This is a genomic window from Streptomyces purpurogeneiscleroticus, from assembly GCF_020024005.1.
GTDB classification, from domain to species: Bacteria; Actinomycetota; Actinomycetes; order Streptomycetales; family Streptomycetaceae; genus Streptomyces; species Streptomyces purpurogeneiscleroticus.
Genome location: NZ_NHSG01000379.1, coordinates 1 through 52,429 on the forward strand (window position 1 = coordinate 1; position 52,429 = coordinate 52,429).

The 52,429-nt window shown below is 70.8% G+C and carries 53 protein-coding genes and 1 pseudogene; 26 read left to right on the top strand and 28 right to left on the bottom strand.

What is annotated here, in order from left to right:
* Positions 1-173: 173 nt before the first annotated feature.
* The 7 genes from ccsB to hemL all read right to left on the bottom strand — a co-directional run bounded on the left by ccsB (position 174) and on the right by hemL (position 7,854).
* A complete protein-coding gene (gene ccsB / locus CCS38_RS27300) occupies positions 174-1,262 on the bottom strand; it encodes a c-type cytochrome biogenesis protein CcsB (protein ID WP_223735986.1) in 1,089 nt (362 codons plus the stop codon).
* Positions 1,259-3,010 carry a cytochrome c biogenesis protein ResB gene (gene resB, locus CCS38_RS27305; protein ID WP_223735987.1) on the bottom strand — a complete coding sequence of 584 codons (1,752 nt, stop codon included), beginning with the start codon at positions 3,008-3,010 and terminating at the stop codon, positions 1,259-1,261. Before resB ends, ccsB begins: the two co-directional genes overlap by 4 nt.
* Positions 3,011-3,014: 4 nt before the next feature.
* Positions 3,015-3,785 (bottom strand): cytochrome c biogenesis CcdA family protein, encoded by a 771-nt coding sequence (locus CCS38_RS27310; protein WP_223735988.1) that lies wholly within the window; start codon positions 3,783-3,785, stop codon positions 3,015-3,017.
* A gap of 4 nt (positions 3,786-3,789) precedes the next feature.
* On the bottom strand, positions 3,790-4,407 hold the full coding sequence (locus tag CCS38_RS27315) for a TlpA family protein disulfide reductase (RefSeq protein ID WP_223735989.1): 618 nt from the start codon (positions 4,405-4,407) through the stop codon (positions 3,790-3,792).
* Positions 4,408-4,464: 57 nt separating this feature from the next.
* Positions 4,465-5,676, bottom strand: coding sequence for a polysaccharide deacetylase family protein (locus CCS38_RS27320; RefSeq protein WP_223735990.1), 1,212 nt, complete (start codon positions 5,674-5,676; stop codon positions 4,465-4,467).
* Positions 5,677-5,827: 151 nt separating this feature from the next.
* Entirely contained in the window at positions 5,828-6,550 is a 723-nt protein-coding gene (locus CCS38_RS27325; protein WP_223735991.1) for a histidine phosphatase family protein, read from the bottom strand.
* The gene (hemL, locus tag CCS38_RS27330) at positions 6,547-7,854 is read right to left on the bottom strand and encodes a glutamate-1-semialdehyde 2,1-aminomutase (RefSeq protein WP_223735992.1); all 1,308 of its coding nucleotides are present in this window, start codon (positions 7,852-7,854) and stop codon (positions 6,547-6,549) included. Before hemL ends, CCS38_RS27325 begins: the two co-directional genes overlap by 4 nt.
* Positions 7,855-7,979: 125 nt before the next feature.
* Here hemL and CCS38_RS27335 point away from each other — a divergent pair, with 125 nt between their 5' ends.
* The 6 genes from CCS38_RS27335 (at position 7,980) to CCS38_RS27360 (ending at position 13,408) form a co-directional block, all read left to right on the top strand.
* The gene (locus CCS38_RS27335; RefSeq protein ID WP_223735993.1) at positions 7,980-8,591 is read left to right on the top strand and encodes a hypothetical protein; all 612 of its coding nucleotides are present in this window, start codon (positions 7,980-7,982) and stop codon (positions 8,589-8,591) included.
* Positions 8,592-8,693: 102 nt separating this feature from the next.
* The gene (locus CCS38_RS27340; protein WP_223735994.1) at positions 8,694-9,314 is read left to right on the top strand and encodes a chemotaxis protein CheB; all 621 of its coding nucleotides are present in this window, start codon (positions 8,694-8,696) and stop codon (positions 9,312-9,314) included.
* Positions 9,314-11,194, top strand: coding sequence for a CheR family methyltransferase (locus tag CCS38_RS27345; RefSeq protein ID WP_223735995.1), 1,881 nt, complete (start codon positions 9,314-9,316; stop codon positions 11,192-11,194). Before CCS38_RS27340 ends, CCS38_RS27345 begins: the two co-directional genes overlap by 1 nt.
* Before the next feature lie 9 nt (positions 11,195-11,203).
* Complete coding sequence (locus tag CCS38_RS27350) at positions 11,204-12,049, top strand: GAF domain-containing protein (protein WP_223735996.1); 846 nt, start codon at positions 11,204-11,206, stop codon at positions 12,047-12,049.
* A 56-nt stretch (positions 12,050-12,105) separates the two neighbouring features.
* Entirely contained in the window at positions 12,106-12,828 is a 723-nt protein-coding gene (locus tag CCS38_RS27355; protein WP_223735997.1) for an ANTAR domain-containing protein, read from the top strand.
* Between the two features lie 124 nt (positions 12,829-12,952).
* Complete coding sequence (locus CCS38_RS27360; RefSeq protein WP_223735998.1) at positions 12,953-13,408, top strand: tellurite resistance TerB family protein; 456 nt, start codon at positions 12,953-12,955, stop codon at positions 13,406-13,408.
* A gap of 27 nt (positions 13,409-13,435) precedes the next feature.
* Here CCS38_RS27360 and CCS38_RS27365 read toward each other — a convergent pair whose 3' ends face one another.
* Positions 13,436-13,678, bottom strand: coding sequence for a twin-arginine translocase TatA/TatE family subunit (locus CCS38_RS27365; protein WP_223735999.1), 243 nt, complete (start codon positions 13,676-13,678; stop codon positions 13,436-13,438).
* Positions 13,679-13,878: 200 nt separating this feature from the next.
* On the opposite strand from CCS38_RS27365, the gene CCS38_RS27370 reads away from it, so the two are divergent.
* Together CCS38_RS27370 and CCS38_RS27375 are read left to right on the top strand one after the other, a co-directional pair.
* Positions 13,879-14,259: a BlaI/MecI/CopY family transcriptional regulator gene (locus tag CCS38_RS27370; RefSeq protein WP_223736000.1), complete on the top strand. Its 381-nt coding sequence runs from the start codon at positions 13,879-13,881 to the stop codon at positions 14,257-14,259.
* A gap of 3 nt (positions 14,260-14,262) precedes the next feature.
* Complete coding sequence (locus CCS38_RS27375) at positions 14,263-15,210, top strand: M56 family metallopeptidase (RefSeq protein WP_223736001.1); 948 nt, start codon at positions 14,263-14,265, stop codon at positions 15,208-15,210.
* Between the two features lie 9 nt (positions 15,211-15,219).
* On the opposite strand, the gene CCS38_RS27380 is transcribed toward CCS38_RS27375, so the two are convergent.
* A complete protein-coding gene (locus CCS38_RS27380) occupies positions 15,220-15,813 on the bottom strand; it encodes a TetR/AcrR family transcriptional regulator (protein ID WP_223736002.1) in 594 nt (197 codons plus the stop codon).
* 97 nt (positions 15,814-15,910) lie between these two features.
* Between CCS38_RS27380 and CCS38_RS27385 the strand changes: the two genes are divergently transcribed.
* The 6 genes from CCS38_RS27385 to CCS38_RS27410 all read left to right on the top strand — a co-directional run bounded on the left by CCS38_RS27385 (position 15,911) and on the right by CCS38_RS27410 (position 22,065).
* Positions 15,911-17,443, top strand: coding sequence for an FAD-dependent oxidoreductase (locus CCS38_RS27385; RefSeq protein ID WP_223736003.1), 1,533 nt, complete (start codon positions 15,911-15,913; stop codon positions 17,441-17,443).
* Positions 17,444-17,489: 46 nt separating this feature from the next.
* Positions 17,490-17,825 (top strand): YnfA family protein, encoded by a 336-nt coding sequence (locus CCS38_RS27390; RefSeq protein ID WP_223736004.1) that lies wholly within the window; start codon positions 17,490-17,492, stop codon positions 17,823-17,825.
* A gap of 90 nt (positions 17,826-17,915) precedes the next feature.
* A complete protein-coding gene (locus tag CCS38_RS27395) occupies positions 17,916-18,665 on the top strand; it encodes an SDR family NAD(P)-dependent oxidoreductase (protein ID WP_223736005.1) in 750 nt (249 codons plus the stop codon).
* Positions 18,666-18,716: 51 nt separating this feature from the next.
* A complete protein-coding gene (locus tag CCS38_RS27400; RefSeq protein ID WP_223736032.1) occupies positions 18,717-19,118 on the top strand; it encodes a VOC family protein in 402 nt (133 codons plus the stop codon).
* 114 nt (positions 19,119-19,232) lie between these two features.
* On the top strand, positions 19,233-19,664 hold the full coding sequence (locus CCS38_RS27405; protein WP_223736006.1) for a peptidoglycan-binding domain-containing protein: 432 nt from the start codon (positions 19,233-19,235) through the stop codon (positions 19,662-19,664).
* Between the two features lie 295 nt (positions 19,665-19,959).
* The gene (locus CCS38_RS27410) at positions 19,960-22,065 is read left to right on the top strand and encodes an ATP-binding protein (RefSeq protein WP_223736007.1); all 2,106 of its coding nucleotides are present in this window, start codon (positions 19,960-19,962) and stop codon (positions 22,063-22,065) included.
* 55 nt (positions 22,066-22,120) lie between these two features.
* On the opposite strand, the pseudogene CCS38_RS27415 reads toward CCS38_RS27410, so the two are convergent.
* The 5 genes and pseudogenes from CCS38_RS27415 to CCS38_RS27435 form a co-directional block, all read right to left on the bottom strand.
* Positions 22,121-22,312 (bottom strand): annotated as a pseudogene (locus tag CCS38_RS27415) (RtcB family protein); the annotation flags it as partial.
* Between the two features lie 180 nt (positions 22,313-22,492).
* The gene (locus CCS38_RS27420; RefSeq protein ID WP_223736008.1) at positions 22,493-22,669 is read right to left on the bottom strand and encodes an EF-hand domain-containing protein; all 177 of its coding nucleotides are present in this window, start codon (positions 22,667-22,669) and stop codon (positions 22,493-22,495) included.
* Between the two features lie 204 nt (positions 22,670-22,873).
* On the bottom strand, positions 22,874-24,994 hold the full coding sequence (locus CCS38_RS27425) for an ATP-binding protein (RefSeq protein WP_223736009.1): 2,121 nt from the start codon (positions 24,992-24,994) through the stop codon (positions 22,874-22,876).
* A 236-nt stretch (positions 24,995-25,230) separates the two neighbouring features.
* On the bottom strand, positions 25,231-25,620 hold the full coding sequence (locus tag CCS38_RS27430) for a hypothetical protein (RefSeq protein ID WP_223736010.1): 390 nt from the start codon (positions 25,618-25,620) through the stop codon (positions 25,231-25,233).
* A gap of 317 nt (positions 25,621-25,937) precedes the next feature.
* A complete protein-coding gene (locus CCS38_RS27435) occupies positions 25,938-27,131 on the bottom strand; it encodes an RtcB family protein (RefSeq protein ID WP_223736011.1) in 1,194 nt (397 codons plus the stop codon).
* A 247-nt stretch (positions 27,132-27,378) separates the two neighbouring features.
* Here CCS38_RS27435 and CCS38_RS27440 point away from each other — a divergent pair, with 247 nt between their 5' ends.
* The 3 genes from CCS38_RS27440 to CCS38_RS27450 all read left to right on the top strand — a co-directional run bounded on the left by CCS38_RS27440 (position 27,379) and on the right by CCS38_RS27450 (position 30,705).
* Entirely contained in the window at positions 27,379-28,485 is a 1,107-nt protein-coding gene (locus CCS38_RS27440; protein WP_223736012.1) for a hypothetical protein, read from the top strand.
* Positions 28,486-28,636: 151 nt separating this feature from the next.
* On the top strand, positions 28,637-29,347 hold the full coding sequence (locus CCS38_RS27445) for a DUF3558 family protein (RefSeq protein ID WP_223736013.1): 711 nt from the start codon (positions 28,637-28,639) through the stop codon (positions 29,345-29,347).
* A 137-nt stretch (positions 29,348-29,484) separates the two neighbouring features.
* The gene (locus tag CCS38_RS27450; RefSeq protein WP_223736033.1) at positions 29,485-30,705 is read left to right on the top strand and encodes a DUF2637 domain-containing protein; all 1,221 of its coding nucleotides are present in this window, start codon (positions 29,485-29,487) and stop codon (positions 30,703-30,705) included.
* A gap of 96 nt (positions 30,706-30,801) precedes the next feature.
* On the opposite strand, the gene lysS is transcribed toward CCS38_RS27450, so the two are convergent.
* Entirely contained in the window at positions 30,802-32,568 is a 1,767-nt protein-coding gene (gene lysS / locus CCS38_RS27455; protein ID WP_372457154.1) for a lysine--tRNA ligase, read from the bottom strand.
* 340 nt (positions 32,569-32,908) lie between these two features.
* Here lysS and argS point away from each other — a divergent pair, with 340 nt between their 5' ends.
* Together argS and CCS38_RS27465 are read left to right on the top strand one after the other, a co-directional pair.
* On the top strand, positions 32,909-34,663 hold the full coding sequence (gene argS / locus CCS38_RS27460; protein WP_223736015.1) for an arginine--tRNA ligase: 1,755 nt from the start codon (positions 32,909-32,911) through the stop codon (positions 34,661-34,663).
* A gap of 108 nt (positions 34,664-34,771) precedes the next feature.
* The gene (locus CCS38_RS27465; protein WP_223736016.1) at positions 34,772-35,476 is read left to right on the top strand and encodes a DUF6882 domain-containing protein; all 705 of its coding nucleotides are present in this window, start codon (positions 34,772-34,774) and stop codon (positions 35,474-35,476) included.
* A gap of 16 nt (positions 35,477-35,492) precedes the next feature.
* On the opposite strand, the gene CCS38_RS27470 is transcribed toward CCS38_RS27465, so the two are convergent.
* From CCS38_RS27470 to CCS38_RS27480, 3 genes are read right to left on the bottom strand one after another with little or no spacing between them, the layout of a single operon-like run.
* Complete coding sequence (locus CCS38_RS27470) at positions 35,493-35,894, bottom strand: DNA-binding protein (RefSeq protein ID WP_223736017.1); 402 nt, start codon at positions 35,892-35,894, stop codon at positions 35,493-35,495.
* Positions 35,891-36,139: a type II toxin-antitoxin system CcdA family antitoxin gene (locus tag CCS38_RS27475; RefSeq protein WP_223736018.1), complete on the bottom strand. Its 249-nt coding sequence runs from the start codon at positions 36,137-36,139 to the stop codon at positions 35,891-35,893. Before CCS38_RS27475 ends, CCS38_RS27470 begins: the two co-directional genes overlap by 4 nt.
* Positions 36,099-36,566 (bottom strand): ATP-binding protein, encoded by a 468-nt coding sequence (locus CCS38_RS27480; RefSeq protein ID WP_223736019.1) that lies wholly within the window; start codon positions 36,564-36,566, stop codon positions 36,099-36,101. The genes CCS38_RS27475 and CCS38_RS27480 overlap by 41 nt, the downstream gene beginning before the upstream one ends.
* Positions 36,567-36,677: 111 nt before the next feature.
* On the opposite strand from CCS38_RS27480, the gene CCS38_RS27485 reads away from it, so the two are divergent.
* From CCS38_RS27485 to CCS38_RS27495, 3 genes are read left to right on the top strand one after another with little or no spacing between them, the layout of a single operon-like run.
* Positions 36,678-37,511, top strand: a complete 834-nt coding sequence (locus CCS38_RS27485; protein ID WP_223736020.1) for a helix-turn-helix domain-containing protein — start codon at positions 36,678-36,680, stop codon at positions 37,509-37,511.
* Positions 37,508-37,714, top strand: coding sequence for a DUF397 domain-containing protein (locus tag CCS38_RS27490; RefSeq protein WP_223736021.1), 207 nt, complete (start codon positions 37,508-37,510; stop codon positions 37,712-37,714). Before CCS38_RS27485 ends, CCS38_RS27490 begins: the two co-directional genes overlap by 4 nt.
* Before the next feature lie 15 nt (positions 37,715-37,729).
* Positions 37,730-37,921 carry a DUF1059 domain-containing protein gene (locus CCS38_RS27495; RefSeq protein ID WP_223736022.1) on the top strand — a complete coding sequence of 64 codons (192 nt, stop codon included), beginning with the start codon at positions 37,730-37,732 and terminating at the stop codon, positions 37,919-37,921.
* Positions 37,922-38,002: 81 nt separating this feature from the next.
* Here the strand turns inward: CCS38_RS27495 and hemB are convergent, their stop codons facing one another.
* From hemB to CCS38_RS27520, 5 genes are read right to left on the bottom strand one after another with little or no spacing between them, the layout of a single operon-like run.
* Positions 38,003-38,995 carry a porphobilinogen synthase gene (gene hemB, locus CCS38_RS27500; protein WP_223736023.1) on the bottom strand — a complete coding sequence of 331 codons (993 nt, stop codon included), beginning with the start codon at positions 38,993-38,995 and terminating at the stop codon, positions 38,003-38,005.
* Positions 38,992-40,641: a bifunctional uroporphyrinogen-III C-methyltransferase/uroporphyrinogen-III synthase gene (locus tag CCS38_RS27505; RefSeq protein ID WP_031050622.1), complete on the bottom strand. Its 1,650-nt coding sequence runs from the start codon at positions 40,639-40,641 to the stop codon at positions 38,992-38,994. The genes hemB and CCS38_RS27505 overlap by 4 nt, the downstream gene beginning before the upstream one ends.
* Positions 40,638-41,606 carry a hydroxymethylbilane synthase gene (hemC, locus tag CCS38_RS27510; RefSeq protein WP_223736024.1) on the bottom strand — a complete coding sequence of 323 codons (969 nt, stop codon included), beginning with the start codon at positions 41,604-41,606 and terminating at the stop codon, positions 40,638-40,640. Before hemC ends, CCS38_RS27505 begins: the two co-directional genes overlap by 4 nt.
* Positions 41,603-43,051 (bottom strand): glutamyl-tRNA reductase, encoded by a 1,449-nt coding sequence (locus tag CCS38_RS27515; RefSeq protein ID WP_223736025.1) that lies wholly within the window; start codon positions 43,049-43,051, stop codon positions 41,603-41,605. The genes hemC and CCS38_RS27515 overlap by 4 nt, the downstream gene beginning before the upstream one ends.
* Complete coding sequence (locus CCS38_RS27520; protein ID WP_223736026.1) at positions 43,048-43,827, bottom strand: redox-sensing transcriptional repressor Rex; 780 nt, start codon at positions 43,825-43,827, stop codon at positions 43,048-43,050. The genes CCS38_RS27515 and CCS38_RS27520 overlap by 4 nt, the downstream gene beginning before the upstream one ends.
* A gap of 385 nt (positions 43,828-44,212) precedes the next feature.
* Between CCS38_RS27520 and CCS38_RS27525 the strand changes: the two genes are divergently transcribed.
* The 4 genes from CCS38_RS27525 (at position 44,213) to CCS38_RS27540 (ending at position 48,512) form a co-directional block, all read left to right on the top strand.
* Positions 44,213-44,491, top strand: a complete 279-nt coding sequence (locus CCS38_RS27525; RefSeq protein ID WP_223736027.1) for a glutaredoxin family protein — start codon at positions 44,213-44,215, stop codon at positions 44,489-44,491.
* A gap of 261 nt (positions 44,492-44,752) precedes the next feature.
* Positions 44,753-45,661 (top strand): HAD family hydrolase, encoded by a 909-nt coding sequence (locus CCS38_RS27530; protein ID WP_372457155.1) that lies wholly within the window; start codon positions 44,753-44,755, stop codon positions 45,659-45,661.
* 535 nt (positions 45,662-46,196) lie between these two features.
* Positions 46,197-46,991 (top strand): ECF subfamily RNA polymerase sigma factor, BldN family, encoded by a 795-nt coding sequence (locus CCS38_RS27535; RefSeq protein ID WP_030262341.1) that lies wholly within the window; start codon positions 46,197-46,199, stop codon positions 46,989-46,991.
* Positions 46,992-47,306: 315 nt separating this feature from the next.
* Positions 47,307-48,512 carry a DUF5667 domain-containing protein gene (locus tag CCS38_RS27540; protein ID WP_223736029.1) on the top strand — a complete coding sequence of 402 codons (1,206 nt, stop codon included), beginning with the start codon at positions 47,307-47,309 and terminating at the stop codon, positions 48,510-48,512.
* A 111-nt stretch (positions 48,513-48,623) separates the two neighbouring features.
* Here CCS38_RS27540 and CCS38_RS27545 read toward each other — a convergent pair whose 3' ends face one another.
* From CCS38_RS27545 to CCS38_RS27565, 5 genes are all read right to left on the bottom strand, one after another.
* Entirely contained in the window at positions 48,624-49,628 is a 1,005-nt protein-coding gene (locus tag CCS38_RS27545) for a lysophospholipid acyltransferase family protein (protein WP_223736030.1), read from the bottom strand.
* A 14-nt stretch (positions 49,629-49,642) separates the two neighbouring features.
* Positions 49,643-50,692 (bottom strand): NAD-dependent epimerase/dehydratase family protein, encoded by a 1,050-nt coding sequence (locus tag CCS38_RS27550; protein ID WP_223736031.1) that lies wholly within the window; start codon positions 50,690-50,692, stop codon positions 49,643-49,645.
* 303 nt (positions 50,693-50,995) lie between these two features.
* Positions 50,996-51,094, bottom strand: a complete 99-nt coding sequence (locus CCS38_RS27555) for a 30S ribosomal protein bS22 (protein ID WP_003948845.1) — start codon at positions 51,092-51,094, stop codon at positions 50,996-50,998.
* A 163-nt stretch (positions 51,095-51,257) separates the two neighbouring features.
* Positions 51,258-51,467 (bottom strand): helix-turn-helix domain-containing protein, encoded by a 210-nt coding sequence (locus tag CCS38_RS27560; protein WP_014144137.1) that lies wholly within the window; start codon positions 51,465-51,467, stop codon positions 51,258-51,260.
* A gap of 128 nt (positions 51,468-51,595) precedes the next feature.
* Complete coding sequence (locus CCS38_RS27565; protein ID WP_223736034.1) at positions 51,596-52,411, bottom strand: phosphatase; 816 nt, start codon at positions 52,409-52,411, stop codon at positions 51,596-51,598.
* Between the last annotated feature and the right edge of the window lie 18 nt (positions 52,412-52,429).

Sequence of the window (52,429 nt, forward strand, 5' to 3'; positions counted from 1 at the left end):
CGTACACCGGCACCACCGTCACCGTCGCGGAACGGCTCCTCCCCGCCGGACGCCCGTACCCCGCCCCGGCCCGGACGCCCGGCCTTCGTCCCGCGGCCCGGTAGGTGGCGCAAGCGGAACGGCCGTGACCGTCCGCTGGACAGTCACGGCCGTACGGCGCCCGAAGCCTGCGGTCAGACCCCCGCGTAGGAGTGCAGACCCGTGACGAAGATGTTCACGCCGTAGTAGTTGAAGAGGTAGCAGGCGAAGGCGATCAGGGCCAGGTAGGCGGCCTTGCGGCCCTTCCAGCCGGCGGTCGCGCGGGCGTGCAGGTAGCAGGCGTAGGCGACCCAGGTGATGAAGGACCAGACCTCCTTGGGGTCCCAGCCCCAGTAGCGGCCCCAGGCGGCCTCGGCCCAGATCGCGCCCGCGATGATCGTGAAGGTCCACAGCGGGAAGACGGTCGCGTTGATGCGGTACGCGAACTTGTCCAGCGAGGCGGCGGCGGGCAGCCGCTCCAGTACCGACTTGGCGAAGGCGCCCGGCTGCTTGCCGCTCGGGTCGGCGAGCTTGGCCTCGTAGCGGTCGCGGAAGAGGTACAGCAGGGTGGAGACCGCGCCCATGTAGAGCACCGCGCCGGAGATGATCGCGCAGCTGACGTGGATCCACAGCCAATACGAGTGCAGCGCCGGGACCAGCTGGTCGCTGGCGGTGTAGAGGACCGAGACGGCGAGGCCGAGGTCCAGCAGGACGGTGGTGACCAGCGGCAGCCCGAGCCAGCGCACGTTCTTCTTGGCGACCAGCAGGATCAGGTACACGGCCACCGCGACCGCGGCGAAGGTGGTGGAGAACTCGTACATGTTGCCCCAGGGGGCACGCTCCACCGACAGAGCGCGGGAGACCACGCCGCCCACGTGGATCAGCCAGGCCAGGGTGGTCAGCGAGATGGCGATCCGGCCGTACAGGTCGCCCTTCTCGGTGCCGCCGTGCGCGCCGATGCCGTCGGGCACGTCCCGGCTGCCGGCCGCCGAGCGGGTCACGACCTTCGGGCGGTCCAGTACGGCGGTGCCGCCGGCCTTGGCCTTGGACTGCACCGTCACGGCGGGCGCCGCCGCCTTGTCCGCGGTGAGCGCGGCGGCCGTACGGCCCACCTTGCTCCGACTGCCGAACACCCACTCCGCCATGTGCGCAAGGAACGCCAGGGTGTAGATCGCCATCGCCGAATAGATCAGCGTGTTGCTGGTACTGGCCAGGTTCTCGTTGGCCGCGGCCGCGAGGTTCACGCGCGCGCTCCTTCGGAGGGATCAGCGTTACCGGCGGAGTCGGTCGGCTCCGCGGAGTCTTCGGGGTCGGAAGCTTCGGTTTCGGGTTCCGGCTCGGGCGCCTGCGGGGCGTCCGGCTGGAGGGTGTACGCGAGGTCCGCCAGCTCCTCGGGGAGCTTCGCGGACTCGCTGCGGCCGAGCCCGGCGATCTCCACGACGGTGACACCGTCGGGGCCCGGCTCGGCGCGGACCCACACCCGCCGGCGCTGGATGAACAGCGAGCCGGCGAGACCGAGCAGGGCGGCGACCGCGCCGCCCAGCGCGAGCCCGTTGCCGGGCTGGTGGGAGATCTTGAAGCTGGCCCACTGCTTGACGCCGTTGAACTTGATGCTGCCGTCACCGTTCGGCAGCTTCATGGCCTGGCCCGGCGACATCATCTGGGCGACCGCCCGGCCGTCGACCTTGTACTGCTTCAGGTTCTTGGTCTCGAGCTGGTAGACGTTCTGCGGCAGGCCGGAGTCCACGCCCAGGTCACCGTGGTACGCGGTGAGGGTCAGCCGGGGATTGTCCAGCGCCGGGAAGACGGAGAACATCGAGCCGGAGCCCTTGCCGCCGAAGGTCGGGACGAAGAAGCCCTGGAAGCCCAGCTGGTTCTTCTTGCCGTCCTTGGTCTTGGCGCCGGGCACCTTCACCACGCCGCTGGAGGTGAAGTTCTTGGGGTCCTGCGGGAGGAACGGGACCGCGCCCTCGTAGACGACCTTGCCGGTGCCGTCCTTGACGGTGACGTCGGGCGCGTAGCCGTGCGAGAGCAGGTAGACCCGGTCACCGCCGATGTCCAGCGGCTCGTTGACCTTGATCGAGGTCTTGTGCTCCTTGCCGTCGGCACCGCTGAAGTAGGTGACGTCGGCGCGGAAGATCCGCGGGGTGCCGTTCTGCGGCCCGCCGCGCTCGTACGTGGCGACGAACTTGTCGAGCTGGAAGCCGAACGGCGCCAGGTCGTCGGTGTCGAAGAACGGCCCGGACTTGAAGTCGTCGAACTGCGTCAGGCTGTTGGAGAAGCCGTCGCCCTCGGCGATCAGCTTGCCGCCCTCGGACTTCCACAGGTTGCCGACGGCGAAGGCGACCAGCATCACGATCAGCGCGATGTGGAAGATCAGGTTGCCGGCCTCGCGGAGGTACCCCTTCTCGGAGGCGACCGAGGTGCCCACGATATGGGTACGGAAGCGGCGCTTCTTGAGGGTCCGCTGGGCGGCCTCCAGGACCTGCTCGGGCTCGGCGGTGGTGCGCCAGGTGGCGTACGCGGGCAGCCGGGTCAGCCGGCGCGGGGCGCCCGGCGGGCGGCCGCGCAGCTGGCCGACGAACTGCCAGGTCCGCGGGACGATGCAGCCGATCAGCGAGATGAACAGCAGCAGGTAGATCGCGGAGAACCACACCGAGCTGTAGACGTGGAACATCCCGAGCTTGTCGTAGACCGGCCCGAGGATGTCGTGCTGTTCCTTGAACTGGTCGACCTTGACCGGGTCGATGCTGGTCTGCGGGATGAGCGAGCCGGGGACGGCGCCGAGCGAGAGCAGGAAGAGCAGGATCAGCGCCACCCGCATCGAGGTCAGCTGGCGCCAGAACCAGCGGGCCCAGCCGATCGGCCCGAGGGAGGGGAAGGAGACCTCTTCCTTCGGCGCGGTGGACAGCTGGGAGCCCGCGGCGCCGAGGTCGGCGTCCTGCGGGGTCTCGTTCTGCGTGTCGCTGTGGGTGTCGGTCTTGGCGGCCATCAATTCAGATCCCAACGGTGAAGCCGGTCGTCCAGCTCTGCAGCTCGGACATCATGCTGTCCCAGATTCCTGTGACGAGCAGGACGCCGATCACCACGAGCAGCCCGCCACCGGTCCGCATCACCCAGACATAGTGGCGCTTGACCCAGCCGAACGCGCCGAGCGCCTTGCGGAAGGCCAGCGCGACCAGGATGAAGGGCAGGCCGAGGCCGATGCAGTACGCGATGGTCAGCAGCGCGCCGCGGCCCGCGCTCGCCTCGTTGAACGACAGGGCGTTCACGGCGGTCAGGGTGGGGCCCAGGCACGGCGTCCAGCCGACGCCGAAGAGCACGCCCAGCACGGGCGCGCCCACCAGCCCCATCGCGGGCCGCTTGTGCAGCATCCGGAACTCGCGCTGCCCGAAGCGGCCCAGCACGCCCATGAAGGTGAGGCCGAGCAGGATGGTCAGGGCGCCGAGCACCCGGGAGATGACGTCCTTGTAGTCCTGGAGCGTCTGCCCGAAGTACCCGAAGAGGGCGCCGCCGGAGACGAAGACGACCGTGAAGCCGAGGACGAAGAGGGCGGCGCCGCCGAGCATCCGGCCGCGCTTGGCCTCGCCCAGGTCGGTGCCGGTGACGCCGGTCACGTACGACATGTAGCCCGGTACGAGCGGCAGTACGCACGGGGAGAAGAAGGACACCAGGCCGCCGAGGAGGGCGATCGGCAGGGCGACCAGCAGGGCGCCGGTGAGCACGGTCTGGTTCGGCGCTGTACTTGCGGCGGCGAGCGCGATCACGGGATCACTTCTCCGCGATCAGCGGGTCGATCATCTTGCGCAGCTCTTTCTCGCTGAGCGGGGTGAGCGCGCGCGCCGCGATCCGGCCCTTGCGGTCGATCGCGATGGTGGTGGGGATCGCCTGCGGGTTCAGGCTGCCCTTGGGGAAGCGCAGCATCTGCTTGCCCATCGGGTCGTACAGGCTCGGGTACGGGACCTTGTGCTGCTCCTCGAAGCTGACCGCCTGGGTCTTCTTGGAGTCCCGGGTGTTGATCCCGAGGAACTGCACGCCCTCGTCCTTGGTCTCGTTCGCGACCTTGGCGAAGTTCGGGGCCTCGGCGATGCAGGGCGCGCACCAGGAGCCCCAGATGTTGAGGACGACGACCTTGCCCTTGTAGTCGGCGATGTCGAGGTGCTCGCCCTTGGTGGATTCGCCCGAGATGTCGGGCACCGGCTGCCGGTCGGCCGGCTTCACGGTGTCCACGCCGTCCTTGCCCTGCACGAACTTCGTCTGCTCCGAGCCCCCTGACGTACCGCCTGACCCGCAGGCGCTCAGCAGCACGGCGGCGACCGCGGCGCCGGCGGCCGGCAGGAGCATACGGCGACGGGTGACGCGGCGGCGGGGGACGCGGCAGGCACTCATGTGAAAAGTTTCGCATGGGCCCATTACGGATCTTCCGCACCCCCCTCGTCGCGCGGTTCAGTCCGCCGCGAGGTACCGGCGCCAGCCACCCTTCGGCTGCTCGCCGACGTCCAGCCGCTGGAGCCTGGCCAGCACCTTCGGGTCCTGGACGGCCAGCCAGTCGGTGAACTGCCGGAAGGACACCAGCCGCACGTCCCGGTGCTTCCCGTCCGCGATGTGCTTGATCGCTTCCTCGACGGCGTCCATGTAGATCCCGCCGTTCCACTCCTCGAAGTGGTTGCCGATGAAGAAGGGTGCGCGGTTGGTCTCGTAGGCGCGCCGGAAGCCGTTGATGTACGCGCCTGCGGCCTGCCGGCGCCAGCCCGGATAGTTCGTGCTCGGCGCCCGGGTGGAATTGCGGGACTGGTTTGCCAAGAGGTTGTAATCCATGGACAGCACTTCATAGGAGTGGCCCGGGAACGGGATCTGCTGGAGCGGGAAGTCCCAGATGCCGTGCTTCTTCGTGGGCCAGGTCTGGCGGCCGCCGGGCGAGCTGGCGTCGTAGCGCCAGCCCAGCTCGCGGGCGGTGGGCAGCAGATTGTCCTGGCCGAGCAGGCAGGGGGTGCGGCCGCCGACGAGTTCCTTCTTGTAGTCGAAGGGCAGCGGCTCGACGTCGGTGAAGCCGGTGTGGGTCCGCCACTTCGTGACGAAGCCGGTGGCCTGGTCGATCTCGGAGCGCCACTGCGCGGGGGTCCAGTGGGCGACCGAGCCGGAGCCGGCGCAGAAGTGGCCGTTGAAGTGGGTGCCTATCTCGTGCCCCTCGAGCCAGGCCGCGCGGATGTTCCGCAACGTCTCCTTGATGTGGTCGTCGGTGAGGTAGCCGATGTCGGAGGCGCCGACCGGGTTGTTCGGCGGGCGGTAGAGCGACTTCTTGGACTCCGGCAGGCAGTACAGCCCGGAGAGGAAGAACGTCATCGACGCGCCGTGGTCCCGGGCGAGGCGGCGGAAGCGGGGGAAGAGGCCGTTGCCGACCTCGCCCGCGCCGTCCCAGGAGAAGACGACGAACTGCGGCGGGGCCTGGCCCGGCGCCAGCGGCTCGGGCTTCGGGGGCTGGTGGGGCTGCGGGCCGGTCTCGGCGGTGGAGCCGTCGCCGAGCGGCTTCGGGCGGGCCTGGACGGTGGGTTTCCCGGCGGCGTCGCCGGGGCGTGCGGTGCCGCAGCCCGCGAGTCCGATCGCGGCGGCCGCCCCCGCTCCGATGCCCAGCAGGTTCCGCCGACTGATCGCGCTCATACCGTTCCCGTTCACCCTTGCCGTACCAAAGCCCGCATATACGGACATGAGGTAAGAGGGCAGGGCAGGTGCCGGGGTTCCGGCGTGAGTGCATATATCTACGGCGGTACGTACGGGCAACTCTCTGCCCGTACGTACCGCCGCAGGGGAATCAGGCGCCGGCCGCCTTCGGCTGGCCCTTCACGGAGCCCTTGCCGAACCGGGGCTGGGCCCCGGCCCGCAGATGCTCGGGGACCAGGTCGAGCGCGGGCTCGCTGTAGCCGACCGACACGATCCGGTCGCCGTGGAAGGTGAAGGACGTCAGAGAGGCGAGGGTGCACTGCCGCTTGCGCGGGTCGTGCCACAGCCGCCGCCGCTCGGCGAAGCTGCGCACGATCCAGATCGGCAGCTGGTGGCTGACCGCGACAGCCTCGTGCCCGCGGGCCGCGTCCCGGGCCGCGCCGATCGCCGCCATCATCCGGACGACCTGCTCGATGTACGGCTCGCCCCAGGACGGCCGGAACGGGTTGGTGAAGTACCTCCAGTTCCCCGGCCGCTTGAGCGCGCCGTCGCCGACACCGAAGGTCTTGCCCTCGAAGATGTTCCCGGCCTCGATGAGCCGCCCGTCGGTCGCGACGTCCAGCCCGTGCACCTTGCCGATCGGCGTGGCCGTCTCCTGCGCCCGCTCCAGCGGGGAGGCGACGACATGCGTGATGTCGCGGTCGGCGAGGTGCTCGGCGACCCGGTCGGCCATCTGCCGGCCGAGCTCGGAGAGGTGGTACCCGGGGCGCCGCCCGTAAAGGATGCCGTCGGGGTTGTGCACCTCACCGTGGCGCATCAGGTGGACGACGGTGATGTCGTCACCGTTGCCGCCGTTGCCGGTGCTGCCGCTCATGCGGTGGCCTCGGCCGCGGCCCGGGCTGCGGCCGGCAGCGCGGCCGCGATCCGCTCGACGGCCTGCGTGTCGTGCGCGGTGGAGACGAACCAGGACTCGAAGGCGGACGGCGGGAGGTAGACGCCCTGGGAGAGCATCGAGTGGAAGAAGGGCGTGAAGCGGAAGGACTCCTGCGCCTTGGCCTTCTCGTAGTCGGTGACGTCCTGGTCGGAGAAGAAGACCGAGAACATGTTGCCCGCGACCTGCACGCGGTGCGCCACGCCCTCCTTGGTCAGCGCCTCGGAGACCAGCCCGCGCAGCTCCGCGGAGACCGCGTCGACCTGCTCGTACGCGGCGTCGTCCAGCAGCCTCAGCTGCGTGACACCGGCGGCGGTGGCGATCGGGTTACCGGAGAGGGTGCCCGCCTGGTAGACCGGGCCGGCCGGGGCGAGGTGGGCCATGACGTCGGCACGGCCGCCGAACGCCGCGGCCGGGAAGCCGCCGCCCATGACCTTGCCGAAGGTCATCAGGTCGGGACGCACGCCGTCGATGCCGTACCAGCCGGCCTTGCTCACCCGGAAGCCGGTCATGACCTCGTCGGAGATGTACAGCGCGCCGTTGGCGGAGCAGAGGTCCTTCAGGCCCTGGTTGAAGCCGGGCAGCGGCGGGACCACGCCCATGTTGCCGGGCGACGCCTCGGTGATCACACAGGCGATCTGGCCCTCGTGCGCGGCGAACGCGGCGCGCACGGCCTCGATGTCGTTGTACGGGAGCACGATCGTGTCACCGGCCTGCGCGCCGGTGACGCCCGGCGTGTCGGGCAGCCCGAAGGTCGCCACGCCCGAACCGGCCGCGGCCAGCAGCGCGTCGACGTGACCGTGGTAGCAGCCGGCGAACTTGATCACCTTGGGGCGGCCGGTGAAGCCGCGGGCCAGCCGGATCGCCGACATGGTCGCCTCGGTACCGGAGGAGACCAGCCGGACCTGCTCGACCGGCTCGATCCGGTCCACGATCTCCTCGGCGAGCTCGACCTCGCCGGCGCCCGGCGTGCCGAAGGACAGACCGCGCGCGACGGCGTCCTGCACGGCCGCGAGGACCTGCGGGTGGGAGTGGCCGAGGATCATCGGTCCCCACGAGCACACGAGGTCGACGTACTCACGACCGTCGGCATCGGTGAGGTACGGACCGGTACCGGACACCATGAACCGGGGCGTACCGCCCACGGCGCGGAACGCGCGCACGGGAGAGTTCACGCCGCCGGGCGTCACGACGGCCGCGCGGTCGAAGAGCGTCTGCGAAACTGGGGCATCGTACGAGTGAGTCACGCAAGCAATGGTCTCAGAGGCGCACGGGGGCGCGCGGCCGGGCGTTTCACACGCCGGTGACGGGGGAGGTCTCTGAGACGATGATCGGGTTGCGCGGCTGAGGCTGCGAGTGGTCGGGTGGAGATATGCATCGCGGTGGCGAACTGGGCGAAGGGACGGATGACCGGGGCCCGGAGCGCGCCCGGCGCGGACGCCACCGCCGAGCGGAGTACAGCGGCGAGCAGGACCGTGCGGAGCAGAGCGGCACCGGGCAGGTCGGCCCGGAGAACAACAGCGGGACCAGCAGCAGAGGCGGGCGCATGGGGGTGACGTACAAATACTTCGGCGCTCCCGACGGCGCCACCGCGGCCCGGGTACCGATCTCGATGCGCCCCGAAGAGCTGGGCGGTGACGAGCTCGGCATGGGCGGGATGTTCACCAAGATCAAGCCGGAGACCATGGCGGCGATGGTGCTGACCGGCATAGAAGGCATACCGCTGTCCAAGGTCCCCCCGCTGGAACTGGTCGTCCTGCACCCCGATTACGCCGTGGTCAAGCTCCCGATGACGGTCGTCGACCCGCTGCGCGGCGTCGGCGAGGAGTCGGTGGGCGCCGCCGCCTTCATCTGGTCCACCGTCCCCGACCGCGGCGGCCCGCGCGACGCCTTCGCCGTCTACCGCCTCCTGCACGAGTGGCAGGACTTCAGCCACCGTCTGCACGAGGCCGGACATCAGGCGTACTGCCTGGTGTGGCCCTGACGAGCGGCGGAGGCCCGGCCCCGCCGGACGGCGTAGCCGAACCAGTACTTCCCGCCCTTCCGGCTTCCCCTCCACCGGGCGGAGCGGACTAGGCTCGCAGGTGTGACGGCACACGCGTCCGCACCGGACCACGACGAGCCCGCACCGGACGACTTCGCCATCGTGGCGGTCGCCTCCTCGGCCGGCGGCATCCGCGGGCTGAGTGTGCTCCTGGAGACGCTGGGGACCGGGCTTCCCGTCCCGCTGCTCATCGTGCAGCACCTCGACCCCCGCCACAGCACCGTCATCGCCGACGTCCTCGCCCGGCGCAGCCCGCTCACGATCAAGCTGGCGGAAGACGGCGAACAGGCCCTGCCCGGTTTCGTCTACATCGCCCCGCCCAACCATCACCTCCTCGTCGGCCCCGACGGCGTCCTGACGCTCACCAGCAGCAAGCTCGTGCACTTCGTACGCCCCTCGGCCGACCTCCTCTTCGAATCGGTGGCGGGCGCCTACGGCTCGCGCGCCATCGCCTGCGTCCTGACCGGCTCCGGCTACGACGGCGCGATGGGCGTCGACGCGGTGAAGTCGCGCGGTGGCACCGTCATCGCAGAGGATCCCCGCACGGCAGAATTCCGGGGCATGCCGGAGGCGGCCGTGCAGACGGGGGCCGTGGACTTCGTGCTACCCCTGGAAGAAATCGCCGCGGTGATCCGTGGCCTGGTCGAGACCAAGAGGCAATGATGGGTGACGCGCGGGAAGCCGAGGCGGACGAGGAGCTGGAGGCGCTGCTCGGCTTCCTCAGAGACACCCGGGGATTCGATTTCACCGGCTACAAGAGATCCTCCCTGGGCCGCCGCATCCGCAAGCGGATGACAGACGTGAACGTCGAGTCCTACGCCGACTACCGGGACCTGCTGGAGGCCAGCGCGGACGAATTCGGCGCGCTCTTCAACACCATCCTGATCAACGTCACCTCCTACTTCCGCGACACCGACTCCTGGGCCTTCCTCCAGCGCGAGGTGCTGCCCGAACTGCTCGCGCAGGGGGAGCCCGAGGAAGAGATCCGGGTGTGGAGCGCGGGCTGCTCCAGCGGCGAGGAGGCGTACTCCCTCGCGATCATGTTCGCCGAGGCGCTCGGCATCGACGAGTGCACGCACCGCGTCAAGATCTATGCCACGGACGTCGACGAGGAGGCGCTGCGCGACGCGCGCACCGGTCTCTATACGGCGAAGGCGCTGGACGGGCTGCCGGCGGAGCTGCGGGAGAAGTACTTCGACCAGAACGGCGCGCAGTTCAGCTTCCGCGCCGACCTGCGCCGCCGGGTGATCTTCGGCCGGCACGACATCACCCGCGACGCCCCGATCTCCCGCCTGGACCTGCTGGTCTGCCGTAACACGCTGATGTACTTCAACGTCGAGGCGCAGACCCAGATCGTCGACCGCTTCCACTTCGCGCTGCGTCCGGGCGGCTTCCTCTTCCTGGGGAAGGCGGAGATGCTGCTGAACGACGCCGACCGGTTCGACGTCATGAGCATGCGCCAGCGGGTCTTCCGGCGCCGTCCGGGCGAGTCGGGCCCGCCGTACCACGCCACCCCCGTGAAGATCCGCGCGAGCGGCCACCAGGAAGTCCACTCCCTCGCCCGCAACCGCCAGCTGCGCGACCTGATCCTGGACGCCGCGCCCTCCCCCGCGGTCGCCGTCGACATCGACGGGGCCGTCGTGTTGATCAACAACCCCGCGCGCGCCCAGTTCTCCCTCACTTCGGGCGACATCGGCCGCCCGTTCCAGGACCTGGAGATCTCCTACCGCCCGGTCGAGCTGCGCTCCCTGATCGAGCAGGCCCTGCACGAGCGGCGGACCCTGCGGGTCAACGGCGCCGAGCGGCGGGTCGGCGAGGAGCTGCAGTACTTCGACATCCTCATCCAGCCGCTGATGTCCGCGAACGGGATGCCGGCCGCCACGAGCATCACGTTCACCGACGTCACCGTGGTCACGCAGCTGCGGTCGGAGATCAAGCGGGTCCGGGAGGACCTGGAGACCGCGTACGAAGAGCTGCAGTCGACCAACGAGGAGCTGGAGACGACGAACGAAGAACTCCAGTCCAGCATCGAGGAGCTGGAAACCACGAACGAGGAACTCCAGTCCACGAACGAGGAGCTGGAGACGACGAACGAAGAACTCCAGTCGGGCAACGAGGAACTGGAGACCATGAATGAGGAGATGCGCATCCGCACCGAGGAGCTGGACGAGGCCCGCGCGTTCCTCGAAGCGGTCCTGACCAGCGTCGCGGCCGGTGTGGTGGTCCTGGACCGGGAGACCCGGGTCAAGAGCTGGAACCGCGGCGCAGCCGAGCTGTGGGGGCTGCGCTCCGACGAGGTCGTCGAAGAACCGTTCTTCTCCCTGGACTTCGGGCTGCCCGCCGACCTGCTGCGGGACATGGTGCAGCAGTGCCTGGACGACGGTCTGCACACGGGACCCGTCGGCATTCCGGCCGTGAACCGCATCGGCCGGGCCATCAACTGCTCGGTCGTGTGCTCGCCGTTCAACGGGTACAACGGCGGCGTCGTCCTGTTGATGGAAGAAGTACCCGACGCCCGGGCCGATGGCGGAAAGCCCGCGTAGGCTGCCCATATGGAAACCCGGGGTCCGTCCGGAAAGGTGGCGGCCGCACGGCATCGTGCGGCCGAGGCGCACCGACGCGCGGACCGCGCCGAAGCGCTGGCCGCCCAGCAGGAACGCTTCGCGGAGCAGACGGGTCATCCGCTCCATCTCCGCCTCGCGGCCACCCACCGCAAGGCGGCCGCCAGCCATCGTTCCTCGGCCCAGCTCCAGGAGGCGTACGCCCGCCGGCTGGAGAGCTGGTCCTCGCCCGCGGGCCCGCCGCCCCCCTTCATGAGCGTGGTCGCGGACGCCTGCGGCACGGACAGCGCCGCCCTCGCCCTGCTCGGCTCCGACCACAGCCAGCTCGCGGTCGCCGCGTCCGACGATTCCTCGCGCGCGGCACAGGACTTGGAGTACGTGCTCGGCGAGGGCCCGTGCCGGGACGCCGCCGCCGGCCGCTGCCGGGTCACCGTCGCCGGGCCCGCCATCGAGCAGCGCTGGCCCGGTTACGGCCCGGCGGTGACGGCACTGGGCTTCGGCGAGGTGGTCGCCGTACCCTTGGAGACTCCCGACGGCTGCCTGGGTTCACTGGCCGTCTTCGACCCCCGGCCCGGTATCGCCAGGTCCGACGTCTTCACCGAGATCACCGACGCGCTGGTGCGCACCGTACTGCTCGGCCCGGACGCCGATCCGGAGCTCTACGGCGGCACGGACCACCGCGACATGGTGCACCAGGCGGCAGGCATGGTGTCCGTACAGGCCCACCGTCCTGTCGAGGACGCGCTCGCACTGGTCAAGGCAAAGGCGTACGCCGACGGGGTACCCGTCAACGAAATGGCGCGACGGATCGTGCACGGAAGGCTGCGTCTTGCCTGACAGGCAAAGATGACGCAAGGTTCGCGGAGCGCTGCGACTCGCCTGAAGGGGGCGTCATGACGACACCGGCACAGCAGATCGCCGACGTGTTCGTGGAACTGTCCGGAGGAACCGCGGGCACGCCCTTGGAGATCCCCGAGTTGCTGGCCAGGCTGGCGCGTTGCAGTCCCGGGCTGCTCGGCGTGCGCGCCGCCGGGGCGGTGGGGGCCGTGGACGACCGGGCGGAGCCGCAGGTGGCCGGCTCCGAGGACGGCGTACAGCTGCTGAAGCAGGACGCGCTGAAGTGGCGCGAGGGCCCGGGTACGGAGAGCCGCCTCAGCGGCCGGCCGCTCTCCGGCATCGCGTTCGACGGCCGGGCGGCCAGGGAGCGCTGGCCGCGGTACACGCCGCGGGTGCTGGAGCTGGGGTACACCCGCGCCGCCGCCTTCCCGCTGCGGACCGGCGAGCGGTCCGTGGGCGCGCTGGTCCTGCTGAGCTCCGCGGCGGACGCCCCGTTGTCCGAGGAGAAGGCGGCGCTCGCCCAGTCCCTCGCGGACTTCACCGCGCAGATCCTGGTGCGCGACCACGAACTGCAGGCGAGCCGGACGCTGAGCTCCCAGCTGGAGTACGCGCTGAACAGCCGGGTGATCATCGAGCAGGCCAAGGGCGTGCTCGCCACCCGCCACGCGCTCACCATGGACGGCGCCTTCGCCCTGCTGCGCGGCCACGCCCGCGCGCACCGCCGGCTGCTGACCGACGTGGCCCAGGACGTGGTCGGGGGCCGGCTCGACCTCGGCTGATCCCGCTGCTCGGCCTCGGGCGCACCCGCGCACCCCGTCAACTTCTACACCCGTGTAGATTTCAGCTCGGCGGCGCACCGCCGCACGCCGGACGCGGAACGACGAAGACGACGAGGAGCAGCACATGGCCCTGTGGGACCGGATCAAGGACTCCGCCCAGACGATGCAGACGCAGCTGACGGCGAAGAAGAACGATCTGAAGAGCGGCGCCTTCCGGGACGCGAGCATGGCGATATGCGCACTGGTGGCCGCGGCGGACGGCAGCGTCGACACCTCCGAACGCCGCCGCGTCGCCCAGCTGATCATGTCGAACGACGTGCTGCAGAACTTCCCGGCCGACGATCTGCAGCGCCGCTTCGACGGTTACCTCGACAAGCTCATCGCCGACTTCGAGTTCGGCAGGGTGAGCGTGCTCCAGGAGATCGGCAAGGTGAAGAAGAAGCCGGCCGAGGCGCGCGCCGTCATCCAGATCGGCATCGTCATCGGCGGCGCGGACGGCGACTTCGACAAGACCGAGCAGGCCGTCGTGCGCGACGTCTGCTTCGCGCTGGACATCCCGCCGGCCGAGTTCGACCTGTGACGGGGAGGCCGGGTGCGGCCGCGGCGGTCAGCCGCGGGGCCCCGGCTCGCCCTGCGTACGGGAATTGATCACGTCGCCCGGCTGCGCCTTGATGACGCGCGGCGGCGGACCGTCGTCGTCCGGGTGGACCCCGTCCTTCATCGCCCTGGTCTCGGCCTTCAGGATGCGGGTCGCCTTGCCTGCCGACCGTACGAGATCGGGCAGCCGCTTGGCCGCGAGCACCACGATGACAACGATGAGGAGCAGCGCGATCTCACTGATCCCGAACATCCCCGGTCCTCTCTTCCCCCTCCGCACGGAGGGCCCCTTGAGCGTACCGGCCGTCGACGCGGCCGACTTGAAACTACAGCACTGTAGAAACAAGGAGTGAAGACCAGGCGTACGCCCCGGGCTCACCTCAGTACGATGGCCGCTCCACGGACCGTACGACCACCACACGTACGGACGGGGCAGCGGAGGGAGACGGCGGAGTGGACCGCGGAGCGCGCCGGCGCGGCCAGGGCGAACTGGAGGCGCAGGTCCTGTCGGTGCTGCGGCTCTCCCCGGGCCCGGCAACCGCGGCCTGGGTGCAGAAACGTCTCGACGGCGATCTCGCCTACACCACCGTCATGACCATCCTCTCCCGGCTGCTGGCCAAGGGGGCCGTCACCCGCGAGCGCCTGGGCCGCGCCTTCGTGTGGCAGGCCGCGTCCGACGAGGCGGGGCTCGCCGCGCTGCGCATGCGCCGGGTACTGGACGCGGAGGCCGACCGGGAAGCGGTGCTGGCCAGCTTTGTCACGACCCTCTCCCCCGACGACGAGCGCCTGCTGCGCGGCCTGCTCCACGAGGCGGGCGAGGACGCGGAGGACTGACCCGTGGGCGTGTTCGTCTTCCTGCCCCTGGTGCTCCCGCTGACCGCGTGGCCGGTGGCGCGCCTGGCCGAGCAGCATCTGCACCCGCGCAGCGCCACCCGCCTGCTGGCCGGCGTGGCGGCCGTACTGGCCGTGTGCAGCACCCTCTGCCTCGCCCTGATCATGGTCGTCGGCACCGCCCAGCTCCCCGGCAACCCGCTGCCGGACGGCTGGTCCGACCCGGAGGTCCGCGCGGCGGTCCCGTACGACGAGGTCGTGGGCAGGGCGGCGATCCCCGCGCTGGCCGCGGTGGCCGTCGCGGGCGTCCGTACGCTCTGGCGCCATCTGCGCGTACGCAGCAGGGCGACCCGCGCGCTGGCCGGGCTGCCGGGCTCGCGGGTCGCGGTCCTGCCGGACGGCGCACCGTACGCGTACGCGCTGCCGGCCCGGCGGCCCGGACCGGGCCGGATCGTGGTGTCCACCGCGATGCTGGACCGGCTGGACTCGCGCGAGCGGCGGGCCCTGTTCGCGCACGAACGCGCGCACCTGACGGGCCGTCATCACCGTTACCTGCTGGCCGTGCAGCTCGCGGCCCGCGCCAACCCCTTCCTGCTGCCGCTGCGCACGGCCACGGAGTTCTGCACCGAGCGCTGGGCGGACGAGGAGGCGGCGCAGGCGGTCGGCGACCGCCGGGTGACGGCGCGCGCGGTGGGCAAGGCGGCGCTCATCACCCGGCACGCGCCGATGGCGGGGCTGGCTGGGCTGGCGTCGTTTGCCGCTCCGGGTCCCGTACCGCGCCGGGTGGCGGCGCTGCTGCGGTCCGGGCCGCCGGTCCGCGGCTGGCCGCCGGCGCTCACCCCGGCCGGCATCGCCACCCTCGTCGCGGCGGCGGGCACCCTCGCCTCGGCCCTCTCCTCCGTCAACGCCGCCGTCGCGCTCTTCCTCGTCCTCCAGGCGGCGACACCGCTCTGAGCGGGCCCCTCAGGGGCGTTCCGCCGTCAGATACCGCTGCACCGTCGGCGCCAGCCAGGCCACGACCTCGTCGTGGCTGAGCCCCGTAGCGGGCGGGATCCGGACGACGTAACGGGCCATCGCCATCCCGATGATCTGCGAGCCGACCAGCGCGGCCCGCACCGCCGCCTCGTCCGGCACCGGGCAGACCGCCGCGATCACCGGCGCCAGCTGGTCGCGGAAGACCGACCGCAGCCGCTCGGCGCCCGCCTCCACGGTCACGGCGACCCGCACCATCCCGGTCAGCCGCTCGTCGTGCTCCCAGACGTCCAGGAAGTGGCGCACCAGCCGCTCGCCCAGCCCGTCGCGGTCCACCGCGGTCAGGTCCGGCATCCGCAGGTCGATGTCGGTGGCGGCGACGAACAGGCCCTCCTTGTTGCCGTAGTAGCGCATGACCATGGACGGGTCGATGCCCGCGTCCCGGGCGATGGCCCGGATGGTGGCGCGCTCGTACCCCTCGGCGGCGAAGCGGTCGCGCGCGGCGTCGAGGATCGCGGCGCGGGTCGCGTCGGAGCGGCGGGGACGGGCCGGGGACTCGGTACCGGAAGAGGGTCTGTCGGGCATGCCAACAAGCGTAGGCCAACACCTGTTGACACGCCAGAGCGGGCGCCGTACGTTGCCAACAAGCGTTGACCAACACGCGTTGGCTCAGGAGGCGGCCATGAACCGCGAAACCGGCACCACCACCCGTACGACAGCCCCGCACCCCACCTCCGACGTCCTGGTCGTCGGCGCCGGGCCCACCGGCCTGCTGCTCGCCGGCGACCTCGCCGAGGCCGGCCTCGACGTCACCCTGCTGGAGCGCCGCGCCCCCGGGATCAGCAATCTCACCCGCTCCCTGGTCGTGCACGCCCGCACCCTCGAACAGTTCGACGCCCGTGACCTCGCCGAGGGAGTGATCGACACCGGCCACCCGGTGACCTCGCTCCAGCTGTTCGGCGATGTCGCGATCGATCCGACCGGGCTGCCCACCCGCTTCCCATTCATCCTGGTCACCCCGCAGTTCGAGGTCGAGCGGGTGCTGGAGGAGCGGGCCCGCAAGGCCGGCGTGACCTTCGCGTACGGCCACGAGCTCACCGGCATCGACCAGGACGCCGACGGCATCACGGCCACGGTCCGCACCGAAGGCGGCGGCACGGCCGGCCACCGCGCGTCCTACCTGGTCGGTACCGACGGCGTGCACAGCGGCGTCCGCCGGGCGCTCGGCCTGCCGTTCCCCGGCAAGGCCGTCATCCGGTCCGTCGTACTCGCCGACGTACGCCTCACCGAAGAGCTGTCCGCGCCGCTCGTCGCCAAGGCCACCGGCGACGCCTTCGCCCTCATCGCGGGCTTCGGCGACGGCTGGTACCGGGTGATCGCCTGGCACCGCCACCGGCAGGCCGACGACAAGGCGCCGGTCGGCCTGGCGGAGGTCCGCGAGCTCACCCGGCTCGCCCACGGCACCGACTACGGCATCCAGGAGGCCCGCTGGATGTCCCGCTTCCACAGCGACGAGCGGCAGGTGCCGGAGTACCGCGTCGGCCGGGCCTTCCTCGCGGGCGACGCGGCCCACGTGCACTCCCCGGCCGGCGGCCAGGGCATGAACACCGGCCTGCAGGACGCCGCCAACCTCAGCTGGAAGCTCATCGCCGTACTGCGCGGCCGGGCCGGCGACGCACTGCTGGACACGTACCACGCCGAACGCCACCCGGTGGGCCGCATGGTGCTGCGCTCCAGCGGCGCGCTCATCCGGTTCGCGCTGCTGCAGACCCGCGCGCAGCACGCGGCGCGGATGCTGGCCACGCAGCTCATCAAGCGGGTACCGCCGGTGACCCACCGCGCCGTCTCGATGATCACGGGCATCGGCATCGCGTACGGACGCCACCGCGGCGACCACCCGCTGACGGGCCGGCGCGCGCCCGACATCCGCCTCGCGGACGGCAGCCGCCTCTACGAAGCGCTGCGCGGCAACCGCTTCGTCCTGATCACCCCCGCGTACGAGTCGCCGGAGCTGGGCGGCCGGGACGCGAGCCGCCTCGTGCACGGCACCTGGCGCGGCGACCGGCGCACCGCGCTGCTGGTCCGCCCGGACGGCTACATCGCGTGGGCCACGGACACCATGGACCGCGCGGCCCGCGCGGACGCCCTGGCGGCGGCCCTGCTGCGCTGGACGGGCCCTGCGGAGCGGGAGCCGGCGGCGTCGGCCCGGGGGTGAGCGACCGGGCCCGTGCCGGGCCGGACGGTCGGCATACGCTGCCCGTATGTCGATCTTCCGGTCCGCCGTGCTCTTCGTCCTCGCCGCGCTCCTGGAGATCGGCGGCGCCTGGCTGGTCTGGCAGGGCGTACGGGAGAGCCGCGGCTGGCTCTGGGCGGGCGCGGGCGTCCTGGCCCTGGGCGCGTACGGCTTCGTCGCCACGCTCCAGCCGGACGCCGACTTCGGCCGCATCCTCGCCGCGTACGGGGGCGTCTTCGTCGCCGGCTCGCTGGTCTGGGGCATGGTCGCGGACGGCTACCGCCCCGACCGCTGGGACATCACCGGCGCCCTGGTCTGCCTGGCCGGCATGGCCCTGATCATGTACGCGCCGCGGGGACGGTAAAACGGCCAGGACCACCGGTTCAACTGCGCATATCCTGACCGCGGTACCGCCCACTCGTACATCCGTACGCCCGTACGCCGAGGAGCACTTATGCCCGCCGCCGACCGTACCGCCGTCGTCACCGGAGCGAGCAGTGGCATCGGTGCCGCGACCGCCCGGCAGCTCGCCGAGGCCGGTTACCGAGTGATCCTCGCCGCGCGCCGCAAGGACCGCATCGAGGAGCTGGCCGCCGAGCTCCCGCACGCCGAGGCGTACGCCCTGGACGTCACCGACCGCGCCGCCGTCGACGCCTTCGCGGCCTCCCTGGACCGCTGCGACGTCCTGGTCGCCAACGCGGGCGGCGCGCTCGGCACCGACCCGGTGGCCACCGCCGACCCGGCCGACTGGCGCGCGATGTACGAGGTCAACGTCCTCGGCGTACTCAACGTGGTGCAGGCGCTGCTGCCCGCGCTGACCGCCACCGGCGACGGCACGGTCGTCGTCCTCTCCTCGACCGCCGGGCACGGCACGTACGAGGGCGGCGGCGGTTACGTGGCCGCCAAGCACGGCGCACACGTCCTCACCGAGACGCTCCGCCTGGAGCTGTGCGGCGAACCCGTACGCGTCATCGAGATCGCCCCCGGCATGGTGAAGACCGACGAGTTCGCGCTCACCCGCTTCCGCGGCGACGAGGCGAAGGCCGCCAAGGTGTACCAGGGCGTCGCCGAGCCGCTGACCGCCGAGGACGTGGCCGAGACGATCGCCTGGGCGGTCGCCCGCCCCGCCCACGTCAACATCGACCTCCTCGTCGTCCGCCCGCGCGCCCAGGCGTCCAACACGAAGGTCCACCGCGAGTCCTGACCGGTCCGACTCCCAGGGAAGGAACACCCCATGCCCGCCACCCCCGCTCCCGTGACCGTCACCGCCTTCGACCACCTGGTCCTCAACGTCGCCGACGTCGAACGCGCGCTGGACTTCTACTGCGGGCCGCTCGGCCTCGAACCGGTCCGGGTGGACGCATGGCGGGCCGGCGAGGTGCCGTTCCCGTCCGTCCGGGTGAGCCCGACGACCATCATCGACCTGGTACGAGCCCCCGAGGACGCGGCCGGCGCGGCCGGCTCCGGCCGGAACGTCGACCACCTCTGCCTGGTCGTCGCGCCCCTGGACTGGCAACAGGTCATCGACTCCGGGGTGTTCACCGTCCTCGACGGCCCCGGCAAGCGCTTCGGTGCCCGCGGCACCGCCGAGTCCCTCTACGTCCAGGACCCGGACGGCAACACCGTCGAGCTGCGCTGGTACCCGGCGGACGCGTAGAGCGGCGCGCGGTGTGCCCCGCGCGCCACATCGGTACACCTCGGACGGCGGACCTTCACAAGATCCACAACCATCACTCCACATGATTTTCCCGTTACCGGGCACGGGGGCAGCGTGAGCACTTTCCGTATCCCCACCCCCCGTTTCCGCAGGCCCGGCAGGGCCTTCAAGCGTGCGGCCGTACTGGCCGCCGGCGCTGGCCTGTTGACCACCGGCCTGCTCGCCACCCCCGCCTCCGCCGCAATGGGCGACAACGTCGTGCACGGCCCCGCTGCCTGTGCCTTCTCCGAGGACCGCAGCACCGTCGCCCTCGGCGCGGCCGGCGACCAGGTCTCCCAGGTCCAGTGCCTGCTGGCCAACCGCCAGTACCTGGGCTGGAACAACCTCAGCGGCACCTTCGACGCCAACACGATGGCGGCCGTGGCCCACTTCCAGTCCGACCACGACCTCGTCCCGAACGGCGTGGTCAACCCCACCACCTGGCTCGCCCTGTACCAGGCGGGCGCCCCGGCCGGCCCGGTGCCGCCGGCCCAGCCTGCTGCCTGACCCACGTCCCACCCGTCACATTCGCTGCATCCGAAGGGCCGGGCCCCCACCGGGGCCCGGCCCTTCGGCCCTGCCGCTCCGCCCCTTTCAGCGTCTCCGTGGTGGGCACCTGCGACCGGGACCGGGACCGGTTGATCGAATCAGGGCGGGAGCTGGCCGGGAGTGTCGCGTCGGTGCGCTCGCGTGAGCGTCCTGCGGGCATAAACGGGCAGGTCATGGCATCCGGCGGCCGGGGCGGTGCCGACGGGCCAGACTCGGGGCAGGCGGCGCGGTACCGAACGGGGAGGGGTGCGCCATGGGGAATTCCCGGCAGGGCCAACAGGCGGGGAACCTGCCGTCCGAAGCGACGAGTTTCGTCGGGCGCGAGGCCGAACTGAGTGCCATGGGCGACCTGTTGCTCACCGATCGGCTGGTGACGCTGACCGGGGTCGGCGGGGTGGGCAAGACCCGCCTGGCACAGCGCGCCGGAGCCGAGGCCCGGGCCGCCTTTCCCGACGGGGTATGGCTGGTCGAACTCTCCCCTCTCAAGGACGTGGCCTCGCTCCCGCTCGCCGTGTACGAAGCGCTCCGGCTGGCCGACCAGTCCACCCGGCCCGCGGTTGAGGTGGTGACCGGCTGGCTGTCGGACAAGCGGCTGCTGCTGATCCTGGACTGCTGCGAACACCTCGCCGCCGGCTGCGCCGACTTCGCACAGCAGCTGCTGGCCGCGGCGCCCGGAGTGCACATCCTGGCCAGCAGCCGCTGCCCTCTGCGGGCCCCGGACGAGTGCGTGGTCTCCGTACCCCCGCTCCCCGTCACCGTGGCGGGGCCCCGCCACGGAGCAGCACCCGCCGACGCGGAGGTGCTGTTCAGAGAACGCGCCGCCGCGGCCGCCCCCCGGACGGTTCTCACGGAGCAGGACGGCGCGGCGATCGCCGACATCTGTACCCGCCTGGAAGGCATCCCGCTCGCGATCGAGCTGGCCGCCGCCCGGCTGCCGGAAATGCCCCTGGACCAGCTCCGGCAGCGCCTGCACACCCGCTTCGAGACGCTCACCGCGGGAGACGGGCCGGGCCGTCAGGGCGAGCCTCGGCACCAGGCGCTGCGCACGACGATCGGCTGGAGCCACGAGCTGTGCGCCCCACTCGAACGGCTGCTGTGGGCGCGGCTTTCGGCGTTCGCCGGCGGCTTCGAGGAGGAGGCGGTCGCCTGGGTCTGCTCCGGCGGTCCGCTCGACAGTGACCGGACGGCCGGCCTGCTGTCCTCCCTCGCGGACAAGTCGGTGCTGCAGCAGACGGAAACACCCCGGGGCACGCGGTACTGGATGCTGGACACGGTCCGCGAGTTCGGCCAGGAGTGGCTGTGCGGGCTCGGCGAGGAGCGACGGCTGCACCGGCGGCACCGGGACTACTACCGCTGGCTCGCCCGCACCGGCCACCGGGAGTGGCCGGCGGCCCAGCAGGTCGCCTGGTACGACCGTTCCACCGCCGAGTACGCCAACCTCCGCGCGGCCCTGGAGTGCTGCCTCGCCGACCCGGACCCGCGCTACGCGCTGGAGATGACGGGTGACCTGTGGTTCTTCTGGTTCTGCTACGGCTTTCAGCGGGAGGGCCGCCACTATCTGGGGCGGGCCCTCGACAAGGCACCGATCGGTGACCGCAGCCCGGAGCGGTTCTGGGCGCTGTGGGCCTGCGGAATGGTGGCGATCGCCCAGGGAGACCGGGAGGTCGCCGCCGTAATGGACAGTGCCTGCGCGGTCCTGGCAGACCGGCTCGGCGACCCGACGACGGCGGCGGGCGCGGCCACGCTGAAGGGAGCGCGCTACGCCGCGAACGGCCGGTCCGACGAAGCGGTCGCGCTGCTGGGTGCGGCCGTGCGGTCGCCCGCATTCGGCGCCGACGTCCCGACCGTCAGATTCATGGCGCTGTGCAGCGTGACGATCGCTTACCTCAACCTGCGTGCGTTCGCCCCGCTCACCACGACCGCTGACATCCTGCGCAGGGAGTGCGAACAGGTCGGCGAGCAGTGGTACCGCGCCTACGCCCTGTACTGCCTGTCGGCCGCGGCCATGGGCACCGGCGATCCGGCAGCGGCACTCCGGCACGGCACCGAGGCCCTGCGCATGAAATGGCGGCTGCACGACACCCTCGGGACGGCCATGACCCTGGAGACGCTGGCCTCCGCCCTGGCGGCAGCCGATCCGGAGCAGGCCGCGCGGCTGCTCGGCATCGCCGACAATGTCTGGAGCTCCTTCGGCCGGGCACAGGCAGGAATCCCGGGATTGATCGCGGCCCGCCAAGCCTGCGAACGCCCGGTCCGCGCCGCCCTCGGCGACGCCTCCTACGAAGCCGCCCACAGCAAAGGCCAGGAAACCGACATCGACACCGGCATCGCCTACGTCCTGAGCCTGGAAACACCCTGAGCCCCGGACACTTCCCGGCCCGGGGCTCATCGCTCACACAAGGCTCTGCACCTCACCGGCCCGCGCCGTGCAACGCCGAGTCGAAGGACTCCTCGTTACCGAGGCCGCGGACAATGTACGAGCCCGTGCCCATCGACCCCGGAATGATCCCGTAGTCCCCGCTCCCCGCCCGGATCGCCCCCTTCCGCGTGACCAGCAGATTTATGCCCTCGTAACGCTCCTCGGCCACGTAGTTGTGGTGGCGGGAAGATGTATAGGAGGGACACGGTGAGCGGACCTGAAGATCGTCGTCGCTGCCCTCACGTCAGCGCGGTCGGTCCATCCGTAACGCGCTAGCACCGGACCGGGCCCTCGGTTTGGCACTGGTGTCCTGAGTCGAAGGTCGTCGTTGGTCTGGTGTGACTCGTCGAAGAATCTCCGACTCAGCTCACGAGAAGGAGCCGAAGAGCCAGTTGCTCGGAGCCTGCGGGTCTTCGCTGGTGCAGTACTCCTCGGTGGCCTTGCGGGTCCCCTGGCTGTTGAGGGAACCGTCACCGTCGATGTCGAGCTGTGTGAAAGCGGCCGCAAGGGCTTCGGGGTCGGCACCCAAGGTGCGGATGTACATGGTGATGAACTCGCGCTGATCGATGAGGCCATTGCCATCGGCGTCGCAGATGCCCCGGCCATCGTGCCCAGGCGTTCCAGGTAGCCCTTCGCCGAGCTGCGGAGGCGGTTGAAAACCAAGGATCTCGTATCCGACGAACGGATACGACTGGAATGCGTGCGGCTCGCGGCACAGGACCGCACCCGAGGTCGCGTCGGTTGGTGATCACGGGGCCGTGTCGTGTGGTGGAACAGAGGCCGGCGGGGTGAGGGCGTAGGCGATGGCGGCGTCCGGGGCAGCGTCGTAGCCGGTGTGGAAGGCGTTCTTGTAAGCGTCGTCGCCGATGAGGCGGCGGGCCTGCTGCTCGCAGGCGTTGCGCGCGGCGACGAGTCCGTCGACGCCCATCTGGGGGGTGCCGATGGTGTGCCAGGTCTGCTCGGCGATGCCCAGGAGCCGGGCGGCGTGCTCAGCCTGCTCGGCGGCGACCGCGGCGGAGGCGAGCAGGTCGATGGCCATGGCGATGGCGAGGCTGTCCCGGAAGCGGCGTTTGCCGTCGAGGGCGGTGCGGGCATGGGCCGCGGCCTCCTCCGCCCGTCCCAGTCCCTGTGCGGCGAGGGCACGCATGTACTCGCCCCAGGCGCGGGCCCAGGTCTCGCCACGCCGGGCGCACTCGGCGCACAAGTCGTCGGCGACGGCCGCGGCTTCCGCGAACTCCCCGAGGAAGACGTGGACGATGGCCCGTCCGGCCCGCACCATGAACCACGCCGCGCGATACCGCCCGCCGACCGGCGGGCGGCGCGGGGCCGCCTCGAACGCCTCGACACCGCGCGACAGCTGACCGCTCAGCGTGAGACCTTGACCTTCGAGAACGGCCGCGGCAGCCCGGCTGGTCTCGTCGGCCTCGTGCGCGGTGGCCTCGCGGAAGGCGTCGGCGACACCGAGGATGGTCTCGGGGTCGCCCTGGGCGGCGGCGACGATGCCGCGGGCCCACAGGGCCCGGGCGCGGGCCGGCCCGGGATCGGTGTTGAGGGCCAGGGCCTGGTCCAGGTAGTGCTGGCCTTCTCGGGCGAAGCCGCAGGCGAACCAGAGGAACCACAGTGCCCCGCCCAGTTCCACGGCGGTGTGCCCGTCCTGTTCGGCGAGGCAGAAGTCCAGCGCGGCGCGGAGGTTGGCGTGCTCGGCCACCGTCCTTTCGTACCAGGTGACTTGGTCCGGCCCGATCCAGGCGGCCTCCGCTTGGTGGGCCAGCGCCCGGTAGTGCTCTCGGTGGCGGTGGCGCATGGTGTGTTCCTCGCCCAGATTGCGCAGCCAGAAGGCGCCGAACTCGCGGATGGTGTCCAGCATCCGGTAGCGCGGCCCGGGGCCGCCGCCCGGGGCGGGCGTGAGGAGGGATTTGTCCGCCAGCCCGGCCAGCAGGCCCTCGATCGTGTCCTCGGGAAGGCGCCCGTCGGCGCACACCGCACCGGCCGCCTCGGCGTCGAAGCCGCCCGCGAACACCGACAGCCGAGCCCAGAACAGCCGCTCAGCCGGGCTGCACAGCTCGTGGCTCCAGCCGATCGCCGTGCGCAGGGCCTGGTGCCAGGGCGGATCGGCCTCGTGCACCACCTCATCGGTGGTGCCCAGCACGGCGAAGCGGTCCTCCAGACGCTCGGTCAGCTCCGCCACGGACAGGTCGCGCAGACGGGCGGCAGCCAGCTCGAGGGCGAGCGGCAGACCGTCCAGACGACGGCACAGCCGTACGAGCTCGGGACGGGCGACGTCCGTGACGGCGAAACCCGACACCGCCTCGGCCGCTCGTGCGGTCAGCAGAGCAACCGCATCCGCGCCGCCGTCGTTCCCCTCCCCCTCCTCGACCGGCAGCGGCGCGACCGTCAAAAGCCGCTCCGGAAAAACGCCCAACGGGCGGCGGCTGGTCACCAGGATCCGCAGCCCCGGCGCCGCCGCCAGCAACGCCTCGACCACCAGCGCGCACTCATCCACCAGATGCTCACAGGTGTCCAGCACCAACAGCAGCTCACGGCCCGCCAGATACTCCGCCACCACGTCAATCATCGGCCGCGTCGTCTGGTCCGCCAACGGCAGCGCCTCGGCGACGGCATGCACCAGCAGGGGGCCGCTCCGCAGGGCCGAGAGGTCCACCCACCATGCACCGTCCCACAGGGACGGCTGCGCCTCATATGCGGCCCGCAGCGCCAGCCGCGTCTTGCCCACCCCACCGACCCCCGTCAACGTCACCAGCCGGGAACTCCCCAGCAGTCGCCGGACCTGCCCCAGCTCCGCACGCCGCCCGATCAGCCCCGTCGGCTCCGCAGGCAGGTTGCCCGCCCGGCGGCTCTGCGTGACCATGCTTGTCCCCTTCCCTGCGTCTCCGGGCCTTCCGAAAAGGGACAGCTTGCCGTCTTCCGCCACACTGTGTGGCCGCTGACCACTGAATGACCGGTTGTGATGACCGCAGGCCATATTGGGGCAGGACGGCGTGAAAGCCCCTGTTCGTACCCGCAGCCCAACTGTCGGCAAACGACCGGCCGGACATCCGTCACACCGGTGCCTCCTCCGGTGCGTCACGGCGGGCGCAACGGTGGTTACCGGCCCGCGCTCTCCGGCGCCGGGCCGGGTGCCCCGTCGAGAAGGCCGGCGGTGGGCTGGACGAGGAGCAGGGTGAGGTCGTCGTCCGTGCTGCCGGCGGCGTGGCCGTGCAGCAGACCGAGTAGACCGGCGAGGGCCTGGTCGAGGGCAGGGGCGGACAGGGCTGCCCTGGCCCGGTGGTCGAGAGGAAACATGGCGCCCTGGGTGTCAGGGGTCTCGGCAACGGTGAACACGCCTGTGGCACGAATGGCCAGCCGGTAAGCCGCCAGCAGCGGCCCGCTGACCAGCAACATGGAGAACGAGAGCACCGGGCAGAGCGCGGCGCCCACCGCGACGGCGGCCTCGACCGTCCCCACCGACAGGAGCCAGCCACGCTCCGAGCGCACGCGCGCCTCCCCGACGCTCGCCCCTTCCCGGGAAGCCGGAATCCCCGCACCCTCTCAGAAGCGGAGCGCACAGAGCGTCACTTTCAAGCTATCGGTCACACAGCGTGCAAATGGATCGGCGCTCTTGGACGGAGTGCGACAGACCATGAAAACGACGAAACGCCGGATGGGGCGCCTGTCGGCACAGACGACGCGGATGACCGGACGGCGATGGGGTGAGCAGAGGACTCTGCGGTACGGGGACAGCCTGCCGAGGAAGGCAAAGCCCCCGCACCGTTGTCGACGCGGGGGCTATCGATCACATGCAGCCCTGCAGCTCAGCCCTTCACGCAGATGACCTGCTTGAGCTTTGCGACCACCTCGACCAGATCCCGCTGCTGGTCGATGACCTTTTCGATGGGCTTGTACGCGCCGGGGATCTCGTCCACCACACCGGAGTCCTTACGGCACTCCACGCCCCGCGTCTGCTCCTCCAGGTCCTTTGTGGAGAAACGCTTCTTCGCGGCGTTGCGGCTCATCTTCCGGCCCGCGCCGTGCGAGGCCGAGTTGAAGGACTTCTCGTTACCGAGGCCGCGAACGATGTACGAGCCCGTGCCCATCGACCCCGGAATGATCCCGTAGTCCCCGCTCCCCGCCCGGATCGCCCCCTTCCGCGTGACCAGCAGATCCATGCCCTCGTACCGCTCCTCCGCCACGTAGTTGTGGTGGCAGGAGATCACCGGATCAAAGGTCGGCCGGGCCTTCTTGAATTCCTTGCGGACGACGTCCTGGAAAAGGGCCATCATGATCGCGCGGTTGTGCTTGGCGTACTCCTGCGCCCAGAAGAGGTCGTTTCGGTACGCCGCCATCTGCGGGGTGTCCGCGATGAAGACGGCGAGGTCGCGGTCGACCAGGCCCTGGTTGTGCGGCAGCTTCTGGGCCTCGCCGATGTGGAAGTCGGCGAGCTCCTTGCCGATGTTCCGGGAGCCGGAGTGCAGCATCAGCCAGACGGCGTCGTCCGAATCAAGGCAGAATTCAATGAAGTGATTGCCGGAACCGAGCGTTCCCATCTGCTTCGTTGCCCGGTCCTGGCGGAACTTGACCGCGTCCGCGATGCCGTCGAAGCGGGTCCAGAAGTCGTCCCAGCCGGCCGTCCCGAAGCCGTGCAGCCGCCCCGGGTCCACCGGGTCGTCGTGCATGCCGCGGCCCACCGGAATGGCCTCCTCGATCTTCGAGCGGAGGCGGGAGAGGTCGGCGGGCAGGTCGTTCGCCGTCAGGGAGGTCTTGACCGCGGACATGCCGCAGCCGATGTCGACGCCGACCGCCGCCGGGCAGACCGCGCCGTGCATGGCGATGACCGACCCGACCGTGGCGCCCTTGCCGTAGTGCACGTCCGGCATCACGGCGAGGCCCTTGATCCACGGCAGCGTCGCGACATTGCGCAGCTGCTGCAGCGCGACGCCCTCGACCGTGGCCGGATCCGCCCACATGCGGATCGGGACCTGCGCGCCGGGCACTTCCACGTACGACATGACTTCCTCGTTCCCCCGATGAATCCCGATAATAAGAACCGCAAACGCCATCGGATGCCAGCAAAAAGTGCACAGCGCTGAAAACGCAAAAGCTGGATATTGCACCCGATCAGCGACAACGGACCGGCGGGTGCGACGATGCGTGCGGTAGACATTGTGTCCATCAGCCGCTGCTCAGCGGCAACCGGATTTCGTACGGAAGGAGCCGGGGACGGTGCAGCGAAGGTCGTCCGTACGAGGGGCCGCCGTGGCGGCTGCCGTGGCGCTGGCCACGATGCTCACCAGCTGCTCCGGCAGCTCGGACACCGATACGGGGGCCGAGGACGCCAAGGGCGGCGACAGCACGTCGTCGGCGCCCGTCGCCGAGCCGGGCGAGTTCGACTCGCTGCCCGAGCCGTGCGGGCTGCCCGCCCGGAGGACGCTGCGCAGCCTGCTGCCCACCGACGGCAGCCCGGAGACCCCCGCGGAGGCCGACAAGGTCTACCGCGGCCGGGCCGACGTCACCTTCGACACCGACCGCCGGGTCGGCTGCCACTGGAAGCGGGAGACCTCCGAGGGCACCCGCCACCTCAACATCGACCTGCAGCGCGTGGTGTCGTACGACGGCTCCGTCAGCGACGACGCCAAGGCGCAGGAGCTGTACGCGAAGCGGGAGCTCGCGGCCCACATCCCGAGCGGCACGCCGAGCGCCCCCACCCCGTCCGCGAGCAAGGGCTCGGGCGCCTCCGGGGACAAGGGCGAGCAGAGCGAGAAGTCCGGCGGGACGTCGGGGCGCGGCGCGGGCAGCGACGCCGACAGCCGTACCGGCGCGGGCAGCGGCACCCGCCCCTCCGGCGGCAAGGGCCCCGTGGCCGACTCCTCGGCCGACCCGGCCGGCAGCGCGCAGCGCGACGGCTCCGAAACCGCCGGAGACACGACCGGAGACACAGCCGGCAGCACCGCAGGAAACACCCCCGGCGACGCGCAGGACACCGGCTCCGGGAAGGGCTCCGGCAGCGGCACCCGCCCCTCGGACACCCATACGGCCGAAGGCGACTCCCCCAGCTCATCCGGTGCGTCCGGCTCTCCCGACCCCTCCGGCTCCTCCGGTTCCGGCTCCCCCGACGACGCCGCGAGCCTCGCGCCGCGTCCGCTCGCCGACGTCGGCGACGCCGCCTTCCTGGACGACGCGCTGGTCACGGCCGACTCCGGCCTGCACCGCGACGTCACGGTCGTGTTCCGCTCGTCGAATGTGATTGTGACCATCGAGTACGACCAGTGGTCCACCGACAAGTCCGTCCTTCCCGACCGTCGCGAGCTGCAGGAAAAGGCCCGGGCGCTGGCCGCTGAGCTGGCCGCGCACTGGACCGAATGACCGGTTACGGTCGGATTGACCGGTTACCGTCGGCGAGTAACACCACAATTCGGCAACCGGCGCCCGTCCGCCGCGTACCGTGCGTCGCAGGGGCCACCCGGGCCCTGCGCGCGGAACGGCCGCTCGCACGACGACGAACAGCGAAGGAACCATGCACCGTTCAGCCAAGCGACTCGCCAGCTACCTCGCCTGCGCAGCCGTACCGGTGATGCTCGTCGCCGGCTGCTCCGACGACTCGGGCAAGGACTCGGGCGGCGACGCCTCCAAGTCCGCCGCCCCGAGCTCGTCGCCCAAGGTGGCACCGGGCAAGTTCAAGAAGCTCCCCGACCCCTGCACGGCCATCACGAAGGACCGCGTCAAGAAGATGCTGCCCGCCGTGAAGGACGAGAGCGGCGAGGAGGGGAAGAGCAGCGACACCTCCGCGCACGGCACCTGCACCTGGAGCAGCGAGGAGCGGCAGGGCAAGGGCGGCATCAACGGCACGCAGTTCCGCTGGCTCGCCGTCAACCTGCAGCGTTACGACTCCGACCCCGCGCTGGGCTCCGGCGACAAGCGGGCGACCGGCTTCTACAACAAGCAGGTCGACGCGGCCAAGGGCACCAAGGACGCCAAGAACGTCAAGAGCGAGCCCGCCAAGGGCATCGGCGACGCGGCGACCAAGGTGACGTACGACCTGAAGAAGGACGGCAACGACTTCAAGAACCAGACGGTCGTCGCCCGTACCGCCAACGCCGTGGTCACCATCAACTTCAACGGTGCGGGCCTGGCCGGCGCGAAGGCTCCGGACGACAAGGAGATGCTGGCGGACGCCGAAGAGGCCGCCAAGCAGGCCGTCTACGAGATCAACAAGGTGAACAAGTAAGCACATATCCGCACCGCGGGCGTACCACTCGCGTAACGCCTGCGGCCCTCCCGGCACCCGGCTGCACGGGTGTGCCACGCTAGGCGCGCCAATCAGGCCAGTCAGCCGAGTGCGGGGAGGGATCGCGGGTGGCCGCGATGCGTTTGAGTCGTACGCACCGAATACTGATCGGCGTGGTCGTCGCGGGCGCGCTGGTCATCGCCGCGATCGGCTTCGCCGGTTCGTACTCGGCGGTCCGCGCGCTCGCCGAGCAGAAGGGCTTCGGCTCCTTCTCGTACGTCTTCCCGATCGGCATCGACGCGGGCATCGTCGTCCTCCTGGCGCTGGACCTGCTGCTCACCTGGATCCGCATCCCGTTCCCGCTGCTGCGCCAGACCGCCTGGCTGCTGACGGCCGCGACGATCGCCTTCAACGGCGCGGCGGCCTGGCCCGACCCGCTCGGCGTCGGCATGCACGCGGTGATCCCGGTCCTCTTCGTCGTCGCGGTCGAGGCCGCGCGGCACGCGATCGGCCGGATCGCCGACCTCACCGCCGACAAGCACATGGAGGGCGTCCGGCTCTCCCGCTGGCTCCTCGCCTTCCCCTCGACGTTCCGGCTGTGGCGCCGCATGAAGCTGTGGGAGCTGCGCTCGTACGAGCAGGTCATCAAGCTGGAGCAGGACCGGCTGGTGTACCAGGCGCGGCTGCGGTCGCGGTACGGACGCGCGTGGCGCCGCAAGGCCCCGGTGGAGTCGCTGATGCCGCTGCGGCTGGCGCGGTACGGGGTACCGCTGTCGGAGACCGCGCCCGCGGGGCTCGCGGCGGCGGGGATCGATCCGGCCCGGGAACGGGCCGGCGAGGTGGCGCGCGAGCCGGTACGCCCGGCGCTGGACGCGACGGCCGCCCGGGAGCATCCCGTACCGGTGGAGGCCGTCGAGCACACCGAGCTCGCAGAGCCCGTAGAGCTCGCGGAGCCCGCCAGGACCGTCGAGCCCGTGCCGCAGCACCAGGACGACGAGCCCGCCTCCTCCCTCACGATCCCCGTGGGCCCCGGCCGCAGCCGCCCGCTCGGTACCGCGGGCGCGACCGTACCGATGCCCGCGCCGGCGCCCGAGCCCGTCCCCGAGCCGGTCGTGCCGACCGAGCAGCTCTCCGAGGGGCTGCCGCGCGACGAGCAGTTCTACGAGGCGTTCCGGGCGTACGTCGCCGACAGGAACGACATGCCCGACGCCCACCAGTTCGCGCGCTACCTGCTCAACAACTACGGCGTCACGGGCCGGGACGGCACCGGCCCGCTCAGCGAGAACTACCTGCGGACGTACGTACGCGACTTCCGCGCCCGCTTCCGCCAGGAGATGGAGAGCGAGCACATCGCCTGAGAAGCGAGCACATCGCCCGACCGCTCGCACGACCAGGGGCCCGGGCGACGTGCGCCCGGGCCCCTGACGGAGTGCGGTGACTCTTGGCCGTACCGCTTACGCGCCCAGCAGCTTGCGCACCCGGTCCGCGCCGACGGCGAGGAGCAGGGTGGGCAGCCGCGGGCCGGTCTCGCGGCTGACCAGCAGGCGGTAGAGCAGCGCGAAGAACGACCGCTGGGCGGTCTTGATCTCCGGCGGCAGCTCCTTCGCCGTGGCGTCGGCGGAGAAGCCCGCCTGCACCTTCGGCACGCCGTAGACCAGGTGCGTCAGGCCGTCGAGCGACCAGTGCTCGTCCAGCCCGTCCAGCAGCAGCCGGAGCGATTCCTTGGCCTGGTCGTCCAGCGAGCCGAGCAGCTCGGTGTCCGGCTCCGCGCGGACGATGGTGCGCTGATCGGCCGGGACCTGGCTGGTGATCCACTGCTCGGCGCGGTCCAGCCGGGGCCGGACCTCGTCCAGCGAGGTGACCGGCTTCTCCGGGTCCAGCTCGCTGAGGATGCGCAGGGTCTGCTCGTCGTGGCCGGCCGTGATGTCGGCGACCGAGGCGAGCGTGCGGTACGGGAGCGGGCGCGGCGTCTTCGGCAGCTCGCCCGCCGCGGTCCCGATGGCACGGGCGTACGCCGCCGCGTCGGCCGGCAGCACGGAGCCGTCGGCGACCTTGGCGTCCAGCCGGTCCCACTCGTCGTACAGCCGCTGGATCTCCTGGTCGAAGGCGATCTTGAACGACTGGTTCGGCTTGCGGCGCGCGTACAGCCAGCGCAGCAGCTGCGGCTCCATGATCTGCAGCGCGTCGGCCGGGGTCGGCACCCCGCCCTTCGACGAGGACATCTTGGCCATCCCGCTGATGCCCACGAAGGCGTACATCGGGCCGATCGGCTGCTTGCCGTCGAAGATGCCGACGATCTGGCCGCCGACCTGGAAGGACGAGCCGGGCGAGGAGTGGTCCACACCCGACGGCTCGAAGATCACGCCCTCGTAGGCCCAGCGCATGGGCCAGTCGACCTTCCAGACCAGCTTGCCGCCGTTGAACTCGCTCAGCCGCACCGTCTCGCCGTGCCCGCAGGTGCAGGTGTAGGTGAGCTCGGTCGTGTCGTCGTCGTACGCGGTGACGGTGGTGAAGTCCTTGCCGCACGCCGTGCAGTACGGCTTGTACGGGAAGTAGCCCGCGCCGCCGCCGCTGCCGTCGTCCTCACCGGCCGCGCCGGAGCCCTCAGCGGCCTCCAGCTCGGCCTCGTCGACCGGCTTCTGCGACTTCTTCGCCGGCGCCTTCTTCGTGCGGTACTGGGCGAGGATCGCGTCGATGTCGCCGCGGTGCTTCATCGCGTGCAGGATCTGCTCGCGGTACACGCCGGAGGTGTACTGCTCGGTCTGGCTGATGCCGTCGTACTCGACGCCCAGCTGCGCGAGCGCGTCGACCATGGCGGCCTTGAAGTGCTCGGCCCAGTTCGCGTACGCCGAGCCCTTGGGGGCCGGGACGCTGGTCAGCGGCTTGCCGATGTGCTCGGCCCAGGAGTCGTCCACACCCTCGACGCCGAACGGCACCTTGCGGTACCGGTCGTAGTCGTCCCAGGACAGGACGTGGCGGACCTCGTGCCCCCGGCGGCGGATCTCGTCCGCGACCAGGTGCGGGGTCATGACCTCGCGGAGGTTGCCCAGGTGGATCGGGCCGGAGGGGGACAGGCCGGAGGCGACCACGACCGGTTTGCCAGGCGCGCGACGCTCCGACTCGGCAATGACCTCATCCGCGTAACGGGAGACCCAGTCGGTTGTCTCGGTGCTCTGAGCCACGGTCGGCCCTTCCTCTTCTGCTTCGCGCGTTCGCTTGATCAGTTGCTCGCCGGCGATCGGTCGGCCCCGGGTGATCGGCTGATCCCGGATGACCGGTTGGCTCCGGCGATCGGCTGATCACGTGGTCGCTTGATCGCTTACGGTCGTCAGCCCGGTCCCGGGCCCGGCGGCCCGGAGTGCGTGATCCGGTGCGGGCCGCCCAGGCCGCAAGCCTGGCCGTTCCATTGTCCCAGACGCCCCGGTGATCGATTTCCCCGGCAGGCAGGGCGTGCGGGCTGCCGTGAAATACTGATGACAAACCCTTTCCGGCTCCTCCAGTATCACGTCAGCTCGGCTCGCCCTCGAGCCTTTTTCCCTTCAACGGAAACGGCAGCACTCCATGGCTTCGGTCCCTTCTCTCGCCGCCTCGGTCAACCAGCGCGTCACGGACGCCCTCTCGGCAGCCCTGCCGGAGGCCGGCGCCGCCGACCCGCTGCTGCGACGAAGCGACCGGGCCGACTTCCAGGCCAACGGGATGCTCGCGCTCGCGAAGAAGCTCAAGGGGAACCCCCGTGAGCTGGCCTCGCAGGTCGTCGAGCGGATCACGGCCCCCGAGCTGATCAAGGACATCGAGGTCTCCGGCCCCGGCTTCCTCAACATCACGGTCGCCGACTCGGCCATCGTGCAGACGCTGGCCGCCCGCGCCGCGGACGACCGGCTCGGCGTGCCCCTGAAGGACGAGCCGGGCCTCACGATCATCGACTACGCCCAGCCGAACGTCGCCAAGGAGATGCACGTCGGCCACCTGCGCTCGGCGGTCATCGGCGACGCGCTGCGCGGCCTGCTGGACTTCACGGGCGAGAAGACGATCGGCCGCCACCACATCGGCGACTGGGGCACGCAGTTCGGCATGCTCATCCAGTACCTGATCGAGAACCCGGGCGAGCTGGCCCCGGCCGACGAGGTCGACGGCGAGCAGGCCATGTCGAACCTGAACCGGGTGTACAAGGCGTCGCGCGCCGTCTTCGACGCGGACGAGGAGTTCAAGGAGCGGGCCCGCAAGCGGGTCGTCGCCCTCCAGTCCGGCGACAAGGAGACCCTGGACCTCTGGCAGCGGTTCGTGGACGAGTCGAAGGTCTACTTCTACTCGGTCTTCGAGAAGCTGGACATGGAGATCCGGGACGACGAGATCGTCGGCGAGTCCGCGTACAACGACATGATGGCCGAGACGGCCCGGCTGCTGGAGGAGTCCGGCGTCGCGGTCCGCTCCGAGGGCGCCCTCGTCGTCTTCTTCGACGACATCAAGGGCAAGGACGACCAGCCGGTCCCGCTGATCGTGCAGAAGGCGGACGGCGGCTTCGGGTACGCGGCGAGCGACCTCTCCGCGATCCGCAACCGCGTCTTCGACCTGCACGCGACGACGCTCCTCTACGTCGTGGACGTACGCCAGTCCCTGCACTTCAAGATGGTCTTCGAGACGGCCCGCCGGGCGGGCTGGCTCGGCGACGAGGTCACCGCGCACAACATGGGCTACGGCACGGTCCTCGGCGCGGACGGCAAGCCGTTCAAGACCCGCGAGGGCGAGACCGTCCGCTTGGAGGACCTGCTCGACGAGGCGGCCCAGCGCGCCGCCGAGGTGGTCCGCGAGAAGGCCCAGGACCTCACCGAGGAAGAGATCAACGAGCGCGGCGCGCAGGTCGGCATCGGCGCGGTCAAGTACGCGGACCTCTCCACCTCCGCCAACCGCGACTACAAGTTCGACCTCGACCAGATGGTCTCCCTCAACGGCGACACGTCGGTGTACATCCAGTACGCCCACGCCCGCATCAAGTCCATCCTCCGCAAGGCGGGCGACGCGCAGCCGGCCGCACACGCGGAGCTGGCGCTCGCCCCGGCGGAGCGGGCGCTGGGCCTGCACCTGGACGCATTCGGCAACACGGTCTTCGAGGCCGCGGCCGAGTACGCCCCGCACAAGCTCACCGCGTACCTCTACCAGCTCGCGTCCCTCTACACGACCTTCTACGACCAGTGCCCGGTCCTGAAGGCCGAGACGCCCGAGCAGGTCGAGAACCGCCTCTTCCTCTGCGACATCACGGCCCGCACGCTCCACAAGGGCATGGCCCTCCTGGGCATCCGGACGCCCGAGCGCCTCTGACCGCTCCGCGGCACGACGCGACGGTGGCCGTCACCCCTCGGGGTGGCGGCCACCGCCGTGTTCCGGGCGGGCTGCACGGGGCGTGTGGGCCGACCGTAGGGTCGGAGGATGAGCAACGCAGCATTCAGTGAAGCCTTCGTCGGTACCGTCGAGCCGCACGCCGCGTGGGGTGCGCACCAGCTCGAAACGTTCAGTGCCTTCCTGCCCTCCGGCGACTGGAGCGCGGATCTCGATCAGTGCCTCTACCGCCAGGGCGGCCAGGACCTGCGCATATCGGTCCTCGGCACCTGGGACGTCAGAGACAGCTCCTGGCTGTGGGGCTGGGCCAACCCCGGCTTCGGGAACGCTCCCGTCGCCAGGGCGGCCCATGCCCTGCGCCGGTTCGGGCACGAGAACGGCGTCCCCGAGTTCACGCACGAGCTCGTTCCCCTGGGCGGCGCCCCGGACCCGCGCATGGCCGCGGAGACGCTCGCCTTCGGCGCGATGAGCGTGCTCGGCGCGGCGGGCTACATCGGCGTACAGGCGAGCCCGGAGGCCCGGCTCTACCTCGTACCGGACGACCCGCAGGTCCCGCGCCATGTGCCGGACGCCGTCACCCTTCCCCGCATCCTGATGACCGGCGCGGGCATCTTCGGGAGCTCGGAGCGGCAGGTGGTGACGGGTTACTTCGAGCGCCACGGACTACCGCAGCAGCCGACGGAGGACGGCATCAGGGTCGGCCTCCCGGACGGCACTCCGGTCAGCATCCGCTTCGACGCCCAGGGCCGCGTCACCGCGATCGACGCCCATTTCGCCACGGCCCCCGGCCAGTGACACGAACGCCTGCCGGTCACACGGCGATGAGCCGTACGCGATCGCCGCACAGTTTCCGCATGTCGTCGACGTCCGACGTCAGCATGGCCACCGGCCCTGGCTGGCGCAGGGCAACTTCCGCGACGGTGGCATCGATGGCGTACTGGTGGCCGTGCAGACCGGTGGCCTTGAGCAGTGCCGCCGCTTCTCGCGCCGCCCGCCCGGTGACCGGCTCGATCCGTACTCGGGACAGCGCCCAGTGCAGCCGCGGCAGGTTCACGCGCGCATGGCTCACCTCGACGATGGTGTTCGCCCCCACGACGAGATCGGCGCCCGCCTCGTGAAACAGCCGGAACATCGCCAGAACCTTCCGGTCCTGAGCGATCCAGGCCGACAAACCCTCGGAGTCCAGAACCACAGTCTCCATGCGCCCGCTCACGCAGCACCCGCTCGGCCGTCGGACTCCCCCGCACCGAAAATCCTTTCGCGTGCCTCGGCCAGTTCCTCCTCGGTGAAGGCGCCCTGCTCCTCCTCGTATCGCCGCAGGTCCTCGCCGAGCAGTTGGTGCCTTATCTGGCGCGCCACGGCGTCGGCAACATAGCCGGAGATGTTGTCGGTGAGCTTCTTCAACTCAGCCACCTGCTCAGTCGGCAAGGTGACCGTGATGCGCGTTGTCGCAGACATGCATCGAGCATACTGCGGTATGCACCCGTGACGCGACCTCACACCAGACGATCTTGCCGGGGTTCCGGTCGGCCACACCCCACTTGTCTGCGACGGCCCCGACCAGCAGCAGGCCGCGCCCCCGCTCGTCCCCGTCCCCCGCCGGGTCCGCGACGCGTGGGCACCCCGGCCCCGAGTCGTGCACCTCGATCCGTACGAGGTGGTCCTCCTCCCCGGCCCGGTGGAGCCGCAACAGGAACCCCCGTCCCGGCGGTACGCCGTGCCGTACGGCGTTGGTCGCCAGCTCACTCACGCACAGCAATGCGTCCTGCGTACGCGCCTCCCCGAAGCTCCAGTCGGCGAGCGCGCGGCGCGCGAACTCCCTTGCCGCCGGCACGGATCTGCGCGTCCGCGGGTAAAAACGCTCCCGGAAGTGATCCTCGTTCACGCCACACAGGTTGCTCTCCGTAACTACGCTGAAGCAGTCCGTCAGCCCGTACAGATTCGCTGTACGGGTCCTGCGCGCGTGACGCACGGAAAATGGTGGGAGTGGGTCCCCATGCAGCCCCGGAATCATCCCAGTCGCCGGAAGAACGCGACGACGCTGCGCCTCGTAGGCGCCCAACTGGCCCTGTTCCGCCGTCTGTCCGGCCTCACGCAGCGCGAGCTGAGCGACCGCCTGAACGTCGGCGAGGAGACGATCGCCTCGATCGAGCAGGGAAGACGTCCCTTGAAGGGCGACTTGGCCGAACGCCTGGATCTTGAGCTGGGGACACGGGGTGTCCTCGCGGTCGCCGTGGAGTACATGCCGGAGATCGAGAAGTTCCCCGTCTGGGCGGCGGAGTTCATCGATTACGAACGGGAGGCGATCGCTCACTACTCGTACGAGAACCAGGTGTTCCCCGGGCTGCTTCAGACCAAGCCTTACGCCTACGCGGTCTTCCGCAACGAGATCCCCCTGCTCGACGAGACGGAGATCGAGGAGCGTGTAGCCGCGCGCATCGAGCGACAGTCGATCCTGCACCGCAAGGCGCCGACCACGGTCAGCTTCATCCTCTACGAGGCCGTACTCAGAGAACACCTCGGCGGAGACGCGGAGTTGCACGCGGAGCAGCTGCGCCATACACGCGCCTGCGCCGACCTCCCGGGAGTCACCATTCAGGTCATGCCTTTCGGGCGCCCCACTCACACCGGCCTCTCCGGGCCCTTCGTGCTGCTGGAGACCCCCGATCACGTGCACCTCGCCTACTCCGAAACACAGCGTGGCGGTCAACTCATCTCCGACCAGGACGAGGTGAGCGTCCTGGCCCGCAAGTATGCGATGCTGCGAACAGAGGCTCTCACCCCCGAGGAAACCAAAAGCCTCTTGGACCGGCTGCTAGGAGAGCTATGAACGCCGCACTCACGTGGTTCAAGTCCAGCTACAGCACGGAGCAAGGCGGCAACTGCGTCGAAGTGGCGGCGACGCCCACCGCCATCCACATCCGCGACTCCAAGGACCCCGACGGGCCGCAGCTGGCCGTCAGCCCCGCCGCTTGGTCGGCCTTCACGGCGCGCGTGCGGCGCGCCCCGCGTGGGGCGACACTGGAGGGGTGAGGAGGTGGTGGCGTCATGCGTAAGGTCGCCGACTGCCGGGATTACCCCAGCGAGATGAATTGCACCCTTGTGCTTTCCGGCGAGGAGGAAGAGGTCGTCCGGGCCGCCGCTGAGCACGCGGTGTCCGTACACGGTCACACGGACAGCCTGGAGCTCCGTCGGGATATCCGGAACATGCTCAAGGACGAGGTACCGCAGCACGCCTAGGGCTGAGGACTGAATGACCAGAGCCCCCGCGTCCAGGTGGACGGCGGGGGCTCAGCAGTGCGAAACCGCAGGTCAGAGCCGTCAGAGACGGCGGGCGACCTCCGTCGCCCAGTACGTCAGGATGTTCTGCGCGCCCGCGCGCTTGATGCCGGTCAGGGCCTCCAGGATGGCCGCGTCGCGGTCGATCCAGCCCTTTTCCGCGGCGGCTTCGATCATCGCGTACTCGCCGGAGATCTGGTACGCGGCGACCGGGACGTCGACGGACTCCGCGACATCCCGGACGATGTCGAGGTACGGCATGGCCGGCTTGACCATGACCATGTCCGCGCCCTCTTCGAGGTCGAGGGCCAGCTCGCGCAGGGACTCGCGGGCGTTGGCGCCGTCCTGCTGGTAGGTCTTGCGGTCGCCCTTCAGCGACGAGCCCACCGCTTCGCGGAAGGGGCCGTAGAAGGCCGAGGCGTACTTCGCGGTGTAGGCGAGGATCGAGACATCCTCGTGGCCCGCGCCGTCCAGGGCCTCGCGGATCACGCGGACCTGGCCGTCCATCATGCCGCTGGGGCCGACCGTGTGGGCCCCGGCATCGGCCTGGACGCGGGCCATCTCCGCGTACCGCTCCAGCGTGGCGTCGTTGTCGACCCGGCCGTCCGGCGTCAGGACGCCGCAGTGGCCATGGTCGGTGAACTCGTCCAGGCAGAGGTCGGACATGATCACGAGGTCGTCGCCGACCTCGGAGCGGACGTCGCGGAGCGCGACCTGGAGGATGCCGTCGGGGTCCGTACCCGCCGTGCCCGCCGCGTCCTTCTTGGAGTCCTCGGGGACGCCGAAGAGCATGATCCCGGAGACGCCCGCGGAGACGGCGTCGACGGCCGCCTTCCGCAGGGTGTCACGGGTGTGCTGGACGACGCCCGGCATCGAGCCGATCGGCACCGGCTCGGAGATCCCCTCGCGGACGAACGCCGGGAGGATCAGGTCCGCCGGGTGGAGCCGGGTCTCGGCGACCATGCGGCGCATGGCGGGGGTGGTGCGCAGCCGGCGGGGCCGCGCACCAGGGAAACGTCCGTACGTACTGCTCAACTGCGAGCCCTCCTGCGCGATCCGGGCCGGCGCTCGCTCGGACGGGTGACCGGGTCACCGGCCTCGACCGCGGCGGCGCGCCGGGCCGTACCGAAGTCCGCGAGCGCTTCGGCCAACTTGTGCACCGAGGGCTCGGGCGACATGACGTCCACGCGCAGCCCGTGCTCCTCGGCGGTCTTCGCGGTGGCCGGGCCGATACAGGCGATCACGGTCACGTTGTGCGGCTTGCCGGCGATGCCGACGAGGTTCCGCACCGTCGAAGACGAGGTGAAAAGTACCGCGTCGAAGCCGCCGCCCTTGATCGCCTCGCGGGTCGTGGCGGGCGGGGGCGAGGCGCGGACGGTCCGGTAGGCCGTGACGTCGTCGACCTCCCAGCCCAGCTCGATCAGCCCGGCGACGAGGGTCTCCGTGGCGATGTCGGCGCGCGGGAGGAAGACGCGGTCGATCGGGTCGAAGACCGGGTCGTAGGGCGGCCAGTCCTCCAGGAGGCCGGCTGCGGACTGCTCGCCGCTCGGGACGAGGTCCGGCTTCACGCCGAAGGCGATGAGTGCCTTGGCGGTCTGCTCGCCGACGGCCGCGACCTTGATGCCCGCGAAGGCGCGCGCGTCCAGGCCGTACTCCTCGAACTTCTCGCGGACGGCCTTCACGGCGTTGACCGAGGTGAAGGCGATCCACTCGTACCGCCCGGTGACCAGGCCCTTGACCGCGCGCTCCATCTGCTGGGGCGTACGCGGCGGCTCGACGGCGATCGTCGGGACCTCGTGCGGCACCGCGCCGTACGAGACGAGCTGGTCGGAGAGCGAGGCGGCCTGCTCCTTCGTCCGCGGCACGAGCACCTTCCAGCCGAACAGCGGCTTGGACTCGAACCAGGAGAGCTGGTCCCGCTGCGCGGCGGCGCTGCGCTCGCCGACCACGGCTATGACCGGCTGCCCGCCGTCCGCCGAGGGCAGCACCTTGGCGGCCTTCAGCGTCTGCGCAATGGTGCCCAGGGTGGCGGTCCAGGTGCGCTGCTTGGTGGTCGTACCGGCGATCGTGACGGTCAGCGGGGTGTCGGGCTTGCGGCCCGCCGCGACCAGCTCGCCGGCAGCCGCGGCCACCGAGTCGAGGGTGGTGGAGACGACCGCGGTCGCGTCGCTGGCGCCGACCTCGGACCAGCAGCGGTCGTCGGCCGTACGGGCGTCCACGAAGCGGACGTCCGTGCCCTGCGCGTCGCGCAGCGGCACGCCGGCGTACGCGGGCACGCCGACCGCTGCGGCGATGCCCGGCACGACCTCGAAGCCGATGCCTTCGGAGGCGCAGGCCAGCATCTCCTCGGCGACATTGGCGTCCAGGCCGGGGTCTCCGGACACGGCACGCACGACCCGCTTGCCGGTGCGTGCGGCCCCCATGACAAGATTGGTCGTGTCCCGAAGCGTGGGGACATCGGCGGGGATTGACGCCTCGTCAGCTGAAGCCTGCAGCGGTGTGTCCACGTTCGCCCGGGCATGCGTGCGGACGACGTCGAGCACCTGCGGGTCCGCGATCAGCACGTCCGCGTGGGACAGCGCCTCTACGGCGCGCAGCGTGAGCAGACCCGGATCTCCCGGCCCGGCACCGAGGAAGGTGACCTGGCCGGCGGCGGGGTGGTTAGGGGCGGTGGGGTTCAAAGTGCTCGCTCCCCCATAAGACCGGCCGCACCCTTGGCGAGCATCTCCGCGGCGAGCTCACGGCCCATGGTCGCCGGTACAGAAACGTCGTCGCGGGAGGTGGGTACGTGTCCGGTGGTGGACAGCTGCACCAGCGTGCTGCCGTCGGTCGTGCCGACGACGCCACGCAGGCGCATTTCGGTGACAGCCCGTTCGCCGGCCTGGAAATCGGCCAGCGCACCCACAGGTGCGGAGCAGCCGGCCTCCAGGGCGGCGAGCAGGGAACGCTCGGCGGTCACGGCGGCCCGGGTGAACGGGTCGTCGAGCTCGGCGAGCCGGGCGGCGAGGTGCTCATTGGTCGCGGCACACTCCACCGCAAGCGCCCCTTGGCCGGGGGCGGGCAAAACTGTGTCCGGCGAGAGGAGCTCCGTCGCCTCGCCGATGCGGCCGAGGCGGTTGAGCCCGGCAGCGGCCAGTACGACCGCGTCCAGCTCGCCCTTCTCGACGTAACCGATGCGGGTGTCTATGTTCCCGCGGATCGGCACGGTCTCGATACGACGGCCCAGCGTCCGCGCCCAGGCGTTCAGCTGCGCCATGCGGCGCGGCGAGCCGGTACCGACCCGCGCCCCGTCGGGCAGCTGCTCGAACGTCAGGCCGTCGCGGGCTATCAGCGCGTCCCGCGGGTCCTCGCGGACCGGGATCGCGGCGAGGGTAAGGCCCTCGGGCTGCGCGGTCGGCAGGTCCTTGAGCGAGTGGACGGCGAAGTCGATCTCGCCGGCGAGCAGCGCGTCGCGCAGCGCCGAGACGAAGACGCCGGTACCGCCGATCTGCGCCAGGTGCTCGCGCGAGACATCGCCGTACGTGGTGATCTCCACCAGCTCGACGGGCCGCCCGGTGACCTGGCGGACCGCCTCGGCGACGAGTCCGGACTGGGCCATGGCGAGTTTGCTGCGCCGTGTCCCGAGTCGCAATGCGTGGTGCGTCATGAGCGCTGCTCCCGTGCTGTGTCGTGCCTGTCCGCGCGCGTGTCGGCCCGGCTGACGGCGGCGACCGTCTGGGGGTCGAGGTCGAAGAGCTTGGTCAGCGCGTCGGCGTACCCGGCACCGCCGGGCTCGCTGGCGAGCTGCTTGACCCGCACGGTGGGCGCGTGCAGAAGCTTGTCGACGACCCGGCGCACGGTCTGGTTGATCTCCGCGCGCTGCTTGTCGTCCAGGTCGGGGAGGCGGCCGTCCAGCCGCGCGATCTCGGCGGCGACCACGTCGGCGGCCATGGTGCGCAGGGCCACCACGGTCGGCGTGATCGTCGCGGCGCGCTGGGCCGCGCCGAAGGCCGCGACCTCCTCGGACACGATGGTGCGTACCTGGTCCACGTCGGACGCCATGGGGGCGTCGGCGGACGCGTCGGCCAGCGACTCGATGTCGACGAGGTGGACGCCCGCGATCCGGTGGGCCGCGCCGTCGATGTCGCGCGGCATCGCCAGGTCGAGCAGGGCCAGTTCCCGGTCCTCACGGCCCTTCGCGGCCGCCGCGACCGCCTCGCCGGTGAGGACGAGCCCGGTCGCACCCGTACACGAGATCGCGATGTCGGCAGCGGCCAGCTCGGCCGGCACCTGGGACATCGGGACGGCGCGCGCGGTGAGGCCGTTGGCGCGCCCAGGGCTGCCCGGCTCGGTGAGGATCTCCGTGAGGCGCTCGGCGCGCTCCACGGTGCGGTTGGCGACGGCCAGTTCGGTCACGCCCGCGCGCGCCAGGGTGGCGGCCGCGAGCGAGGACATCGAGCCCGCGCCGATGACCAGGGCACGCTTGCCGCGGGCCCAGGCGTCCACGCCCGGGGCACCGAGCGGGGCGGTGGCGTCCGGTACGGCGTCGTCGGTGAGGACGCAGTGCGCATCGTGACCGCCGGCCGCGCCCGCGAGCTGCTCCAGGCCGAAGGTGACCAGGGACTGGCCGGCCTTGTCGATGCCGGTCTCGCTGTGGGCACGCTTGCCGACCCGCAGGGCCTGCTGGAACAGGTCGTTCAGCAGCCGCCCGGCGGTGTGCTGGTCCTGCGCGAGGGCGAGCGCGTCCTTGATCTGGCCGAGGATCTGGCCCTCGCCGACGACCATGGAGTCCAGGCCGCAGGCCACGGACAGCAGGTGGTGGACGGCGCGGTCCTCGTAGTGGACGTAGAGGTACGGCGTGAGCTCGTCCAGGCTGACGCCACTGTGCTGGGCGAGCAGCGTGGACAGCTCGGCCACACCGGCGTGGAACTTGTCCACGTCGGCGTAGAGCTCGATGCGGTTGCAGGTGGACAGCACGGCCGACTCGGCGGCCGGCTCGGCCGACACGACGTCCTGCAGGAGCTTGCCGCGGGAGTCGGGGGCCAGCGCGGCCCGCTCCAGGATGCTGACCGGTGCACTGCGATGCGAAAGGCCGACGACCAGGAGGCTCATGCCGGCATCACGGCGGGCACGTCCCCGTCAGGTCCCTTGCGGTCGGAGTCGTCGGCGGGCGCCGGGCGCACGGGGGTCGTGGCCGGCTGCGCGGCGTCCTGGCTGCTGGCCTCCTCGCCGGCCTTCCGCTGCTCGTGGAAGGCGAGGATCTGCAGCTCTATGGACAGGTCGACCTTGCGCACGTCGACCCCTTCGGGGACGGACAGCACAGTCGGCGCGAAATTCAGGATGGAGGTGACACCGGCGGCGACGAGGCGGTCGCAGACCTGCTGCGCTGCGCCCGCGGGGGTCGCGATCACGCCGATCGAGACGCCGTTGTCGGTGATGATCTTTTCGAGCTCATCGGTGTGCTGGACGGCGATGCCCGCGACGGGCTTGCCGGCCATGGCCGGGTCGGCGTCGATCAGGGCCGCGACGCGGAAGCCGCGGGAGGCGAAGCCGCCGTAGTTGGCGAGCGCGGCGCCGAGGTTACCGATACCGACGATCACAACCGGCCAGTCCTGCGTGAGGCCGAGCTCCCGGGAGATCTGGTAGACGAGGTACTCCACGTCGTAGCCCACGCCGCGGGTGCCGTAGGAGCCCAGGTACGAGAAGTCCTTGCGCAGCTTGGCAGAATTGACCCCCGCCGCTGCGGCCAGCTCCTCGGAGGAGACCGTGGGGACCGAACGCTCCGAGAGCGCGGTCAGTGCACGCAGATACAGCGGAAGCCTGGCGACGGTGGCCTCGGGGATCCCTCGGCTTCGGGTCGCCGGTCGGTGAGTTCGGCCAGTTGCCACGGTGCTCCTGCGGGTAGAGCGGGGCTTTGGACGGCCAAATGTCTCAAGACCGCCCTGTCGATAGCAGGCTATGTCTTTGTGAACGCGTGCACAAAGATGGTGTCCGCTTTGTCCCGTCAACGTGACCGGTGTCACGCACTTATTGCGGCAATTCGCGGAACCGCATCCTGCGTCACTCCGTTCACACGCTTCGCGTGGATAACGCAGGACCGTGGACGGGAGCATGCCGCCACTCTCCTCGCTGTTTTGCCCCCGTACACCGTTAAATCACCCATCGATGGTAAGGGAAACGACCTCCCCGGCAGCGGGTCCGTGACGGCCGTCATAGCCGTTCTTGACCTGGTGGCACGGGTGCGGACGGGCCCGGCAGGGGCACAATGGCGGCATGGCCCCGCTTCTCCGCCGCACCCCGCGCAAGAACCCCGCCGACCGCACGGTCACGCTCATCGGCAAGCCGGGTTGCCATTTGTGCGACGACGCACAGAAGGTGATCGAGGCGGTCTGCGCCGAGACCGGCGCCGCCTGGGAGAAGCGGGACATCACCGAGGACCAAGAGCTCTACCGCAAATACTGGGAGCAGATTCCGGTCATCCTCGTCGACGGCGCGCAGCACGACTTCTGGCGCGTCGACCCGCAGCGGCTGCGCAAGGCGCTGGGCGCCTGAGGGCGTACTCAGGGGGCACGGCCGGGGCGCGCCGACGCCACGCGGTGTGGCCGTAACGCGACCGTCGGCAGCCCCGTACCTGCCTGACATGCGTGCGTAACCGGGGCCACCGAACAAACTGGCTATGCTCGCCGTATGGCCGACCCGTCGCCCGAGCACCGCCCCGGCAGGAGCCCCTTCAGCGCGCCCCTCGTCACGGGCATTCCGTCCCTTGTGACGGGGTGGTTCACCCGTCACCGGCGCCCCGCCACCGCGCGCAGCGTGCTGGCCGGCGAGGCGGCGGCCGAGGCCGCCCGCAAGAGCTCCCAGGAGGCCGAGGCACAGGCCGCGGCGGAGGCCGCCGCCGCGACCGCCGACAGCGAAGCCGAGACCGCCGAGCCGGACTTCCCGGTCGTCGGCGACGAGGCCGCCGCCGCCTTCTTCGATCTCGACAACACCGTCATGCAGGGCGCCGCGATCTACCACTTCGGGCGCGGCCTCTACAAGCGGCACTTCTTCCACAAGCGCGACCTCGCCCGCTTCGTGTGGCAGCAGGCGTACTTCCGGCTGGCCGGCTCGGAGAACCCCGAGCACATGGAGGACGTGCGCAACAGCGCCCTCTCCATCGTCAAGGGCCACCGCGTCTCCGAGCTGATGACCATAGGCGAGGAGATCTACGACGAGTACATGGCCGAGCGCGTCTGGCCCGGCACCCGCGCGCTCGCCCAGGCGCACCTGGACGCGGGTCAGAAGGTGTGGCTGGTGACCGCGGCTCCCGTGGAGACCGCCACGATCATCGCCCGCCGGCTCGGCCTGACCGGCGCGCTCGGCACGGTCGCCGAGTCCGTCGGCGGGGTCTACACCGGCAAGCTGGTCGGCGAGCCGCTGCACGGGCCCGCCAAGGCGGAGGCGGTGCGCGCGCTGGCCATGGCCGAAGGGCTCGACCTGTCGCGCTGCGCCGCGTACAGCGACTCGGCCAACGACATCCCGATGCTCTCGCTCGTCGGCCACCCCTACGCGATCAACCCCGACACCCGGCTGCGCAAGCACGCGCGCGAGCAGGGCTGGCGGCTGCGCGACTACCGGACGGGCCGCAAGGCCGCCAAGATCGGCATTCCGGCGGCGGCCGGGGTGGGCGCGGTGGCGGGCGGCGCGGCGGCCGCGGTGGCTCTCCAGCGCCGGCGCCGGTAGCGGCGGACGCGCGGACGGCAACGGCCTCGGGGGGCACGGCCCTATAACCGGAAGCTCGCCCAACTTCCAGTGGAGGGGTACGCGTTACACACCGTCACCGAAAGGGCGGGTAACGCGCCGCCCACCGATGATCACATCGACGGCGCGCGTCAGTTTTTTCGCGCTGCCCTTCGCAGCACCACCCCTGAGGGTGCTTCTGCGCGCCCCGTACGAACACCCGTACCGCTGTGTGCAGGGCAAACCTTCTTCATACCCCACCGGTCGACGGCCGGCCGCACGACGCCCGGTACGCCACAACACGCCCTTCAACCAGGCAGATCACGTCGCTTTCCGATCAATACCTGTTCAACATCTGATACTTGATCGACCAGAAATACGTAACAGACCAGACGGAATCGACGATTTGAGCAACTGGGTGTAGCGCTGCCTGTACGAAGCGTTATTCTCCTCAGACGCAAACCGGAACCCATAAGCCCCTACCGCGGGTGAACGGTCCCGCACTGCACGTGATGGAAGCTCTGCCTCTGGGAGTCCCGTGTACCCACACGTCGGGGTTGACGCCTCGGGCCTGGCTACGCTGCGTACGACACTTGTCGACCACCTGCGCAGTTTTGTCCCCACCGCGTACACCGTCCCCGCCCTCGCCACACCCGCACCTGCCGCAGGACCCGCCCGCCCCTGCTACGCCCTGGCGGACGCCAGGACCGCCGTCGGCGCACGATCCGCCGGCAGCCGTACGCGCCGCGGTGGCACGACCACCGCCCGCCGCCCCGCCGACAGCGACAGCCGCCGCATGATGGAGCTCGTCGAGCGCGCCCAGGCGGGCGAGGCCGACGCGTTCGGCCGCCTCTACGACCAGTACGCCGACACGGTCTACCGGTACATCTACTACCGCGTCGGCGGCCGGGCCACCGCCGAGGACCTGACCAGTGAGACGTTCCTGCGCGCACTGCGCCGGATCGGCACCTTCACCTGGCAGGGCCGGGACTTCGGTGCCTGGCTGGTGACCATCGCGCGCAACCTCGTCGCCGACCACTTCAAGTCCTCGCGCTTCCGCCTGGAGGTGACCACGGGCGAGATGCTCGACGCCAACGAGGTCGAGCGCAGTCCCGAGGACTCCGTCCTCGAATCCCTGTCCAATGCCGCCCTCCTCGAAGCCGTCCGCAAACTCAACCCCCAACAGCAGGAATGCGTCACGCTCCGGTTCCTCCAAGGACTGTCGGTCGCCGAGACCGCACGCGTCATGGGCAAGAACGAAGGAGCGATCAAGACCCTCCAGTACCGCGCTGTACGGACCCTCGCGCGGCTGCTGCCGGACGACGCCCGCTGACGTCGCCCACTCCCCTCCTCACGCCGCGCCCTCCCCGAACATCCGTCCCCCACACCACTCTTATTGTGGCGCCAAGCCCTGACCAGGCCATCACTTTCAGCCATCACGCGGTACCGGTCCGTCACATCATCGTGAGGGCGTAACCCGAGTACCTCGCCGCTCGTTGTGCGGAATGCAGGCTCCCTGCGGACACGCCATGCCCGCGGCCGCTCACTCGATCGAGTGGTTGCGTGCAGGGTGTGCAGCCTTCCGGCCCTGCTGGATCGTCAAGCCAGTCCGGGGAGTCGAGCGGGATGATGAGAGGAGGTGCCGCCCGTGATCGCGAACGTATCGGCGCACCGGCGGGCTCACGCCTTCGCCCAGGCGCTGGAGGATCAGGACCTCCAGGGCGCGGCCGATGAGCAGATCGACACACCGGGGCAGGAGCCTGCGGAGCCGGAAACGGCCCGGCTGCTGGCAGTCGCCGGCGGCCTGGGGGAGCTCCCCAAGCCCACGCTGGACCCGGAAGCGCGCACGATCCAGCGCGCGCAGCTCATCGCCGCGATGGAAGCCGCCTTCGCCGAAGGCGGCGCACCCTCCGACGGCGCGAAGGTGCCCCAGCAGCGCGGCGTGCGAGGCGCGCACCGCGCCGCCAAATCGCTCGGCCGGCTGCGCCCGCGGTCCCGGCTGTCCAGGAGGCTCGCCGCCGGCGGGCTGACGGTCGGCGTGGCGGCCGGCGCGCTCAGCGGAGTGGCCGCCGCCAGCTCCGAAGCGCTGCCCGGCGATTCGCTCTACGGCCTCAAGCGCGGCATGGAGGACCTCAAGCTCGGCATGGCCGAGGACGACTCCGACCGCGGCCGGCTCTACCTCGCCCAGGCGTCCAACCGGATGCAGGAGGCCCGCCGGCTGATGGAGCGGCTCAAGGCCGGGCCACTGGAGCACGAGACGCTGGGCGAGGTACGCAGGTCGCTCTCGGGCGTCACCCGGGACGCGGGCACGGGCCACCGCCTGCTGCACAGCGCGTACGAACGGGACGGGTCGCTCGGCGCCATCCAGGCGCTGGACTCCTTCACCGCCTCGCACCGCGAGGGCTGGGCACAGCTGCGCGACCGGCTGCCGGTGCAGCTCGCCGACGTCTCCCAGGACGTCAGCTCGGTCTTCGACGCCATAGACGAGGAGGTCGGGCCGCTGCGCTCGCTGCTGCCGAAGAAGGACGCGGACAAGGGCGCCCAGCACGGCACCCCGTCCGCCTCGGGCAGCACGGCCGAGGACCATTCGACGGCGCCGTCCCGCTCCGGCAGCCCGTCCGCGAGCGGCAAGGAGCACGACTCCCCCACGCCGCGCCCGTCCTCGTCCCCGCCGAAGGACGACGGCCTGCTCGGCGGGAACACCGGCGGCCTGCTCGACCCGCCCACCAAGGACAGCCCCTCCCCCTCGGACGGCGAGGAGAACAGCGACCGCCCCGCCGAGCCCGACGTCACGATCCCGCCGCTGCTCCCGGATCTGCTCCCGGGGCTCGGCGTCGACGGCCAGGAGGAGTAGCGGCGCGCGTCCATCCCAGCGCGCCTCCGCGGCCCGGCGGCGCCCGGTGTTCTTCCGGTCCTTCCCTCCAGAAGAACACCGGGCGCCGTCGCATGTGTACGGACGGGCCGGTCAGAAGAAGACCGAACGCCGTTGCACCAGCAGCTTGTAGAGCGTGTGCTGAATCGTTTCGCGCACCTGGTCCGTGAGGTTGAACATCAGCATCGGGTCGTCCGCCGCCTCCGCCGGATACCCGTCCGTCGGAATCGGCTCGCCGAACTGGATGGTCCACTTCGTCGGCAGCGGCACCGCGCCCAGCGGCCCCAGCCACGGGAACGTCGGCGTGATCGGGAAGTACGGGAAGCCCAGCAGCCGCGCGAGCGTCTTGGCGTTCCCGATCATCGGGTAGATCTCCTCCGCGCCCACGATCGAGCACGGCACGATCGGCACCCCGGCCTTCAGCGCGGTCGAGACGAAGCCGCCGCGCCCGAAGCGCTGCAGGCGGTACCGGTCCGAGAAGGGCTTGCCGACGCCCTTGAAGCCCTCCGGCATGACGCCGACCACCTCGCCGCGCTCCAGCAGCTGCTCGGCGTCCTCCGTGCAGGCCAGCGTGTGCCCGGCCTTCCGCGCCAGCTCGTTGACCACCGGCAGCATGAAGACCAGATCGGCCGCCAGCAGCCGCAGATGACGGCCCGCCGGATGCTGGTCGTGCACCGCGACCTGGAGCATCAGACCGTCCAGCGGCAGCGTCCCGGAGTGGTTGGCGACGATCAGCGCCCCGCCCTTGTCGGGGATGTTCTCGACGCCCTTCACCTCGACCCGGAAGTACTTCTCGTACAGCGGCCGCAGCGCGGACATCATGACCTGGTCGGTGAGCTCCTCGTCGTACCCGAAGTCGTCGACCTCGTACTCACCGGTGAGCCGTCTGCGCAGGAAGTTGAGGCCGCCGGCGAGCCGCTGCTCCCAGGACGCGCCCCGCTCCTCGGGCGCTCCCTCGGGCGCCGTCGCCTCCGATTCCTCGTGGCGCGGCGGCGGTACGGGCGTCAGGGCCGCGTTACGTGCCGCGCCCGCCGACCGCTTGGCCCTCCTCCGCGACCGCGGCTCCTCGCCGAACGGGATGACCTTGGCGTCCGCCATCGTGGGTGAACTCCTCACTGGGTCTGGGCACTGGCTGCGGGCAGCAGCGCGGCGAGCCGGTCGACGGTACGGGAGACGGTCTCGGGCGGCAGCAGGCCGGGACCTCGGCTGCGGGCGAACTCCGCGAAGGTCTCGGCCGTGGTGTACGCCGGTTCAAATCCCAGTGTCTCGCGCATCTGGGTCGTCCTGACGACCCTGCCGTGCGTGAGCATCCGGATCTGCTCCGGCGAGAAGTCGGTGATGCCGAGCGAGCGCAGCATCGAGCCCGCCCACGTGACCGTCGGCAGCAGCAGCGGCAGCGTGGGCCGGCCCAGCCGCCGCGAGCACTGCGAGAGCAGCAGCACGCCGTCGCCCGCGATGTTGAACGTGCCGCTGTTGAGCGTGCCCCGGCGCGGCTCGCCGGTCGCGATGCGGAGCGCCTCGATCGCGTCCTCCTCGTGCACGAACTGCAGCCGCGGGTCGTACCCGAGGACGGTGGGCAGCACGGGCAGCGAGAAGTACTCCGCGAGCGGGGAGTCCGCGCACGGCCCGAGGATGTTGGCGAACCGCAGCACGCAGACCGCGACGTCGGGCCGGCGGCGGGCGAAGCCGCGCACATACCCCTCGACCTCGACGACGTCCTTCGCGAAGCCGCCGCTGGGCAGGGACTTGGGGCTGGTGGTCTCGGTGAAGACCGCCGGGTCCCGGGGCGCGGAGCCGTACACACTCGCGGAGGACTTCACGACCAGCCGCTTGACGTGCGGTGCCTTCTGGCACGCGCCCAGCAGCTGCATCGTGCCGATGACGTTGGTCTCCTTGGCCGCCGAGCGGCCGCCGCGGGAACCGAGCGGGGTGCCGTGGATGTCCATGTGCACGACCGTGTCCACGCCCGTTTCGGCGAGGACCTTGGCAATGGCCGGATGTCTGATGTCGGCCTTCAGGAACTCGGCGCCGCCGAGGTGGTGCTCGGGCGGCACGGCGTCGACGCCGATCACCCGGTCGACGTCGGGATCGCGCTGGAGGCGGCGCACATAGCGGCCGCCCAGCTGACGTGCGGCTCCCGTGACGAGCACGACCTTGCCCAAGATCAGCCCTTCCTTCCCACCGTCGTCCCCCGCACGTCCCCGCACGTGCCGAGATGTGGCGGCCCACGCTATCCGGTCGGTGTTGCGCTGTGATGACTTGTGGACAGCCCCGGCCATGTTTCGGCCTGGTCCGGTCCTGATGCCGGGCCGGCTCACGTCGCGCCGCTCCGCCGAGTACCCGGCTTCCGGGCATGTGTGCCCCGCCGGACCCAGAGCCTCTGCCGCAAAGGCGCTTTGTGCCCCCGAACGCACCACAGCCCCCCACCATTCGGTGGGGGGCTGCGGAAACGCGCTCAGCTTCGCTTACTTCTTGTTGCGACGCTGAACACGGGTGCGCTTGAGCAGCTTGCGGTGCTTCTTCTTAGCCATCCGCTTGCGCCGCTTCTTGATAACAGAGCCCACGACTACCCTCGCTCACTTCGAATCACTCGGTGCGGGGCGTCCGAGCCCACACTACCTACATCGGGCCAGCCTACCCGGCGCCGAGCGTACGGCGTAATCCGAGGGTCTTTCGTGGCCTCCATACGGCCTCACCAGGCCCGCAACGGGACCTGTTGGGCCCCCGTCAGGCCGATTCCACCCCCACATAGGACTCGCGGAGGTAGTCGTGGACCGCCTGCTCCGGAACCCGGAACGACCTCCCCACTCGGATCGCGGGCAGATGACCGCTGTGCACCAAGCGGTACACGGTCATCTTCGACACTCGCATCACTGTGGCGACTTCCGCCACAGTAAGGAACACGACCTCATTCAGAGGCCTCTGGTCTGCAGCCATGACACACCTGGTCCTTCCGCACATGACGGGCACCGGCTTCCCCTCCGGTGACTCTTCGTCGCTATGCGCTCACTCCCCAGGTTAGGGGCGGGTGATGCGAGTGGGGAAGAGGAGTAGCCGTCGGCCGCCTACTGTGACAGACACGCTCGATTGAGTACATAGCGAGTAAGCGGTCGGTAGTAATCAGACCGCACAGCGTCATCAAGCGGAACTACGACGGACACCCGCCCCTCCGCCTGCCCGACGAACAGCGCCGGATCGTCAGTATCCGCCAGGCCGATGGCCTCAAAGCCCAGCTGACCTGCTCCGCAGACCCATCCGTGGTCCCCGATCACCAGCTCGGGAAGGGGTCCACAGGCGTCTGCGGCAGCACCAAGGGCACTACGAACCGGGAGGGGGGAGTGCGTGTGCACCTCCGGCTCCCCGAGGTCTCCCCACGCGCCGGGTTCGCGCATCCGCGCGACTCCCCGTACGTACGCAAGGTTGTACGTACGTACCCCAAACCGGGTCATTATGTCGATACTCGTGCCGTACGCAGGGGTGAGGACAGGGCATCCTGCCGCCGACAAAGCGTCTGCCAGACCGCCGTAAAAGCCGGTGAGGCGGTCCGGATGGCCCGTGCCGATCAGCACCGGCGAGCGTTCGCCGGCCGCCTCGCCGAGCCGGTCGGCGAACGCGTTCAGTGCCGCGACGGTCCGGTCCGGGTCGATCACATCCGTGCCAGAAATATGCGCAGGATCGGCCGAAACCCCGCACTGCTCTCCCATGAGCCCGAGCAGATCGCCGACGGACCAGTCCCCCACGGGCTCCAGACCGATGAGCGCCCGCGGGTCGCCGGCCGCGAAGAGGCGGTAGCGGTTCAGGCTCTTCTCCCGCGAGGTCGCGATCGACCCCGCGAGCCGTGCTCCGACCAGATGCGCCCGCAGCGCGCCACTGCTCAACACGCCGCCCATAGTGGCCCC

Coding starts and splice junctions, on each gene's coding strand:
- CCS38_RS27355 (WP_223735997.1), top strand. CDS start 12,106: ATGACGACACCGGCACAGCAGATCGCCGACGTGTTCGTGGAACTGTCC.
- CCS38_RS27515 (WP_223736025.1), bottom strand. CDS start 43,051: ATGAGCCTCCTGGTCGTCGGCCTTTCGCATCGCAGTGCACCGGTCAGC.
- CCS38_RS27560 (WP_014144137.1), bottom strand. CDS start 51,467: ATGGCTGCAGACCAGAGGCCTCTGAATGAGGTCGTGTTCCTTACTGTG.
- CCS38_RS27545 (WP_223736030.1), bottom strand. CDS start 49,628: ATGGCGGACGCCAAGGTCATCCCGTTCGGCGAGGAGCCGCGGTCGCGG.
- CCS38_RS27490 (WP_223736021.1), top strand. CDS start 37,508: ATGAACGCCGCACTCACGTGGTTCAAGTCCAGCTACAGCACGGAGCAA.
- CCS38_RS27350 (WP_223735996.1), top strand. CDS start 11,204: ATGGAAACCCGGGGTCCGTCCGGAAAGGTGGCGGCCGCACGGCATCGT.
- argS (WP_223736015.1), top strand. CDS start 32,909: ATGGCTTCGGTCCCTTCTCTCGCCGCCTCGGTCAACCAGCGCGTCACG.
- hemC (WP_223736024.1), bottom strand. CDS start 41,606: ATGACGCACCACGCATTGCGACTCGGGACACGGCGCAGCAAACTCGCC.
- CCS38_RS27315 (WP_223735989.1), bottom strand. CDS start 4,407: ATGAGTGCCTGCCGCGTCCCCCGCCGCCGCGTCACCCGTCGCCGTATG.
- CCS38_RS27320 (WP_223735990.1), bottom strand. CDS start 5,676: ATGAGCGCGATCAGTCGGCGGAACCTGCTGGGCATCGGAGCGGGGGCG.
- CCS38_RS27390 (WP_223736004.1), top strand. CDS start 17,490: ATGTCGATCTTCCGGTCCGCCGTGCTCTTCGTCCTCGCCGCGCTCCTG.
- CCS38_RS27475 (WP_223736018.1), bottom strand. CDS start 36,139: ATGTCTGCGACAACGCGCATCACGGTCACCTTGCCGACTGAGCAGGTG.
- CCS38_RS27495 (WP_223736022.1), top strand. CDS start 37,730: ATGCGTAAGGTCGCCGACTGCCGGGATTACCCCAGCGAGATGAATTGC.
- CCS38_RS27335 (WP_223735993.1), top strand. CDS start 7,980: ATGCATCGCGGTGGCGAACTGGGCGAAGGGACGGATGACCGGGGCCCG.
- CCS38_RS27365 (WP_223735999.1), bottom strand. CDS start 13,678: ATGTTCGGGATCAGTGAGATCGCGCTGCTCCTCATCGTTGTCATCGTG.
- CCS38_RS27445 (WP_223736013.1), top strand. CDS start 28,637: ATGCACCGTTCAGCCAAGCGACTCGCCAGCTACCTCGCCTGCGCAGCC.
- CCS38_RS27345 (WP_223735995.1), top strand. CDS start 9,314: ATGGGTGACGCGCGGGAAGCCGAGGCGGACGAGGAGCTGGAGGCGCTG.
- CCS38_RS27485 (WP_223736020.1), top strand. CDS start 36,678: ATGCAGCCCCGGAATCATCCCAGTCGCCGGAAGAACGCGACGACGCTG.
- CCS38_RS27465 (WP_223736016.1), top strand. CDS start 34,772: ATGAGCAACGCAGCATTCAGTGAAGCCTTCGTCGGTACCGTCGAGCCG.
- CCS38_RS27410 (WP_223736007.1), top strand. CDS start 19,960: ATGGGGAATTCCCGGCAGGGCCAACAGGCGGGGAACCTGCCGTCCGAA.
- CCS38_RS27385 (WP_223736003.1), top strand. CDS start 15,911: ATGAACCGCGAAACCGGCACCACCACCCGTACGACAGCCCCGCACCCC.
- CCS38_RS27360 (WP_223735998.1), top strand. CDS start 12,953: ATGGCCCTGTGGGACCGGATCAAGGACTCCGCCCAGACGATGCAGACG.
- CCS38_RS27380 (WP_223736002.1), bottom strand. CDS start 15,813: ATGCCCGACAGACCCTCTTCCGGTACCGAGTCCCCGGCCCGTCCCCGC.
- resB (WP_223735987.1), bottom strand. CDS start 3,010: ATGGCCGCCAAGACCGACACCCACAGCGACACGCAGAACGAGACCCCG.
- CCS38_RS27435 (WP_223736011.1), bottom strand. CDS start 27,131: ATGTCGTACGTGGAAGTGCCCGGCGCGCAGGTCCCGATCCGCATGTGG.
- CCS38_RS27525 (WP_223736027.1), top strand. CDS start 44,213: ATGGCCCCGCTTCTCCGCCGCACCCCGCGCAAGAACCCCGCCGACCGC.
- CCS38_RS27450 (WP_223736033.1), top strand. CDS start 29,485: ATGCGTTTGAGTCGTACGCACCGAATACTGATCGGCGTGGTCGTCGCG.
- CCS38_RS27425 (WP_223736009.1), bottom strand. CDS start 24,994: ATGGTCACGCAGAGCCGCCGGGCGGGCAACCTGCCTGCGGAGCCGACG.
- CCS38_RS27420 (WP_223736008.1), bottom strand. CDS start 22,669: ATGTACATCCGCACCTTGGGTGCCGACCCCGAAGCCCTTGCGGCCGCT.
- CCS38_RS27325 (WP_223735991.1), bottom strand. CDS start 6,550: ATGAGCGGCAGCACCGGCAACGGCGGCAACGGTGACGACATCACCGTC.
- CCS38_RS27395 (WP_223736005.1), top strand. CDS start 17,916: ATGCCCGCCGCCGACCGTACCGCCGTCGTCACCGGAGCGAGCAGTGGC.